Consider the following 57,671-nt stretch of genomic DNA (forward strand, 5'->3'; position numbering starts at 1 on the left):
TTAATACATCTTATGGCCTGAGCGTGTCGGGTGCGGGAGATGTGGATGGCGACGGGTACTGTGAAGTGATCGTGGGTGCCTACGCGAACAATGCGGCTTATGTGTACAAAGGCAGCGCCGCCGGAACGCAGACGTCGCCGGTAAAAAGCTTATCCGGTTACGGGGGCGTAAGTGTTGCCGGCGTTGGCGACGTCAATGGTGATGGCTATGCAGATATTATGGTGGGTGCGAGCGGCACCGGCACTTATGCAGGCTCCGCTTATCTTTTCCAGGGCAGCTCATTGGGATTACCTGCTGCACCCAGCCAGACTTTCCAGGGATCTGTGTATTACAGCTATTTTGGTGTCAGCGTCGCTGCTGCGGGAGACATCAATGGAGATGGTTACAGTGATGCCATTATCGGCGCGTCGGGTACTTCGTCCAACACCGGCTCCGCCTATATTTACCTGGGCAGCCCAGTCATGGTCACATCGCCGGCAACGTTTTTGACCGGTACTGGCGACTTTGGGTACAGTCTGGCTCATGCGGGAGATGTGAATGGCGACGGATATGGTGATGTAGTTGTAGGAGCCAGCCACAACAGCTCGAGTTATGGCTTTGTCTACCTCTATCTCGGCAGCGCCAGCGGGCTGGCTTTCAACACGTCGTCTGTGGCAGGTACGTATGTGCAATCCGACTACTACGGGTTTAGTCTTGCCCGCGCCGGAGATGTGAACGGCGACGGTTTCAGCGATATCATTGTGGGCACACTCAATGCCGCGAAAGCCTATATCCTGCATGGAAACGCACAGGGACAGCTGGTACTAGGCGCGACGTTGCAAAGAACCGGCGAAGCACGCTTTGGGTTTATCGTTGCTGGTGCGGGTGACATCAATGCGGACGGTTACGATGATGTGATTGTCGGATCAGGCACAGTTTCCAAAGCATATGTTTACATGGGATCTGCATCTGGTGTCGCCACCACGCCCACAACCACACTCACCCGGCCGGACACAAACTTTGGTCGTGGTGCCGGGGGAATAGGAGACATCAACGGCGACGGTTATGCCGATGTAATGGTGGCAGCCTGCCACGAGGTCGCTGCACAGACCTTTCCTGAAATGGGCTATGTATACCTGGGCAGCGCCGCCGGCTTGTCCAATGTTCCATCGACAGTCATTTTCCCACCCTCCGGGGCAAACGGCTTCGGTATGCGGATTGTAAATGCGGGAGATGTGAACGGCGACGGGTACGGTGATGTCATGGTTGGTGCATCAAGCTCTTATTCACTGGCTGGTGGTGCCTATCTATACAAAGGAAGTCCATCCGGTATTTCAAGCAGCAATTACACCCCGTTCCTGGGTGCTTCCGGCGAATATTTTGGGGTAGGCGTCAGTGCGGGTGATATTAACCGCGACGGATACAATGACGTGGTGATCGGCGCCTCCGACAGTAAGACTGTCCGAATTTACAAAGGCAGCCCGGCTGGTCTGGTTTATTCAAATACCATTAGTGGATCTGTCAACGGGTTTGGTTTCAGTGTCTCGGCATCGGGCGATGTCAATGGCGATGGTTACAGCGACCTTATTGTTGGGTGTACTTATGGTAATTCAGCATTTGCGTATCTGGGAAATGGCGCAGGCAAACGAGATAACACGCTCCGGCTTTACAATTCCGATCTAACCTCCCGGATCAGTGCTTCCAACAATCTGGCTACCAACTTTGGTGTCGGCCTTTTCGTTCGGCCTGCCGGTGGAACAGCTTATGCAAGATTAATATGGGAAACAAAACCGCAGGGCGTACCATTCAGCAGCGGATCTTCCATTACCAATTATGTAGGCAAAACAGGTACTGAGTCCTACACCAACATTGGCCCTGCCGGTGTAGAGCTGAAAGCTGTGGTTGCCAAAATAGCGCGCTACACCAGGGTCCGGGTCAGGGTGGAATATTGGTCGGCCGACCGCCATAACGGACAGACTTACGGTCCATGGATTTATTTACAAAACCATAATTTGGGTGTTCTAAACAAAAATGTACCGTCTGCCAGAGTGGCTGCGTCCGAGTTCTTCGAAGCGCCGCGGGAAGAAGTAAAGAAGACCGCATTTAAACTAACCGTTTATCCAAACCCCGTTGTAGACAAGCTTAACCTGAAACTGGAAGATGGCTTTAAGTGGAACCAGGTAAGGAATATTCAGATCATTAGTACCAATGGAAATATCATGTACAATGCCAGTCAGGTGCAGCACGGCGAACTAAATGTATCGACGCTGGCCAGTGGTATTTACCTGATCAGACTTGTTCACGACGACGGTAAGGTCTATAATTCGAAATTCACGGTCATCAGGTAACACGAGATTTGTAGCTGGTATATCCTATGGTAGTTGCATAAAACTTGCACCGATCACGAAACAAAAGTATAGCGGCTTGTCAAAAATGGTTGTCAGTAAAACTTGAGATTTTATGTGATTTGCTTGAGAATAGGGTGGTTTCGCGGGAAGGCTTGCAATTGTAGCGAAACGATGCGACTCGTTCACTCACAATTGCAAGCCGGGTAATTCCATTAGTTATTATTTTTCAACGAGATCGCAATCCGTAACCAGGCCGTCGGAGGTCAGATGGACGAGTATGTAGGTGTCCGGCAGATTGGATTTCAATTGGTAAGTTACTATTTCGCTAACGTCGCTTTCATGGCGTTTAATTCCCCGGCCCGCGACGTTTTCTGAATGAATAAAAGTTAATGATTTCAAAGTTTCCGGCTCTCGCATTCCTCCTGCGAAATCGCGTTTGGCTCCCAAAGTGAGGCTAGATGCTTCTTCTAACATTTTACCTCCTTTTACCATAGCCTGCAAAGCCGTCATGATTTTGGGTGTGCGTGACGGATCAGGATCGGCATTGGTTTGATAGGCAAGCGGCCCGATGCGCGGTACTGTTCGCTCATAGTGTTGATCATTGTCTTGAAGCGTGAAGCCAGTCACATTTTTATTGGCGTCGGTAATAAAGATCACAGAAACATTGCGGTCAGTCGATGTAAACTTATTAGGAGCGACGGGTACAAATTCTTCATCAACAAAACCATCTTCCAGGGTAAAGAGTCGCTGACTCTCAGCCTCAAAAGTGACCATTCGATTATTAAATAATTCATATCGCCCTTCGAAAGCCGTTAAGCTTTTGGCATCCACATCTACCGCGGCCGGTTTACTCTTCACAGGAAATCCATCCCAGTGGTAATAGTCAGCGATAAAGTCAACAATCCTGCCCATCATATGGGAGTTATCATTCGCATTGATCATGATCACAATGCCTTTTCCTTTGTCCACACTAGCGGTAAGTAACGCATCAAAACCCTCGTCGCGCCCATTATGACCGAAGCGGAGCGTAGTACTGTCACCCTGCAGAAAAACGCCAAGTCCATCCCTGTTTTTCTGATCTGTCAGCATCTGGCGGGTCATGGACTGGGATAATACACTTCCTGATTTTCCAGCATAGGCATTCTGAATACTGATCGCGAATCGAGCCAGATCGGACGGCGTAGTCCACAGTCCCGCTGCTGCCATCTCAGGATAAATGTGCCAGCGACCTTCGACTAAACTTCGATTGTTGTAGTGACCGGTTGCCGTCAATTTTGCCAGTTCCGGAGGTAAAGGCTGTTGGTAGGTACTGTTTTTCATACCCAATGGCGAAAGCACATTCCTTTGCATGAATTCCGGGAAACCAGCACCGGTCACATCCACCATCAGTTGTTGCATGGCGGTATAACCGCCACCTGAATACCTCCAACGGGAGCCCGGAACAAAGTCTACCCGAACCGGTGGTGTATTGGCTGGGGCTGTCCCATCCAGAATCTGAACTACCGAGGGGATCTTCGAGCCCACAGCGTATCCCGGGAATCCGTGCACGGTAAGACCGGTGGTATGGCTGAGTATGCCGCGCAGTGTAACCTTTTTCTCATTTGTAAATTCATTATCAGGCACTTTCCAACTTTTAAGTTTGACGTTAACATTCTCATCCAGAAAAAGTTTATTCTGTTCAACCAAATATAGAGCGCCCATAGCCGCAACCGATTTACTAACAGAACCCGCCTGAAACAAGGTATTCGTCGTGACAGGCACTTTTCCATCCTTATCAATAAATCCATATGCCTGAGCCTTCAGGATTTTTCCGTCCTGGATGATAGCCAGCGATAAACCGGGAATACGCCGTTTCTGCATTTGGCCCCGGATAAAATCGTCCAGATCATCCGCATGGACGTGAAATACAACTACTAGAAAGGAAAGGATTAGAAAGAGGCGTTTGTTTTTCATGGATGGTTTGGTTGGAATGTTTTTCAATGATTTCAGCCACAGCGGTGGATCGCAAAGCTAAAAAGTTTCTATCCTATCGTCTGTTAATGAGCTGTAAAAGAAGGTTAATGAAATGTAAATGCCGCGCTTGGCCGATCAAGGGTGGGATAGCGCAATTACTCGCAGAGTAAACAGGATGTCCGTGAGATATTTGACCCGGAATTGCAAATGGCGACCGATCCAAAATTTGCTTTGCTAATCATTCAAAAGACCGGTGAAGATGAAATCAATTGAGAGTTCAAAACAGGCTGTATGGTGTCAGCTTATTCTAAACTTAATTTTTGAAGTTTATCTCTTATCTCCGAAGTGTTCTTCAATTTTAATGCCCGCTTAAAATAATCTATTGCCTGGGGCTTTTTACCAATGGCTAAGAAATAATCACCCATGCCATCATAAACATTAAAGCTATTTGGGTAATACTGTACGTTGGTCTCAAAGAAAAAAAAGGCCCTTTCAAAATCTTTCTGCTGCAAGAAGGAATATCCTAATTGGTTCATCAACGGCTCAGGGGGTTTCACCTGGTAGCCCCGCTCTTTTGAAACGAGACCGTAATGCGCATCCATATTTTTTTTCAATTGTACAACAGAATAAGCTCTATCCAAATATTGGTTCTGTGGTTGATTTAGTGGAAAACGGTTGCTGTTAAAAATGAAGCGTAGAGCATCATATTCTGCTATCAGGGGTATCGAGGCATGGTCGTCGTCAGCATAATATTTGTAACGCCAACGCAATCCGTTAGCCGCGGCTTGTGCCAAGTTATCTTTTAGCATCAATATCGATCTTATGTGAAAAGTAATTGCAGTAGTATCTGATCTAACCTGTACGGTATCCATATCAGCGTTCATCGTGTTAGCAATACCTAAAAATAGGCTCTGTTGCTTCCAGCTCTGTTGACGCAAAAGCTGCCTGGTTTGTTTGAGCAGGTTACCGTGGTCGTAAGACATACTGGGGTCTAAGGCGACATAGGCGTTGAATAGTGAAGGATGCTTTAATAAGGTGTTTAATACCATAAGGCCACCCAATGAATGCCCGATCAACGTGCGATACGGTGCGGTGGCGTAGTGCTCATCCACGTAAGGTATTAGTTCTTTTTCCAAAAACGTAGTAAATGCCTCTCCGCCACCAGAGGCAGGATCCATAGTACTGGGAGAAGGGGTAAGGTCGCGATTCCTTTTGCCTGGTAGATTAGGAACACCCACAATCACCATTTGAGGAAATATAGTATTGCCATTATGAACACTAAGTTGCTGTATCATGGTTACCAGCGAGGCGAAATATGCGTCGCCATCCAATACATAAACTACTGGATATGCTGGCTTGCTGAAATAAACAGAATCATAACTCGGGGAATAAATTAAAATCGGCCTTTTTTCTTTCAGGACCTCAGAGTATACCGTATCCACTTGCCCCATTACGATGGGCTGCGGAACGGACTGCCCTTTTGCCAAAATGGAAAGGCACAGCAACCCTGTTAAAAAACATAATTTTTTCATGGCTGGTATTTAAAAGATAATCTCTAAATTAAGATTTATCCATATGTTGGTAAAAGAAATGTACCAACAAGCACCTTGCTCTCAGTCAGCCACTTAATACATCTCGATTCGTCCCTTTTGTGCGAAAACAACCTTTCTTGTGCGAAAATGAACCTTTTGTGAAGCCTTACCCAAAAGGAGACACGACGCCGCTGTTTACATGGAGTAAATGGACGGCGTTCAGGCTTACTCCTTCACAACCTTAAACCGCTTTTCTCCCTCCTTTGAAGTCACTTTAATTACATAAAGCCCATTGGCCAGGTCAGGTGAACCGAGATCCACTTCCAGAGCAGGCATAGCTGGCCGTAGCAGTAAAGTTGGCACCGGCCGGATCTTCGGTAATGCCAGCCTGCTTATAGGTTCGGCTGATGATGTAATTAGCCGTGGGGGTCTGTGCCAGGCCAAAATAGGAGGTAGTAGCTAGCCAACCCAGGGCCAGCCATCGATAAAGATGATTCATACGCAAGGCTTCGCGGAAAAATTGGAAAATGTCTTCAGTGCAAGCGTTGGCAGGCACTATATGGAGGACAAAGTTGAGGCTCTCTGCATCGGGTTTCAATCACCCGAAAGGGGCAAGTTGGGGGTGTTTTAGGGGTAGCGACAAGAACCAAAGCAACGCCTTACGTTGCCGTCTTGATAAGCGAGAGCTTGGAGAAAGGAAATGTACCAGTCTATTAAGAATAGGATAAACCTTAATCATACTACAATTCCTGCTTTTTGTCAGGCCACCAAGAATGGCAGTTAGCTTTTATACCCGCAAAAGACTCATTCGTATCCATGAAATAATCAAAAAAAGCTGTTTTTAAATAGTAATGAGGCTTTATTTAACTATTCTCAAGAAAAAGCAAACGATGTCATTTTTTCCAGATTTTTGTTCTGACCCCAAACTGCACCTAAACTGCCCCTTAGGGGTAATTGCCATTTGCGCATTTGTAAATTTGCTTTGTAGAACTATTTTTAATGATATGCGTTAAAACACATTAAGTTTAAAATAATTCTTTTGATAGCATGAAACCAATGAATCTAAAGCGTGCTATTTCACTTTATTAACAGACATCCAATATTTAATAGCATGAGTATCAGTTCTTTAATGCCCCGGTTTAATTTACCTTCACCTAATGACGTTCCTGCGCTTGCACAATTAACTTCCCAAGAACGCAAGATACTGCTAATGACCCTCAATGATTACTCTTGTAAGGAAATCGCTGATTCGTTAAACATCGCTTTTGAAACGGCTAAACGACACCGAAAGAATATCATTCGCAAACTAGAAGTGAGTGGAAAAACCGAATTTCGTCGATTGCTTTACCTTTGGACAGTAAAATCTTTGGCTAGCGTGCAGAGAGATTTGCAATAATTGCATATACGTTTTGGCGGCATCAGAGAATTTCGAACCGGAACTTCAATAACAGTTGCTGTCACGACGAACCTATCCATATATCTTTAAGCTTAATCCCAACAAACCACAGATAGTGAGAAGCCTGATGCTTATCAGATTGCTCGTTTCTTGTTGTATCACAACCTTTGTCATTTACAATAAACACCTGATTCATGCATTCATAAAAAAAATACATTTATTTCTCTTCACATTAATACTCTTTGCTGCATCGTGTAACCAATCGGAAAACTCGGTTTATCCAAACGATTCGGGGCAAGCAGGCGAAATAACACCAAAAACAGCTTTAACGGTAGCAAAAAATTTCGACGCATTTATTTCCGTCGTATCGGCCAAAGGTGACGTTAAAAATGCCCGCACCGGCAACAAAGAAAAAACGGTAAAAAAAATCAACCCTTTTAAAGATTCAGATAACAAAATACTCTATTATGTAATCAACTATCAGGGGGGTGGATTTACCGTTATATCAGCAGAGAAAAAAATGATGCCCATAATCGCCTTCTCGGAAACAAATGATTTCCCCGTAGACAGTGAATTGCCTGCTGGTATAAAAGAAACTATGGGAATCTATCAGGCGTCAATACAAAAACTTCGGAATGAAAATGCCCCAGAAGATCCAAAGGTTGCGCGGGAATGGGCAAGATTCGGCGATGCATCCGCACTCGACGAGCTTATCAAATCCGGGGCAAGAACAATGGATGATCCAATCGACCCTCCGTGCGAAGAGGCTCAGATCTACGCCGCGCCATTGCTGACAACAAACTGGGGACAAGGATGTGGCTATACCGCGCAAATGCCGCCCATGTCGGGTTGCACGATCATATGTGACAATGCCTACACAGGCTGCATTCCAACAGCGATGGCCCAAGTCATGAACTATCATCGTTTTCCGAATAGCTTTGACTGGAGCGCAATGGGAACATGGCAGCCTGAGACAAATCGTTTGATGAGAGCCCTCGCGAACAGCGTCTCTACAACCTACACCTGCGCAGGATCAAGTGTTGTGCCAACATCGGTACGAAATGCGTTCGTGAATACTTTTGGCTATAATTCTGGCGCCACTTTCGCCAATTTCAACAGCTCTACTATCATGAATGAGATTGGAAATTATTCGCGACCGGTTATATTGCATGGATACAATAGTGCAATTGCAAACGGGCATTCCTGGGTAGCAGATGCGTATATTCAATATTATAATTGCACCTCCGGATGGGGCGAACCCTATTTTCACATGAATTGGGGTTGGGATGGGGTCCACAACGGTTTCTATGCAAGCTATACACCGAACGGGAAAAATTTTAATTACAACAAGAAAATGGACGTTTACATTCGTCCCTAAAATCAATGCTTATGAAAAGGTTAATGATTTACTCAGCGATGGCTTGCCTTGGTTTAACACTCGGCGGCTGCAAGGAAGACATTGAAGACAATGTGCCACCGACTGGGGTTGTGGTCATACAAAATGTGAATGTCAGAGTAAAAAACACGCAGGGCATAGACTTGCTGAATCCCGAAAATACGAATGGTATTAAAACGTTCAAGATATACTATTTGGTTGGAGGAGAAAAAAAGCTTTATAGCAATGCCAATTTAGATGCCTCGGGTGGCTATCGTTTGCTGAAACATCCCGTCAATGGTTATTACTATCTCCAAGTTCTAATGGATGGCGGCCATAATGCCACAGAAACAAAGACATTGTTACAACTTGGTGACGATGTTGAGTTAGACACGATCAGAACTAAATATAACTCAGACCCAACTAATGTCATCCCCGAAAAAATTTGGCATAATAAAAAGCTTGTCTGGCAAACCGCTGATGGAGAACCCACATTTGAGATCGTTTACCCTTAGCCTATCAATATGGACTTGATACCTTTGCTATTAACTACGGTTCACAAGCTTCTTGCCATTGCTTGATAAATTGCAGTGCCTGTTTCTCTTCCCCGGATGCCGGCCCAGCCGTTTGCAAATACAAAAAGTAGGTGCCCGTGATCAGATTATTAGATGAACATATAAAGGAAGAATTCATTGTAAAATTGTTTTAACGCTCGATGAAAAATGGTGATGGAATTATTTTTTTGGAAAATCTTCCATCTGTTTCCTGAACTGGGCAGATTGCAGCTGACCATGGTCGACCGCCCATTCAGCCATGGCAAACAAAACGGGATATAATGCTTTCCCTTCCTCGGAAAGTTCATAAGTCACATACGGCGGGATAACAGGCTTCGACTTCCTAACGACCAAACTACTTGCTTCCAGTTGCTTCAACTGTTGTATCAAAACCTTCTCTGTAATACCTGGAATCGATTTTCTTAGTTCGTGGTATCGCTTCGTACCTCCAAGTAAGTTGAATAAGATGATCGGTTTCCAATATCCTCCGATCCGCTCCATGACGAATGTTACAGGGCAAGCCGCAAAAGCATTGCTCTTATTTTCCTGGATAACCGATGTGTCTTTGATCTCTGCCATATTTGAACATACCATTGGGTAAGTACTTGTACAAAAGTAAGCTCAAATCTAGTTTTGCCCAAACATTTTAAAAACAGGAAAAATGAAAGTAACATTAACAGGTTCGCTGGGAAACATAAGCCGTCCCCTTACAGAAAAATTGGTGGCAAACGGGCATGAAGTAAACGTCGTCAGTTCTAACCCGGATCGGGCGGAAGAAATAAAGAAACTTGGCGCGGCGGCTTCGATAGGTTCGGTCGAAGATTATGAATTTATCAGGCAATCCTTTACGGGAAGCGATGCAGTGTACCTGATGATCCCACCTAGTTTCACCACAACCGACCCGAAAGAGTATATCAAAGCTGTTGGGGAACAATATGCCAAAGCTATTGAGGAAACCGGGGTTAAATTGGCAGTTAATTTAAGCAGCGTCGGGTCGCACATACAGAATGGTCTTGGGCCAACGGGATCAAACTTTCAAGTCGAACAAAAATTAAATGAGTTGGTTGGCGTAAATGTCCTCCATCTGCGGCCAGGGATGTTCATGACCAACTTTTATGGCGCCATACCAATGATTAAATACCAGGGTATGCTCGGGAATAATTTTGGCGGGTCTGTCAGCCTATCCCTCACACATCCCCGCGATATCGCTGAGGCGGCGTTCCAGGCAATCGACCAAATGACTTTTTCAGGAAAGAAGGTGCAGTACATCGTCAGCGACGAAAGAACCGGATTTGAAATTGCTGGTTTACTGGGTGAAGCCGTCGGGAAAACCGGCGTAAAATGGATCGAGTTTTCCGATGAACAGCTTCTGAATGCCTTAATGCAAAATGGTTTTTCGGAGCCAATGGCGAAGGTCTATATGGTCGAGATCGGCATAGCACTTAGGGATGGCAGTTTTTCAGAAGATTTTCGCAAGCACAAACATTTGTCGGTTGGCAGGACCAGCTTTCAGAAATTTTCCGACGAGTTTGCATTGGCTTATGGCCATGTAAATTAGCCCGTGCGACGAGCCAAGACAAACCCACAAACGAGCGTCTTAACTAGGATGATTGCTGATTTTTTGGCAAAATCAGCAATCGACGTTTTGGCGGCTCTTCGTTGAACATTCCCTAAGTGATCCTAGAATATGGAAACAAAAGGATTTGAACTTCGGGATTGCCATTTACAAAAGATCTCCCCTACCCTAATTTTGTCATTTCTGGCAAGTTTAGCACCGACTTTGTATCAAAGCCAAGTTCCGAATATTCCGCTGTATTTATTCCTTTTCACTGCTCATCGCAATAGATTTGAAGCATTTGTAAATCGCCTGCCGAAGCGAATATCGGTAGATTTTCTCCATTTTCTCCTGGTTCGCATCTCTCGATTCCACACCGAAGTCAGCCGTAGATTCGCAAGAAATAAGCTGTTTATCCGTCGCCAGATCATACAAAGTGACCTCCATCTTAACATGGCCCCTTTCTCTTTCGGTCATCGCAGTAGCGGAAAACTCCTTGTAAGCATCAACCAAAATAACGATCGCCTGTACGGATGGCCCAGAGCCATTGATGTTATTCCTGCAAAAACCCTCTATTTCTTGTCGATGCTCGACTGTAACGGCCGGGGAATGCTTGGTATAGCTTTTCGGAGTCGACAAGGTCGGGATTTTCATTTCAGCCCCCGAGACATTTCTTCTGTTGTCGACGATCTCGATACGCTGGATCTGATAGGCCAGGTTTACCTTCGGGACATCCTCGTCCAGTATTTTTGGAGTTTGCCGAGTTGGAGCGCAACTCATAATCAGAGAACTGACCGTTGCAATAAAGATAAAGAAAAGGAAACGTTCAATTATTCTCTTAAAAGGAATGCACATTGTGTTGGTAATTATATTGTCACCGAAGGGCTTTCAGGGCCCTTTGGTTTTATCCGTGATAACAAGCCTCCGGATAATTGATTGAATTATGATGGCTGAACTATTACTCTCGCAAATGTAGCCAGGAAACGTTTAGGATGGTCTTTCTTTTTCAACAGTCCATGTAACGCGCAGATGATGTTACGCTGGCCGGTGGGATTAGAGGCTTCATTGCTCATTCAGTGAATTTTTGAGGAACATCAGCAACCGGTTTGTAGGGTGACTTAGGCACTTTGCTTTGCAGGTAGGATTTACCCGGTTTTGACTTTTTAATGTTCGGCCATCTAAAATGGCGCTACTGTTACATCGTATTCCAAATTCCTAGCCCCATGAATCGCAAAATTTTGATTGTCACCGGAGATGGTGGCGAAAGTTACGAAACCCTCTATGCCGTTCACCGATTTCAGGAAGAAGGTGACATTGCCGTGATTGCTGCCCCCAGCAAGCGCCGGCTTAACCTGGTGATGCACGATTTTGAACTTGGCTGGGATACCTATGTAGAGCGGCCTGGCTATTGTCTGGCCTCAGACCTTACGATTGAGGAAGTGGTGGCAGACGACTATGAAGCCATTTTGCTACTAGGTGGCAGAGCCCCCGAATACCTGCGCAACCATGCTGCGCTTCTGGAAGTAGTCCGCGAGTTTGACCGCCAGGGTAAATGGGTCTTTGCCATTTGTCACGGTATCCAGATCCTGGTTACAGCCGGACTTGCCAAAAACCGCGTCTTAACCGCCTATGAACATGTGCGTACTGAAATAGAGATGGGTGGCGGCACCTATTCAACGGAACAGGCTGTCCGCGACGGCAATATTGTGACTGGCCAGACTTGGCAATCACACCCTGACTTCTATCGCGAAATCTTTGCCTGTTTCAAAGAAGTGGAAGTGATTCAAGATTAATTGCGGAGACGACAGTGGTTTGGAAAATGTACGTCCAATACGTTCCGCGCCTGGATATGATGGGAAATCTAATGGCCCGATCGACCCGGCTCCTTGGCTAATGAACCACCAGTTATAGCTTGCGCTCGTTCAACTAATTTGTTTTCCGCGCTGGTTACTTGACGATACGTATCAGTACTTAACTCCAACAATTCCCTTAAATCGACCAACATCTGCTTAGCCATTTTTCAAGCAACAATCAGGCGGAAGAGTATGTCGGCGGGCCTAGCGAAAATATGTAGAGCCGGATGGTAGGTTTTATCAGCGTGTGCTACCCTTTTTGGCCGCCCAGCCAGATTTCGGCATATTCGCTAAAAGTGATATCCTACCGTAAGGTTAAATCTGCGCCCGTTTCCTCTCCGGTAATCAATTGCTGTTCCATAAAATTGTGCAATAGACGGGTAATAAACTGTGTTAAGCAAGTTTTCAATACCCAAATCAGCTTTCAGGCTTTTCGTGATTTTGTATCCCAGGGATAAATTAAATGTATTATAAGAGTCGATCGGCCCCTCCCCGATTGGATAAACGCCTTTTTCATTGGGTGTAAAGCGATCCCTTTTACCTACATACAACCAGTTCAGGTCTGCATTAAACCGGGCCTTGTTGTACCTGGCGTAAGTCGCAATTTTCGCTGGCGTAATGCGATTCGAGTTCAGGTATTTATCGGTCGGGCCATTAAAATTTCCGTCACCGTCTTTATCGCCTTTGCCTTCTACAAAAGCATAGTTACCTCCTAAAACAAAGCTGGTAGTTACCTGATAGTCAACTTGGAATTCGTAGCCCCAAACCCGCTCCGGCAGTCTTTCGGCAACATATTTACCATCCACCAGAAGTAAATTGGAACCCAGTTTCGATGTACTGTAATAATAGGCAGCCGACACACTCAATGGTCCTAAGGCGCTGCTGAAACCAACTTCATAATTGTTTACAATGATTGGTTCGGTTTGCAGACCGGCCACCGTATTTTCGTTCGCAGCCCTTAATATTCTCCCCAGATCGAAAATAGAAAATGATTGTGAATAGCTGACGAATGGATTGAACCGCTTAAATTTTGAATACCGAAGTCCTGCATTAAATACAAAAGCATTATAATCCAGCTTTCCGCCCGTTACGTCAATGCTTCCTGCACCGTCGGCACCAGTAGCCAAAGTCGCGTAATCCGCAATGTCCATTTTGATATTTTCAGCACGCAAGCCCGTTTTCAGGTTGAGGTAATTAAACCACTGCGTTGTAAGCTGCGCATAGGGAGCAAAGTTATTCATATTGATGCGTGGCACCCAGGAGCGGCCGTCAACGAGATTTTGCTCCGTCTTGTCATTCAATATATCCACGCCATAAGTCACGTCACCCGACAGTTTGGGCGATATAGTAAAAGGTGTATTCAGGTTGAGCCTGAAACCTTTCTTTGTCGAAATAATAGCCGATTGTCCGCTGCCAAAAAATGATTCTGAATTGGAATAAACCGTCCAGAAATCCTGCAAATACACATTGGCAGTCAGAGAAGTCCTGCCAACAATATTTTTATTCGTATACTGGATATTAGCATTGTGGTTGTAGCGGGTTCCCTCGTCAATTCCTTTCCGGGTTCCCCACACACCGATTGCGGGAGATTGTCTATAAACACCGGCTTTGGCAACGTAAGCCGAATGCTGATTGGAGCTGTAATAGTTATACATAGCCTCAATGCGCTGAGAACCACTGAAATTATAACCAACCTTCGCAAACGCATTGTATATTTTCGTTTCGCCCAGTCCGTAGTCAGGAGATATCACCAATCCTTCCGGATCCCGGTAAACGCCGGTTTTTTCGTACATCCCGCTAACTACATAATCGAAGTTGGCTACCCGGCCGTACAGTTGCTGTGAGGCACGGAAGCCCAGCGTGCTATCTCCACGGGTATTGCCAGTAAAGCTCAATTGGCTGTATCCACCGATTTTCTGTTCTGTTTTTGGCGTTTTCGTGATGTAGTTAATCAATCCGCCATCGGCACCGTTTCCGTAAATTGCCGTGGCTCCTTTAATCACCTCCACCCGCTCGACCACCGACGGATCAATCGTGCGGATATCCCGCCCTCCGGCTCTTAGTGGAGTTGATTGCGGTATTCCATCGATAAGAACCAGCAGGTTACGACCACGCAATGTTTGTCCCGAATTCCCGGTTTGATTGGTAGATGCACCCAAACCGGGAACCGAAAACGCCAGAATGTTAGCGATGTTAGGGCTTATGGTAGAGAGTGTGCCGATTTCCTTCGCGTTTACAACCGTCACAGATGACGGCGTTTCAGCCAGCGACTCTACTCTGCGGCCTGCGGAAACAATGACTTCGTCGAGCTGGGAAGAACTTTCTTTTAGTTCAAAATCTAGGCTTTGTTCCGTGTCAACCTCAAGAGTAATATCTTTATCCTGAATCGTATATCCGATAAAGGAAGCCCTGATCGAAATGTTTCCTTTGGGCAAATTACTAAGCCGGTAACTTCCATCACCGTTTGCGGTAGTACCTATATTAGTCCCTTTCACAATGATAGAAGCAAATGGGACCGGTTGTTTATTGCTATCCATCACGATGCCCCTAATAACTCCAGAAGCAGATTGAGCGCAAGCAAGGTGGAAGGATAAAATGGAAGCGACAAAGAATAGTATTGATTGTAATCTTATTTTCATTAAGCGAGCGTTTAATTTCACGCAAAAATAAAATTATTTATACTAATTAAAAATAAACTTGGTATTTACCCGGGGAGACCTGGGCCGGTTTTGTTATCAACCGACCGAACGACCAATGGTTCGGCATTGTTTGAAGGCACTGTTATCTGTGATTTGTCTCCAACTATTCGAGTGATAAGGCATCAAATAAGTTTGAAGACCAGGATACTTATATCTTTTTCCATCCATTTTCGCGCTTGATCCGCCCGTCGAGCCGCTGTCAAGGCAACCGCGCCGGCGAACTAGCCCCATATCAGAAAGCTGGGAGTTTCCGGCTGTCTAATTTGATTTGCCTGTAATTAGATTCCTAGCTGCTTCCATCTCCATGTCCCTTTCTACGAGTACGTCCGCTATCGAATAATTGATCTGGTGGGTCGGCAGGACTCCCCGGCCGATAGGATGCTTCTTGTATTTATAGCCGATGTGTATATTAGGAGAGATACGAACCATTATTTTGCTATTCAGAAGCTGGACAACTATGTTGTCACCCCCGGTTGGTCCCTCATAGGCCCCGCCGCTTTCTTCACCGATAAATATGGCATTGGTAGCTCTCTTGATGTCTGCAATTAAGTCTGCCGCGCTCGAAAAGCTCACGCCATTCATCAGATGAGCGCCATCTGTTGCTGCTCGCTGCCTCCTTCGTTGTTTCTGAGGTCCAATATCAGGTTCCTGATCTGCAAGTCCTTCGTTCTGGTGAATGCAGCACTCAACAGCGAATCAAAATTTGGGTCGGTCTTCGAGTAAAAGGAGCGGGGAACGGAAAGCGTAGCGTACCTCCGAACTTACTTTTTCCTCAATCGAACGTGCTAGAATGCGTATACCATCTTTGAGGGTACGCACCTGGAGAACTAGGAGACACCGATCACCCTAATTCAGACCCATACAACATACTAATAATCAAATACTTAATTCCCGCACCATTCATTCTCCCCGAATTCGGCCCTTGAGTCGGAACTCGGTAATATGGGAAAAAGCAACAGCCCGTAAATCAGTTTTACAGACTTTTGAAAGATTTGATTATTACTCTGGTGGAGATGCGGGGAGTAGTCGGCTGTATATGCCTCGTTACCCAAAGAGTCGTTCAAGACACCATAAGAACAGCAAGGTTTTTCCAGGACGACACACTTTGCGGGGATTTTCTCTTTGGAATGTAAAGAGCACATGTCTCTGCCTATAAATATCCCTTCTCTTTCCAGGTTTTGAACACAGAATAAAGATAGTCGTACGCTTCACCAATAGAAAGAAAAGTCCTCAAATCAACCTTCACGCCTCTCTCACTATAATAGACATCAAACACAGTGCCATTTTGTTCAACAACCATTCTTTCGGGAGGTGTGCCTCCTTCCAAACTGTACATCTCTTCTGAAGCGTCTAATTCGTTCAATTTTGCCAGTAGTTCAACCTTATCCATTATTATTTTAGGGTACACTAAGAAACTCACTCAATGCCACGCAGTCATTGCGTCGGTATCGATAAAGGATATGGGAGAACGGCTTCCGATAGTCTTCCGGATCATTCATCAACAGAATATAACGTGGTTACGCCAATCTAACTGATTTTCTTCCATTACCGAGAAAAGAACCCCGTTGTAACTTCGCCCGTTGCAATAGGCATTCGTAGTGCTAGGTAGCTGCTTGAATGTTCGATAATACTCAATGATGAAGTTGTTAAGTGAAAAAAATAGTCGCCTTAGCCATGATTCATCCACGCTCAGAATTCGTCTTTCCTCTTCCCACATACCCGCAACGTATCTATTTGATTCGATTCGTACCGTGTACATCATTTTAGTCGCTTCAGTTTCAAACATTTCAAACGTAAAAAGGAATGGAGTATCGAGTCCGAAAGCTGTACCCCAGGGTGGAAGCGGTGAAAAGCAACTTAGCTTGTATTGGTAGCTTATTTCTGACATTTAAGACTCATTGTTTGAAGAAAAATAGCCTAATCCATCATCTTGTACAAATCTTCCCACCTTTTCGAGTGAAAAAAGGAACACAGTTTAACACTATGCTCAAAACACGCTAATTTCCAAGTGGCCGATTTCCCCATTGGCAACTACATTTTTTCCGAAATCTTACGCTGGTGGATATTCGGCAGAAGTTGACCATTAGATTTCGTAGTGGGTCAGCGCCCCTGTAATTCACTGTAAGAAGCATTATGTCCACCTGATAGCTTTCCTCTTTGAAAGAATAAGGGTCGTCGGAGAAAGTTGTCTCCGAGATAAAGCTGAACCTATTGTCTACCCAATACTTGAATGAGCCATTTCACCGTTGAGCCGCCTGGGCGGTGATAAAGGCTAAAAACCAGGATGCTTTTTTATTTCGGGCACTAAGGGATGATGATCCCGAAAGTTATCCGCGTTACAGATCGCAGTGTTACCAACAAGCTGTCCTGTCGCCACCCAGATTGAAACGCTGCTCAACGACTCACAACGTTATTACCGTCGTATTACACCTGTGAAATTTCGTCAATCATTCAATTGAAATTACTAGAATCCGTATTTTCCTCCCCATTTTGCCATTTCATTAAATATGGGTTTCAAGCTTTCGCCCAAATCGGTAAGGAAATATTCTACCAGTGGCGGGAATTGATTAAACAATTGATCAAAAAATGAACCCGTCGCATTACCACTGCTGAATAACAATACCAAGTTGCTTGTCAGTGATTGCGAATTCCCTCGCTCCCCATGGGCGGAGCGTTACCTTGTTGAGATTAGGATGCAGGAGATTTGGATACTTCGATGAAATTTGATTGTAAACATTTTCAATGTCTTCCGTTACCAGCCGGAATTCGGGATGATGTTCGTCTGCCAGGCCCGCATCTTCAAACAAGTTGATGCGCAGCTCTCCTTTCTCGATCACGCAAAATGGTCGGTGTGTTTTAATTTCATCGTGGGTGATTGTAAACCCGAGACAGTCTACAAAAGTGGTCAGGGCGTCCCGTATATCTATATAAAATACATTCGGAACTAGTTTAGTAAATTTAATTTCGGACATAGCTGATCAGAGTGATGACGGTTTGAAGATATGCCCAGGTCGCCAGATTTGAAAAGGGACATTTGAGGGGTAATAAACACTTTCTCAAAGCCAGGATCGCGATAGAAATTCCTGGAACGCTCAAAATCCTTGCATCCAACAAACGGCCTGATTGATATCGATTTATGAACCATGATTTTCGATTAAGTGAACGGCAAAATTATCGCTCGCACACGACTAACGCTATTGATTCAAATCAAGAAATGCGAGGTTTCATAATCGACTTCCTCACACGGCTCAATGTTTCGGGGGTTATTTGAAGGTAAGAAGCGAGCATTTTCAGCGGAAACGCCCGAATAAGCTCAGGGCGCTGATTGATCACCAAGTTGTATTTCTCATTCGGGGACATCGCCCTTTCCAAAAATTTCATTCTTGATGTGGCCCCTTCCAGTGCTTTGTTCAATTGAAGGAATGCCAGCGACCGACCTATGAGATAGTGCATCACATTCAGATCCATTTCAAGAATTATGCACTCGCTGTAAGCGCTAACAGTCAACTCCGAAGGAATTTGTGAAATCAGACTCTGATAATTGGTAAACCACTCACCTACAACGTGCAGATCGACAACCTGATTGCCATCAGGAAGCTGACGGTATTGAAAAGCGGAGCCTTGTATAAGGAAAAAAATGGATTTGCAAACCTGTCCTTGCGGCAGCACTACTTCATTTTTTGCTAGTTTTCTTTGCATAACCGAAGCTTCAAACAAGCGGATATCATCGTCAGTGTAGTGACCCGTCGTACACAGAATGTCTGAAACTTTCATATTTATCAATATAGAACGCGGCAATGATAAAAATAATCGTGTACGCTAGAATTAGAAAGAGGCTATTGACCAGGATCCTCTGCCAGAGTAATTTATGTTTCGATTCCACGGTGATGAGTCAAATTACAGTCCTTTTTCAACTTCAAAACCGAGCAGACAAGCTATTGAGCAAGCCCAGGAGAAAGATTATATCAAAGTTACGTAAAAGGTGAATTTGTTTCGAACTATCAAAGCTTTCTCCGCTGGGAAGTGACTATGCTCCTCTGAGCAAAGCCATCAACAGCTGGCAACAAACAAAATCTCCGCCAGCATTGTATCTTTAGAGCCTGGGCAACTGACCAAAAACAGGAGAAGAAATGAGCCTCAACAACAAGCTGATACTTGAAAGTGCCAATAAAGCCATTTCTCGTACAAGCAATGGGAGGTTCTGACGAAATCGAGCGATTATGAACGATAATTGAGAAATAAAAATGAGCCAAATTGCCAAACAGTTGGGCTGATTCGCGAGGAGTTTTGAACACGAGTGTTGCAACTTTGCATTGTCAATATCGACAGCAATGTCTAACAAATATAAAAATGAAACGTACAGCAAAAGCCCATTGGGCAGGAAGCGTGAAAGAAGGTAGAGGAGAGCTCACTACTCAAAGCGAGATTTTAAACAAAACAAATTTTAGCTTTAAAACCCGGTTCGTTGGAGGCGAACAAGGAACCAATCCCGAAGAACTCCTGGCAGCAGCACATGCTGGGTGCTTTACAATGGCGGTCAGCTATGCACTGACGGAAAAGGGGTTTGCAGCAATTGAGCTGGATACTGAGGCAACTGTATCCATGGATAATGCGGGCATAACCGGCGTGCACCTTTCAATTTCGGGAAATGTGCCGGGGCTTGGCTCCGAGAAGTTTGAAGCAATCACGAAAGAAGCAGAAAGAAACTGTCTAATTTCAAAAGTTTTGTCTATTCCTGTGTCATCGCAGGCACACCTTGTGTCTCTATAATTGTTTCTTTCAAGGCAATTCTAATGGTCACTGATTATAAAAAATTCGACTTGTATGGCGAAACCGTCCTTCAAAGGGTGAATGTAAAGTCGTCTTTTGAATTTACGTTCCCCGTTGCCGAGCAAGCCTGTTTCTTATACATGTTGAAAGGAGAAGTGGAATATCAGTCAGGGGCTGATCACTTGAATATTCCGGCCCACCAGTCCCTGCTTCTAAACTGCCTTAAAGCAGGCAATCAAATCAGGGACATCCATTCCAACGACAGTAGTGAAATTGTGATTGTTACATTCCACGCAGAAATCCTCAAAAGAGTTTATGAAAAGGAGCTTCCACTTGTATTTACAAAAAATGATCAAATAACTAATCAGCAGCGCGGGGTAATCAATAATGACTTTCTGATTCAGAAGTACATCGAAGGCTTGCTCTTCTATTTTGAAAATCCATCGTTAGTAAGTGAGGATATTTTGATATTGAAGCTGAAAGAAATAGTGCTTTTGTTGTCGCAGACACAACAGGCAGACATCGTACAGACCATATTATCCCAACTATTTTCACCAACGACCTTCACCTTCAAGCAGATTGTAGAGGCTAATTTATTTTCACAGATTAGCGTAGAGCAGCTGGCTCAAATGAACAATTTGAGTACTTCCTCATTCAAAAGGGAGTTTAGAAGGCTCTATGATGATTCTCCCGCCAGTTATATCAAAGCAAAGCGCCTGGAACGGGCAGCACAGCTACTTTCGGCTTCTAATGAACGTATATCGAACGTTGCTTTCGATTGTGGGTTCAATGATCTGGCTAATTTTACCAAAAGCTTCCGCCATAAATATGGTGTGTCACCGACCAATTATCGTTCGAAGTTCAATCAAAGCTAAGGGGAGTTATGCCCCAATTTTGCCGGCGTCTCAGGAATAGGTCACCGCTGACCCAAATTGCCAAATCATTGGACTAGCCTGCAAAGTTATTTTGCTGCCTGTCAGGCAACTTTGCAGTGTTAATCAAACAAAACAAAATTATGGGATTGTCATATTTAGGTATTTTTCATACCGTTATTGGTGTCGTTGCCATTGTTGCAGCGGTTGTGTCTTTAGTAAAGAGCGCTAAAATTGATCTGGGCAGGTTGTCCGGGAAAATCTATTTTTACTGTACTTTGGTTACCTCACTCACTGCATTGGGGCTATCGAGTGTCAAGGGTGTCAACCCCGGTCATATCCTTGCCTTGCTAATCATGTTATTGGTACTCGTGGCTTACTTTCTCTATTTGAAAAAGCCAGGAAACCGCCGGTCTCGTTTTTTTGAAAACTTCCTTTTTTCCCTCAGTTTCTTTTTGTCCCTACTTCCGACTGTCAATGAGACATTTACCCGAGTTCCGTTAGGGCATCCTCTGGCAAACGGGCCGCAGGATCCACTGATTGCAAAAACGCTTCTCTTACTCTTTGTCCTGTTTATCGCAGGCTCGATTTTCCAATTCAGAAAGCAAAGCCGGATCAATAGGTTGATCACCAATCACCCTCGTTCTGGCTACAAATCAGCTTGATTTGGCTACAATCGCACCCCGACAAACCTGAAATTTGGTTTCTCAAATTTCAAAGTAAAAACAGATGGAAGCAAAGAAAAGTAAAGTAGCGCTGGTGACAGGTGCCAATCAGGGAGTGGGATACCAAGTGAGCAATATCTTCGCTCCTTCCGCAGCAAATAACCTTGCTTCTGATTCACCCATTCCACCGGCAACTCCGGTGATGATCTTTGTTTCCTAATCCTGCCATGACTTTATTGTTTTGATTCAAGGGCAAAATTAGGTTGACCTATTCGGGCAAAAATTGACACAGATCAATGAATTCGCTTGTTTCAAATCAAACTGACAGTTGCTCGGTATTTCCTATTTGTAAGAAAATACTAATTTCGGGTAGCCTTAACAGACCAGATTCCGGCAGAACTCACCGGTTTAACCAACATGTTCGACAAGCTGCGCAAGTATATCGACCGGGTCACATCGGCCGTGATCCCCGACGAAGAATTCGTATTTATAGAAAAAGCATTTGAGGTTAAACGCCTCAGGAAGCGGCAATTTCTCTTGCACCAGGAGACGGTTTGCCGGTATATGGCATTCGTGGCCTCAGGCGCGCTGCGACAATATAGTATCGACAGCAATGGCTTTGAACATATTACAAACTTTGCCATCGAAGATTGGTGGATCAGCGACCGTGGCAGCCTTATCAGTCAGACTCCGTCCAGGTATAACATCGATGCGGTTGAAGATTCTGTGCTGCTGGTGACGACACTCGACAAGCTCAATGTCCTCAAAGAACAGTCGCTCTCCTTTCTTAAAATGGCGCACATCCTGGATCAAAACCACTCTGTCGCCTCCCAAAGACGCATTGAGGTCGGCATTACGATGACCGCAGAAGAGAAATACCGGTATCTGATGGCGGCCAACCCCGAGTTTTTACAGCGGTTTCCCCAAAACATGCTCGCTTCCTACCTTGGTCTCACCCCTGAAACAATGAGCAGGGTACGAAAACAGGTACTGGCCAGATAGTTACCAAACAAACAAAGACCGCCTCATAGTCATGTGGGGCGGTCTTTTGCTTATTGCCTTGCACCTTTCGATAGTCAAAAAAGTGACATTCGAATTGATCTATATCAACTGCATTTCTTAATCCAGGTCAAAATTCCCAGCGCGACCATGCCCCAACTTTGCATCATCGAAAGCGGCCAACAAAAAACACCAGCCGGTATTCGTCAATGACCAAATTCTTAACTACTAAACAAAAACATCATGGAAGCGACCGCCACATTGAACCCAAAAGCAGGACTTGGAGCACTTTTGACCCCGGATAACTGTGCATTGATACTGATCGATCACCAACCGTTCCAGTTTGCCGGGCTCAGAAGCCACGACACCCAAACCATCATCAACAATGTGGTGGGACTCACCAAATCGGCCAAAGCATTCGGCGTGCCTACCCTGTTTACGACGGTGGTCGAGCATCGGGGCGGGTTTTTGATCAAACAGCTTCAAGACATCTTTCCCGACCAAACGCCGATCGACCGCACGTTTATCAACACTTGGGAAGACACCCGGGTGACCGACTGGGTAAAAGCGACTGGTAAAAAGAAAATTGTCATGGCCGCCTTATGGACCGAAATATGCCTTGCAATGCCGGTTATCCAGGCATTGGGGGAAGGATATGAGGTTTACATTGTTACGGACGCATCGGGTGGCGTAAGCCTTGAAGCGCACGAAATGGCCGTGATGCGCATGGTCCAGGCTGGCGCTGTGCCGCTGACTTGGACGGTTTTTGCCTCCGAGCTGCAACGTGACTGGGCCCGCACTGAAACCGTGCCGGCGCTGGCGGAAATGCTCATAGAACACATGGGCAACGTAGGCACAAGCCTGAGCTGGGAACTGCAACTACTCGCAACGCCCCCTACCGTTTCGTCAGCGGCGCCGGAAGGTATTTAAGTCCCCAGACATCAGTACAATCATTTCGAACACAGCCCGGCGCCTTCGTGGTGCCGGCCAAACCAAGTTAAAATCATGCAGCAAACAATCGGAATTATCGGCGCCGGCCACATCGGCCAGACCGTTGCCCGTCATCTTATAAAGGCAGGGCATAAAGTTATACTTAGTAACCAGCGCGGGGTGGATGCGCTTCAAGGTCTGGTAGCCGAGCTCGGCCGGAACGCAAGGGCCGGATCGGTCCAAGATGCCGCCCAGGCGGAGATCGTTTTACTTTCATTGCCGTGGTCGCAAATACCATCCATTACCGGCATTGCCGACTGGAATGGGAAGATCGTGATCGACGCGACAAACCATTTCATCTCCTATGCGCCCGACTTCAAAGTAGAAGACCTTGGAACAAAAGCATCCAGCGAAGTAGTGGCCGGGCTTCTTCCCGGAGCAAAAGTGGTCAAGGCATTTAACACCATCTTTTACAAAACGCTTGCCGAAGATCCCCGGGTAGCCGGTGGTAACCGTGTACTTTTTGTTTCTGCCAACGATTCCGCAGCAAAAGCACAAGTAAGCCAGCTCATCGAATCGATCGGCTTTTCGCCCGTAGATCTTGGTGATCTGGCCACCGGCAGCAAACTGCAACAGGCAAAAGGGCCGCTGGCCACCCTTAACCTGATCAAATTGTAGCAAAAAAAAGCCGTAGCCCACACTGGACTACGGCTTTTTACCGGTTGACCGAGGCTACCATCCCTGCTCGGTAGGTAATACAAATACTTCCGAAACGTTCACATGGGCAGGTTGCGACACCGCGTACAGGATGCTGTTACCGATGTCTTCGCCAGTCAGGAAGGTCATCTGTTTGGCGAGCTGCTCCATATCATCACGGTATTTAGCATCGGAGATGTGGTCGTACAGTTCTGTTGCGACCGCACCGGGCTGGATGTTGGTGACACGGATCTTGAATTTGGGGGCAAGCTCCATTCTCAGACCATCAGAAAAGGCGGCGATGGCGAATTTGGTGGCACAATAGATCGAAAGCCCTTTGAAAACCTTGCGGCCGGCGATCGACGACATGTTGATGATGTGTCCCGAGTTCTGCTCTTTCAGGTAGGGCAGCACGGCGGCCGTCGAATTGAGCACGCCTTTAATGTTTACATCGATCATCTGGTTCCACTCGTCTACTTTTAAGCTCTCGATGTCCGACAGCGGCATCAGTCCCGCATTATTGACCAGAATATCAATAGTGCCATAAGCAGCAACAAGCTCTTCAACGCCGTGCTTAACGGATTCAGGATCAGTAACGTCCATTTGAATAGCAAAGGCTTCTCCGCCGGATAAAGTGATCTCATTTTTCAGCTCGTTTAATTTGTCTATTCTACGGGCGGCGATGCCGACTTTGAATCCGTTTGCGGCCAGAACTTTGGCAGTACCAGCGCCAATCCCACTTGAAGCGCCGGTTATCAGGGCTATTTTTGATTGCGTTTCCATTGCTTAAATTGTTTGAATCTGCGGTTGATAATTGTTTTTTGTTCAGATCTGATGTTACAAAGGTATACTGTGAACCTGGCCTTGCAGATGCAAGCTTCAAACCGATAATTGCGAAAAACAAACAATCTAGCATTCTCTTCGGATACAAAGAAACGGCCGGTTTTCACAGCCTACTTCGCATGTGAAACCCGGCCTTTGGCCTGATATGGAAAGTGTATGTCTACAAGTTTTCGGGCCTAAACCTCTCAGGGAATGAGATGTGCTCACCTGAAACCATAAAAGTGCGCCCACCCCGTGTGCCACCCCATTGTCATCATATTGTCCTATCCGTCACAGCTTGAACTTACCAGCACGATCGGGCCTGGTTCCAGATACCGACGGATGCCGTCGACTGGAAAATCGCTTTTTTCATAGCTCGTTTTCATGATGTGTAATTTTTGGTTGTATTAGCAAAGTTCGTGCTACCCCGCAATGCAGCCATTGCAACAAACGATCAGATCCTTTCAAATATCAAACAACAAAAGGGACACCTTGCAGCGCCCCTTTCCTGATGGCAAGATATCATTATAAAGACCTGAATGCAGACGGCGAGACCTCTGTATGCTTCCGGAAAAAGTTGTTGAAGTGGGCCGGCTCCTCAAAACCCAGCGAGTAACCGATTTCGGCGATGCTCCAATTCGTATGTTTGAGCAGCGCCTTTGCTTCGCTGACCAGCCTGGTGGCAATCAGGGCAGATGTGGTCTTACCGGTTGTTTCCTTTACGGCGCGGTTCAAATGGTTGATATGCACGTAGAGCTGGTCTGCGAAATCCTTCGGAGAGCGCATCGTAAATCGCTGATCGGTCGAATCGATCGGGAACTGCCTTTCCAGCAGCTCCGAGAAAATCGAAGTGATCCTCGCATTCGCATTGACCTGGTGGTGAAGTGTTTCGGTAGCGTCCATTTTTAGTGCAGAGTGGATCAGCTCTGTAACGTAGCTAACCAACAGGTCCTGCTTGAAACGGTAATCCGAGCCTATTTCGTCGATCATCTTCTGAAAGATCCCGCTGACAAAATCCTTCTGCTGCTCGTCCAGGATATAAGAAGGTTTGCCGCCAATGGCAAACATGGGCAGCTCACCGAGGTTACTCCTGAGCTTTTCCATAAAAAACGCTTCTTTGAAAATACAGAAGTAGCCCGCGTTCCCCTCGGCAAGCGTCTCCCACCGGTAAGGGACATTCGGGTTAAAAAATATCAGCGACGTACCCTTTACATGCAAGGTTTTGTCGGCATAATGGAAAAGATTATCGCCGGTGATCAGGCTGATTTTATAAAAATCCCTTCGCGCGTAGGGTACAGTGACCTGCCCTTGCGGGTTGACACTGTCTTCCACCACGAAAACATTGAAATCACCGATCTCGCGTTGAATGTTTGCCGGCGTTCCTGAAAATTTGTGCTGGTAAAACTCTTCAAGTGTTTCTGTACTAGCCATAGTTTTTGGATACCTTTGAGAATATGTAAAGATACACAATGCAGCCAGCCACTCAGGCGCCGCCACCTGCGTTTCTTAGCCCAAAATGGATAATTTGGACTACATAATTGCGCATCAGGTCCAGCTTATGGGCATATTCGGAAGTTAGTTCGGCAAGAAGCAGTTCAAAGATCCGGCTTACCGCAGCTGCCTGTACCCCACTCAGCTGGACTCTCCCTTTGTATTTAGCCGTAAATATGGAAAGCCGTTCGATACGTCGGGCCAGCTTTTCGGGCATAAACAACGGCGTGAATGCGCAGTAAAAGCCCTGCCGTCCCGCGAGTGAGCAGCTGCCAGCCTGCAGGGATTGCCCACTGGTAAAAAGCAGATGACCGGAGTCTTCCAGGTGCAGGATCACCCAATAACCGGGCAGTTGCCCCGCTGCAAATGGGTCTTCGGCAGCGAGGCGTTCGATCCGCCCGGCGTGGATATTGGTGGCGGTAGCTTCCATATCAATGAGCTGGTCTTATTTCTGTTTGTAAAGCACCATCCCGGCATGGTACAAAATACCTTCCCGAAAGTCGCCGTCAGCGGTAAAGCCGGTGTCATCTTTATAGTCAATATGATTGCCCGTGACTTTGTAGGAGCCCTGATAAGCGCTTTCATGTTTGCCCCTGGCTTCATCGTACCGGTTCTCGGGGAGCAGGTTATGGCGTATGTACCCGTCGGCTGTTACCCACATGCCGATATATTCTTTACTTTCCTGCACTGTTTGCTTGGTTTTCATAGCGGTTAGTTGGTTCGATTTACATTGAATGAGTAGGATCGTCAGGGTGGCCAATATGCCCGACCTGACAAGTAATCCATGCAGTTCTCATCTTTGCTATTCGTTTAAGTGGTTAAATTTTTGATATAGCAAAGGTATATTGGCCTGACAGCAGCAGGTTAGCAGCAAAGAAACAGCTTCTTGCGTAAATCAAACATTGATTCAATTTGCCAGGAATATCAGCGAATTTCTTTCCGCAAACTTCGTCCAGGCCGGCTGCGTACGAAACCTAATTACATTTAAACACGCATTAGACGATGTTTTTTGAACCATACAGATAGTCTGGATTCATCGCAGCAAGAATTCAGAAAAATCACCGAAGTACACTTTAACGGCTGTCTCTTTAAACTCACAAGCGGACCAATATGAGCCACCCTCAAAATTGAAACTGAGTAGTGAAACGTAATGGGCTTCTTTATTTTGCACACATCCTTTTCAGATTGGCCAGGTATTTCATGGTTGCAGAGGGAGTCGAATCGTCTTCACAACAGACTATAAACCAAATACTTAATTACTCATAACATTCATTCTCCCCGAATTCACCCCTTGGGTCGGAACCCGGAATGGTGGAAAAAAGCAAAAGCCCGTAAATTAGTTTTACGGGCTTTTGAAAGATTTGATTATTACTCTGGTGGAGATGCGGGGAGTCGAACGCCCACCCTATCCTATTTGATTATCAAGCAATTAGACAAAGCTATAAAAGTCTGCTCACCGAAGTGCTCACTAGATTGAGCCGACATACAATAATACTCAATCCTATGCGAATGGTAAAGGAATAAATCGAATTTCGAATACAAAAAGAGTTCAGGTCTGCTTATCGCTGAATAACCCACCAAGGTTGAACATATGGTTGCATACCCAAACTCTCACACCAAAGTTATCATCAATCTACTAGAAATAATAGTCGGCTGTATGTGCCTCGTTGCCCAAAGAGTTGTTCAAGACACCCCGGTCGTTGTGATAACTTGTGGTTATGTAAATAGGAATATTTCTCCCCTCAAACCGCTTCCAGCCCTACATTTGCCAACAGGCTAACCTAAGCATATGTCTTAGAGCGAAGCCTTTTGACGTTGGGAAGGGATAATTTCAATTCACCTGTCCAAACTTTGAACTAACCTGGCCAGGTGGTCTTTTACCTACTGCGGGACGTTGCCATTTTCACGAATCAGGTCCTTCATGCATACATATTCGTCTTCTTCGAGATTCATCATCTGTGCGTTCGTTGTTAATAGCAGGTAAAAATTGTTATCAATTTCTATCTCATACTCAAACATTTGAGTAACTATCTGATCAAACGCTAGGCCAAATTCATAATAAGTGGCAATTTCCGTCGCAATCTTGACATCCTCTTCGTTTAAACCCAGTTTCTCTGCTGCAGCAATTAATACCAGGATCGATTGTGATAATCTTTTCATATAACTATTTAACAGGAAATGCAGTAATAACGTCTCGACGCGTCGTAATTACACGAATTTTTGTGCCTTCATAGTAACCTTCGACGAGATATCTGACCGGTTAACCCTTATTTGTCATTGCAGCCCCAGCACGCCCCGTTTGCTGGCTCGAGTGAACATTTCAAAGCAGCAAGAGCGGGCCATATCAGGCATAGTGGCAGAGCAGCGCCCGGCCGGAGGTTCATAAATTAAAATCAGAAATCTGACAGTAGCTGCTTACACCGCAGTACGTACTTGTGCCAACTGTGGTTGGTACAGGCTAACAATTGTTGCTGTTCTGGTTGAAAGATTTTTTCAAATGACTTTTTAGAAATACTGTGTAGTAGCCATGAATTAAACAGTGCAGCGATGCGAGCTCCAGGTAACTGTTGTTAAATATGCCCTGTATAGCCCCGATTCGGAGCCTTGAACCTGCTTAATAAGTGCGAAGCACATAGACGCCTGGCGTTTCTGTTGAAGATATCCAATTCTTCTCTATCAGGATATCGATTAACTTCTCAAACTTCTGTTCTTTTGCTTCGGCGTTTGCTCCTTGAAAAAGGTGATAGAATTCTTCCGTGACTGGAGGTTGAACGACAATTCCTCCCTGACGCAGATCGGACAATTTGCCGTACCGTGCCTTAATTTCCGAAGCGCAGGAGGTCATTTCCGGGGAATAGCGATAGTGGGCCATACTAGAAGCGGCCCACCAGTAAATTTGTCTAAGTCCGTCAATGGCCGTCAACTCGGTTGCGTAATCGTTCCGGAAAATTATATCCTCAAAAATCCGCCTTTGAGCATGCAGCACAACCCGGAAACGGCCACGCATACAGTTCATCACGCGAAGGCGCTCTATCGGGATCCACCATTGGGTGAAAGGTTTGTCCAAGAATGCCTCAAATTCATCCAGATAGGTTGACGTGTCATCCCTGATGTCGAACATATACCTATTATTGTAGAGAATCAGCATCCTGTTCAGACAGGAAAAGCTCGTCGGCAAAGAACTGTCCGCTCAGCTCTTCATACAAGAACTTAATCAACGGATACGCTTGAATGGCATGCAGGCTCATCTCTTTCACATTTTAAGTCTCACTTTACCTACTTTTCTCGCTCTGATGAACGGATACGCCAAAGTATAACATCCGAGGCGTCAACCCTAATGTAATTCGAGTAAAAAATCTTAAATTATGTCTGGCAAGCATCTGATCGGCAACTATTCGTCAATTAGAACAAAATAAACTGGACTCCCTTCCTTCCCTAGCTAACAGACGAATTTACACACGTAGCGACACCGGAAGAAAATTCCTATATCGAAGCATTTCACAGTATTTTGGAGCGTGAAGTAATTTAACGTAATGAATTCGCTAGCTACTACGAAGCAAAAGAAACAATCCAGCGATTCATCAAACATTATAATGAGCGTCGGTTACACCGTTCCATTGGCTTCACCACACCCCAACAAAAATGGGAAGAAGCTATGCCAAACGCCTTAACCATGCTTGAAGAAATATCCAACTAATAAGGGGCCAAGACAGTCTGGCAATCATTACGTGCAAACTTAACCTCCTTACGGTTTCTATATCCGAAATTCCTGGACAAGGTAGATTTATCTCCGATCATCTGATTGAAACAAGAATTTAAGACTCGCTCGCAAAAGCCCGTTTTCTACGTCACTAATGCACAAAAAGCCGGGCATAAAACAAACTAATTAAAAAAAGATTAGAAATAGTTGGATTGATCTAAACTTAAGCAGTTCTTTGTAACCGATTTAGCAATTATTACGTCTTCTCCCCTAAATGAAGTGTTTCTACTTTCCGTCCTTGCGATGCTTTCCGCATTGTTTGTTTGTAATTACTCGGCCCCAAGTGCAATTGAGAGCTATGCATTGGCAAAATTCTACCGGATGAAAGCTATGCGATAGTGTCAGGTAAGAATTATTGAGTTCAAATCACTCCAATTGTGAGCTTATGGGAAAGAAGGCATAACGCGCGCTTCCTTTAAAGCCTTGAATTATATTCCCGATCAGCTCAATCTTGTCGAAGAGTACCACATTACTTTATAACACGGCGTGCCTTGTGTCATTCCGTCATGGGATTTTTATTGTCCGACCAATTAATATTTTGTTTCATGAAACAAAACAGGAAAGTAGTATCAGGAATAACGCTATTGTTTATTTCATTTTTAATTGCACCTCATTTATCCAAAAGTCAAATCAGTGGAAGGGTATCGTACGGTACCAGTTCTGGTAGTGACCAAGGGATTCTGAATTCCGGCCACAATATCCGCATTACCGCACACGGGCTAACGGAAACCGGTAAGTACGAAGTTGTTGCGCAGACATTGAGCGACCCATCCGGTAACTATCTGCTGAATGTGCCTGAGGGTAAGCATGTGAGACTGACCTTCGTAGATGAATCGAAAACGCTGCAAAGCAGTGCTCACACACCGGTCGTTCGTTTCGTCAAAAGTCCGGCAACAGACGTGAATTGGACCGGATACGTGCCGCAGCATTACATTTCCTCAAATTCATTCCTGGTGTCGCCTGTCTATATTAATGGCAGTGGCAATGATAGTTTTTCAGCTTTGACCGCCTTAGCACTGGAAGATACGGCTGCGGTTAGACTGGCTAGCTCTGAGCAAGTAGGTGCCTTGTGGGGTTTGGCGTACAACAAGGTCACGGGGCATTTATATTCGGCTGCACTGGCTAAACGGCACGTCGGCTACGGTCCGCTCGGCACCGGGGGCATTTATCGTACTAACTGGCATACGCGCCACACAGTCAGCTGGCTAGACCTCAAAAGCCTAGGTATACAGACCGGCGAAGATCATCACGAGGGATTAAAGCGGTCAGTCGACAGCATTAATGTGGACAGTAAGTTCATGGGGGATGTTGGAAAGTTAAGCTTGGGAGGGATAGACATTTCAGAAGATGGCAGGTTTCTATATGTCATGAATTTGTCAGACCAGACATTGTATGGCATCCGGATTCCCGCCGATACATCGGCAAGACCCACATCTGCGGACATCGCTGCGTACAAAAGCCCTTTGTCAGGATGTACCGGCGGTATCAGTCGACCCTTTGCAATAAAGGTTCGCGAAAACAACGTATATATGGGTACGGTATGCGACGCATCGCTATCTGAGTCCGTGGAAGACTTGAAGGCAATCGTATACGAGCTTGACCTGTCCACAAAAAAGTTTAAAGAAGTATTTGCTACATCGCTGGATTATCCCCGTGGTGCAGTGGCAGCTGGTCCGGGATTGACGGCCTGGCATCCATGGACCGACGATTTTAGCAAAGCCTTACATAGTAGCTTGCCTTCTACCGCAGCCAGGCCACAGCCGATTCTGTCTTCGATTGCGTTCGATCGACAGGGAGCGATGATATTGGGCTTTATGGATCGGTTTGGGCACCAATCCGGTACGGGGCAGCCAGATCCCACAGGAAATGCCGGCTATACGGCTGTGGCTGCCGGTGATATTTTGCGTGTATTTCCAAATAGGCCTGGGCGTAGCAACGTAAAATTCAAGCTCGAAGAAAATGCCGTAACCGGTGATTTTTCATCAGAGGGTAAGGATAACACGCAGGGGCCGAGCGGTGGAGAATTCTTTTTTCAGGACGATTTTAAGTTCCGAGACGAGCATCGCAACGGGCGCGTCATACATGAGGAAACCGGGGCAGGAGGAGTATTAGCCTTGCCTTCAACGGGAGAAATATTGATGACAGCCCATGAGCCGACACAGGAATTCAATTCCGGGGGGATAAAGTCATTTTTCAGTTCGGACGGCAAAACCAGTCGCGGTTGGTTGTTTTATGGAAACGCACAGCCCGGTACTTTTGGCAAGTCAAATGGAATAGGCGGCCTTGCTCTGATCACCGGTCAACCTCCTATTGCGGTCGGCAACCGGGTATGGTCGGATACCAACGGCGACGGAGTGCAGGATACCAAAGAGCCTGGTATTACCGATGTACAGTTAGATTTATATGAGGCAGGAACCAAGATTGCGACCACCCGGTCCGACACAAACGGAACGTATCTTTTTAGCGAGGCTAATGTAAACCAAGGACTTAAACCCGGAACTAACTATGAGATACGGGTCAGTCTGAATGAGCAAAAACTTAAACCAAGCCTTGCCAGTGGGTCCTCCGATAAGGAGATCGACAATGATGCGATCAGGATTGGAAACTATGCCGTAATCGCCTTTCAGACCGGATTGTCGGGCGTCAATATTCATGATCTGGACTTCGGGTTCGTTCCTGAAGGCCTCAAAATAGATAACAGGGCGACATCTGAGGATGGAAAACTGGTTGCTTTTCCGAACCCGGTTGTCGAAAATTTAGAAGTGGTTATGCCTGCTTACGGCAAATCTGCAACATTGAGGCTTTCAGATAAGCTGGGACGGGAACTCCAGGTGCATCAGGTCAGGTCGAAAAAAGGTACATATAAAGCAACTCTCCATACGGATGACCTGGCGGCGGGAAATTACATTATTAGTATCAACGAAGGTGGAGTGATTCGAAGTGCGGTTGTAATGAAGCAATCTGAATAGTCAAATTAAGCAAGCAGTTTTCGGTCGCTGAAACGACCGGATCTTAATGTTCCATTCTCCTTTGCAAGGGCGCCAGTTTGTATTTACTCCGCAGAAATGCAGTGTGGATATTACCGCTTGTGTTTATAAAATTTTCCAGAAAGGTATAATTAACAAAGAATGAAAAGAATAGGTTTAGTCTTAACAATTCTCTGCTGCTGCGGTTATGCGTTTGGGCAAAAGAAGGCAAAAGAGTACTCGATCACCTCCGACAGGCCGATTATCATACCGGTTATCGATCTTGATAAAAGTGAGGCTTATTACGAGAAGGTTTTTGGTGCGGAGCCCGTGAAGATACCGGAAGACATGCGGCAGGTGCGGCGGTTTTTGAAAATGGAGAATGGAATGGATATCATTCTTAAGATCGGACGTGTACAATACATTAACCCGGATTCATTGGACAGGCCACATATAAGGGTAACAGTTCCAGCGAACTTATTGGAGAAATATCAGGCCTACCTGACTGGTGAAAAAATCAAAACGAAGGAAAAATCGAATAATGGCGCTGGCAAGCCCAAGCGGAAATTCATCAATGATTTGGATGGCTATGTTATTGAATTGTTACCCCGGTAAAAAATATTACTTCATGAATACTTTTAGATTTGCCCTTTTATTTTTCCTGACAGTCTGGGTAGGAGCATTCGGTCAAACTACCGATAGTTATATACCGAAGGTCGTTCCGCCGTCGCCTCAGGCGGCCAGTTTAACCAGGTATGTTGATATCCCTGTCAGTTATTACACAGGTACTGCCAATATATCTATTCCGATTTACGCAGTGCAGGACGGGAAGGCAAGCCTGCCCATATCGATCAGCTACCACCCTTCTGGTATTAAAGTGGCTGACGAGGCCAGCCAGGTCGGTTTGGGTTGGGCTTTGAATGCGGGGGGAGTTATTTCCAGGACGATAATGGGCGAAGACGACTTTACCCTGAGCAGGTATTTCAGTACCAACAATAACCTGCCGACCAACTATTTCCCAAAGTCGTATTTGCAAGCAGGAACAGCGGTAAGTGGCGACCAGAGCAAATTCAGTTTTGATTTTTACTCTCAGCAATCCGGTCCAGGCCCACTGTCTCTGAAGGTGGAAGACGGTACTGACAATGAATATGAACCGGATGTCTACAATTTTAATTTCGCAGGATATTCCGGAAAGTTTATTATAAGCAGGACCAAGGAGATCATCATGAACGAAAAGAGTGACATTCGTATCAAGATGCTCGAAGCAAACAATGGCGCTGATATTTCCTGGGAAATAAAGACGCCTGACGGAACGACGTATTTGTTTAACCAGAAAGAGACATTCAAATATGCCAGCGGCGGAACATCAGTTTCGTCGTGGTATCTTTCACAGGTAACCTCTACAGATGGCGCTACGATTAACCTTAGCTATAATACGATAGCTAATGCATTTAATTACCCTCAGGGCGCCATCACAGAAACTTTGGGAGTAATGGTGCTTGGGGAAACTTGCAGTAGCGGCGAAGGCCAGGCACCTATTCAGCCCCATACGATTGAGCGTATCCCACCCAAATATATTTCAACCGTTTATTTGAATGAAATTACCTTCCAGAATGGTTCGGTGAAGTTTATTTTCGAAAACAGGGAAGACCTGTCTTACGACAAAAGGCTTAAAACGGTTGAAGTATACAATAAGCCCGGTGGCGTAAAGACGATTTTAAAAACTTACGATTTTAACTATGCTTATTTTAATGGAACAGCGGATGTCGACGTTCCAGCCACCAGCGATGGAAGTGGTTCTGTATCCAAAAGGCTGAAGTTGTTGTCATTAACAGAGAAATCTACGGATGGAAGCGCTCTAAAACCTCACGTTTTCGAATATTTTGAAAGTGCCACCGGATCCTATGATTTGCCGGCAAAAACGTCGTTCGCACAGGACCATTGGGGGTACTATAATGGAAAGCAAGGCAATACAAGTCTGATTCCTACCCATGTTCCTATTGGTCAATCCTCTGACGACTTGCGGTATTATTTCGGGCAATTAACGGGAACTCAAAGGGATACTGACCCGAATTACCTCAAGGCATTTAGCTTGAAAAAGATTACATACCCTACCGGTGGATATTCGGAGTTCAATTATGAGGCCCATGAATACGACGTTAATAATTCTAATAAAAGCGACTATTCATTTGCTGGTAATTTAGGAGGGACCCTGGCAGAGAAGAACGTTCTCCGACTCTATAACATGAACCAGAAAGGCGTGGTTCAGGATTTTGAAGTTGATTTTTCCAAAGCGGCAACTGGTCCCGATAAGCTGACGACCAACCTAAGACTAAACGGCTATGTGAGGTTAAGCAATCTAACGTCGTGCAATACATTGTCAGGCCAATCGGGGAAGGTGTACTTTGAATTAATAGAAAAGTCAACAGGGTTGTCTATCGGGACATATGATATGTTTACCATGCAGGAATGTACAGACAACACGAATGGCCTGCCTTCTCCCTGTATTAGTAAAGGGTGCGGCCAGAATGGTATGACGATGGGTGTGGGCCATACCAACACGATCTATAATATAATGCCGGGTAAATATATCTTGCGTACGAAGGCCAGTGATGGGACCGGGTTTGAGGTTGCTGATTTCTCCTTTCATTTTTACTGGTATGAGCCTTTGGAGGCCACAGAAGGGTCCATGAAAAATGCGGGAGGCCTACGCTTGAAAACCATTACTGCTAATGATGGCGTGCAAAGTAATGTGCGAACATTTTCTTACAGAGTTGCCGAGATCGTAAATGGGCAAACCATCGAAAAGTCAACCGGGAGGTTGATGACCAAGCCACAATACACCTATGCGGAACAAAGGTGGTGTAAGCAAAGTCTCGGAGGTGCTGCTTATCAGTACAAAGATTATTTTGCCATCTTCCGCACTTCAAACAGCATCATTCCATTAAACACCTCGGCCGGCGGATCCGTAGTCGGCTACGATCGGGTGGTTGTAAGCTATGGGGGAAGCGGCGAAAGCGGCCAGTCTATTTTTTACTACGAGAATCAATCCGATGTGGTCAATAATTTCCTTTACTTCCGGCCTCCGGCTATTTCCAGTAAACCCTTCAAGTCAAACGGTAACCTGTTGAGACAAGAGGATTTTGTGAAATCGGGTTCCGGCTTTGTCAAGGTTAAGGAAACAGAATATGAATATTCCTTTAGTACGCCTACATACCAATATGCAGCTGAGCTAAGAACTGTTCCTACATTCATAGGTGGGGCTATCGGCTATGAAAAGAGGCACGGGTTCTTCTACCCGGCCATGATAAAGAACTGGAACTACTTAAAGAGTGAAAAAACAAAAATATACGACCTGAAAACCCCGGGTACACTTGTCGAAACTACCAAGGAATACTTTTATAACAATACCAACTACACCCAACTCAGCCAGACCAAGGCCACAGATAGCAGGGGCCGAAAGATAGTTACCAGCTACAAATACCCTTTTGACTATTCAAGCCAGGTTTATCTGGATATGGTGACCAAAAACATGGTTAATCCGGTCATCGAAGAAACAACCGGTATTGAGAATGGAGCGGCAATAAGCTGGATCAACACCGAATATTTCAACTCGAGTGGCAGCATATATGTGCCAAAGAAGGTCGATAAAAAGATAGGTAGCGGTCCGATAGTTAACCGGGCGGAATTTCTGAGCTACGATACCCGGGGTAATCTTTTGACTTACAAGGAAAACGGGGGCGCTACCACCAAACTGGAATATTACGGTACAACAGATGTAGGTAAAACCGACCTTCTAAAATCAAGAACGGAAGCTGATGGAACAACGGTTTCCGCAAAGACCACCTATGACTATAAATCGCTCGTTGGGGTCGAGTCAATTACAGATCCGGCTGGCAAGGTTACCTGGTACAACTATGATAAATTTAGCCGCCTTTCTGACATCCGCGAAAACAATAGTACCGGTAACCTAATCAAGAGCTTTCACTATAACTTGGCGAATCAGGGAGGTTGGGAAAATGGAATTGTAGATGACCCGGCAGTAGTTGCGCCAAGCACTCCTGACCTAGTTTCTGGTGGTGGCACCAACCAATGTACAGCCAACCTCGTAAAATTGCTGTGGCGGGATGCAAATCATGGGAGGTTAGTGGGGGCCACGATACAGGGCTCCGCCAACGGGATGGATTGGGAAGTGCTTTATCAATTCCCTAGCTCTGCGCCTGTCGGCACATGGCTTACGGCCAATTTTAATAACCCTAATAATTATCCTCATATCCGGTATAATGCGAGAGCTACTGACGGGGTGGGTGACCTTAAGGAGATCCGTTTTTATTATGCAGCAAATGGAACTGAAACTGCCTTGTCCGGCACAGGCTTTGGTTCTGAGCCGAATTTAGCTAACCAGGGCTGGGCAAATGCCATCGACGGCAATGAGACTACCCAATGGCATGCTGAGTATGTTCTTCCTGTGGGCCACCCGGGCAACAGCAATTTTGTAGGGATCAGCCTGCCATGTGCGACCACGCTGATCACCCCAACTTTGCATAAAAGTACCAATGGGGATGTCTGCGCAAATGGCGCGCCGATAACCTTGACAGCCTCTGGTTTCAGCGGACAATTGGAATGGTACCTTAACGATGTGCTGATCAGCGGCACGCAGCCAGGCCAGACGCAATATGTAGCGACGATCGCCGGGGTTTACAAGGTGCGCTCTAAGTCAGGTAGCTCTTATAGTAGTTTTTCGAATACGATAGTTCTAAACCAGACGTCTGGTTGTACTCCTCCCAATTATAGCCGGGTAGTCATTGTGGGGAACAGCATTACCAAATTAATAGCACAGTCGGGCACGGATGGCTGGCAATCGCCTGCCCTAAGTGCAGCCGGAGGTTGGGGACGGGCTTCGTCCACACAGGCAAAAGACTTTGCGCATATCCTGGAAACCCGTTTTAAACAACTCGATCCTAACGCGCAGGTGCTGCCGTTGTGGGAAGCGCCCTTTGAACGGGATTATATCAGCAGCCCTGCGGGTTGGGTTACCTACAATTTTACGGCCCTTCAGAACCGTATTGCCAACAGCTTTGGGTCGTCATCCTGGAAACCGGACTTAGTCATCATCCGATTGGGGGAAAATGTGCTTAATTCCGAGGTCGAGCTTAACAATTTCAAAGGAGGGTATAATACTTTAATCAATAAAATCCTGGAAGTAAGTGCCCCTGGTGCAAAAGTGATCGTGACCAATTCCATGTGGCCGGATCAACCGCTCGCCGATCAAAAAATTCAGCAAGTGGCCAACGAGCGTGGATTGCCCTTCATAAGTCTGAGCGATATGATCTCAAACCCTGTTTATCTGGCCGGAAACGACCCGGTATCCATGGCCGCCTTCCCTAATAATACAGGTGACCGGCACCCGGGTGATGCCGGGATGTTAGAGATCGCCGACCGGATCTGGAGTAAAGTTAGAAATGTCGAATTGCCATCAAATATTGGGGGCAATATCACTAAGGTCAGGTTGTACCCCCGTACGGATGCTTGCTGCATTAGCCGTATTACCGGTAGCGTTATCCAAGGATCAAACGATACATCCAATGCCAATGGTTGGACTACACTAGCTACGATTAGTCAGACGCCAGTTGCCGGATGGAACGAGTATGCCATTCGAACAACTACTGCCTGGCGATACCTACGGTTCTTAGCAGGTCCCAATTGCCATGGAGAATTAAAAGAGCTGGAATTTTACAATGGAAATGTAAAATTAAGCGGGTTAAAATTTGGATCCTCAGCCGCTTTTACCAATGATCCTGCCAAGTACGGCTATAGTTTAGTTTTTGATGGTCAACTGACAAACTTTTGGCATGGGACTGCCGCTGGCCCACAGAACTACGCAGGACTTGATTTGGGTGCAGGCTGCCCTAGCCTGACGGCGAGTGTGCTTTCTCCCGCCAACAACGCCAGTGTAGTGGGTACTGCCAGCACTACAACCACCGGACGGGTAACCACGGCCATCAGTGTTACCACTTGTGTCCCCACGGGTACTACCATCACCAGTGTAGAAATCTGGGCTGCAACCGGTACAGGTGGATTCCCTAACCGGATGGGCTATGCAATCGCTGATGCCAGCCAACCAGGTGTTTACAAGCTATCTGCTGAGGAGGGCTCCGCCAATGGGAAGTGGCCGGTTGCTTATCTTGATCCGGACACATATCGCTTTTATGCCAAAATAAACACAGCGAGCGCCACGCTCACAACCGATTACATTACAGTTACCCTGACTGCACCTGCTGTCACGAGCAATATCACCAAGGTTCGGCTGTCCCCCCGTACCGAATGCTGTATGGACCGTATCGTCGGTAGTGTTATTCAAGGATCAAACGATATATCCAATGCTAATGGGTGGACTACGTTGGCTACGATTAGTCAGACGCCAGCCGCCGGATGGAACGAGTATGCTATTCAAACGACTACGAACTGGCGGTACGTACGCTTCTTAGCGGGCGCCAACTGCTACGGAGAATTGAAAGAATTGGAATTTTACAATGGAAATGTGAAATTGACCGGTACAAAATTTGGATCGCCGTCAGCTTACAACAACGATCCGGCCAACTATGGATACAGTATAGCTTTTGATGGCCTGGTGACAAATTCCTGGCACGGAACAGCTCCCGGCCCTCAGAATTATGCAGGACTTGATTTGGGTACAGGCTGCCCTAGCCTTACGGCGAGTATGCTTTCACCCTCCAACAACGCCAGTGTGGTGGGTACTGCCAGCACTACCACTATCGGCAGGGTGATCACCCCCATCAACGTTAGTACTTGTGTCCCCGCAGGGACTGCAATCACCAGCGTTGAAATTTGGGCGTCAACTATTTCTGATACATTCCATAACCTGATGGGCAAGGCAATAGCTGATGCCAGTCAACCAGGTGTGTATAAGCTGTTGGCTGAAGAGGGAAGTGTGGACGGGAAGTGGACCGCAGCTTTGCTAGATCCGGGCACCTACCGCTTTTACGCCAAAGTAAAAACTGCTGCCACTACGTTCACTACCAATTACATTACGGTGACGCTGACTGCACCTGCTGCTACGAGCAATATCACTAAGGTCCGATTCTACCCCCGCACGGATTGTTGTATTGACCGTATAACCGGTAGTGTTATCCAAGGATCAAACGATATGTCCAATGCCAATGGATGGACTACATTAGCGACGATTAATCAGACGCCAATTGCCGGATGGAATGAATATTCTGTTCAAACAAGTACTGCCTGGCGATACCTACGGTTCTTAGCAGGTCCCAATTGCCATGGAGAATTAAAAGAGCTGGAATTTTACAATGGAAATGTAAAATTAAGCGGGTTAAAATTTGGATCCTCAGCCGCTTTTACCAATGATCCTGCCAAGTACGGCTATAGTTTAGTTTTTGATGGTCAACTGACAAACTTTTGGCATGGGACTGCCGCTGGCCCACAGAACTACGCAGGACTTGATTTGGGTGCAGGCTGCCCTAGCCTGACGGCGAGTGTGCTTTCTCCCGCCAACAACGCCAGTGTAGTGGGTACTGCCAGTACAACCACCCCGGGCAGGGTGATCACTGCCATCAGCGTCAGCACTTGTGCCCCCGCAGGCACTGCCATCACCAGCGTGGAGATATGGGCGTCAACTACTTCTGATGCATTCCATAACCTGATGGGTAAGGCAATAGCTGATGCCAGTCAACCAGGTGTTTACAAATTGTCCGCTCAAGAGGGGAGCGCCGACGGGAAGTGGCCATCAGCTTTGCTAGATCCGGGCACCTACCGCTTTTATGCCGTGGTCAAGACGGCGACTGCTACAGTGATCACCAATTACATTACCGTTACACTGACTGCGCCTCCTGTCACAGGTTGTCCTACCCTGACGGGCAGTGTGATCTCGCCAGCCAACAATGCCAGCGTGGTGGGTACTGCCAGCACTGTTACAGCCGGTAGGGTGATCACCGCTATCAGCGTCAACACTTGTGCCCCAGCAGGTTCTACCATCACCAGCGTGGAGATCTGGGCATCAACCACTTCCGATACATTCCATAATTTGATGGGCTATGCAATTGCTGATGCCAGTCAACCAGGTGTTTACAAGCTATCTGCTCAAGAGGGTAGCGCCAACGGGAAGTGGCCGACAGCTTTGCTCGATCCGGGCACCTATCGCTTTTATGCCAAAGTAAAAACTGCGACCACAACGTTCACCACTAATTATAATACGATTACCCTCACTGCCCCTCCTGTAACAGGCTGTCCTGCCCTGACGGGCAGCGTGATCTCGCCAGCCAACAACGCAAGCGTGGTGGGTACGCCCAGCACTGTTACAGCCGGCAGGGTGATCACCGCTATCAGCGTCAACACTTGTGCCCCAGCAGGTTCTACCATCACCAGCGTAGAAATATGGGCGTCGACTACTTCCGACACATTCCATAACTTGATGGGCTATGCAATTGCTGATGCCAGTCAACCAGGTGTTTACACACTATTCGCCCAGGAGGGCAGTGTCAACGGGAAGTGGCCGACAGCTTTACTCGATCCGGGCACCTATCGCTTTTATGCCAAAGTAAAAACTGCGACCACAACGTTCACCACTAGTTACAATACGATTACCCTCACTGCCCCTCCTATAACAGGTTGTCCTGCCCTGACGGGCAGCGTGATCTCGCCAGCCAATAACGCAAGCGTGGTGGGTACGGCCAGCACCACTACTGCTGGCAGGGTAATCACTGCCATCAGCGTCACCACTTGTGCACCCACAGGTTCTGCCATCACCAGCGTAGAGATTCGGGCGCAAACTAGTACCGGAGGATTCGATACCCGGATGGGATATGCGGTAGCTGATGCCAGTCTACCAGGTGTTTATAAGCTGTCTGCTCAGGAGGGGACCGCCAACGGGAAGTGGATAACACCTCCTCCTCTTGCTCCGGGCACCTACCGCTTTTATGCCGTGGTCAAGACGGCGGCTGCTACGTACACAACCGATTATATTACCGTCACCCTGACCGCTCCTTAGGAAATTGGAGGGAGTCTCCAACAGACTAACAGATTATGACTCATCTCTACCATTTGCGAATTAGGATTATTGGTAGTAGTGAGTGCGACGTTAAAGGTATTTTTTATTAAGAAGATCATTTTTCAATAATAATGATAAAATCGGTTACTTATTTTCGCTTTCTGCTATTGGTGGCAGCTCTTTATTCGCCAGGGCTTTTCGGTCAGAGTACGGATAAGAACTTTGTGCTGGAACGTACTTACAAAGGTGTTAAAACTACTGTCAGTGGCAATATCAAGGAAGCGACCCAGGAGGTGGTCTATTTTGATGGCCTGGGGCGCCCTTTGCAGAACATTTCAGCCCAGGCAAGCCCGCTGGTTTCCAACGGACGTTCTGCCGACCTGGTTAGCCATACCGAGTACGATGCGTTGGGTCGGGTTTCGAAGGTGTATGCACCTTACCCAGAGGAATATGTGTCAGGTTCTGCTGGAAATGGAAGATTTGTTGCCGGTGCCGCCGGTAAATCGGTGGCATTCTATAATGTTTCCACCAATTTCGACCAAAACAATGCCCGGGGGTATGCCCTGACCGATTATGAGGCCTCGCCTTTAAACCGCATAAGTAAGCAGTTTGCGGTAGGCTCGGATCGTTCCGTTGCGCTGGAATACGGGGTCAACGCTGCAAGCGAAGTCCGGTTGTATAAAGTTGCCACCGACAATAGTTTGGTGGACGATAATGCGTACTATGGGGCCAGTCAGTTATCCACAACGAGCACTACGGATGAAAACGGCAACCTGAGCATTGAGTACAAAGACAAAAATGGTAGCGTGGTGCTCAAATCAGTGCTATCCATCAGATCTGTGGGCGCTACTGCGGCTACGTGGCAGAAAACATATTATGTCTATGATGATCTCTCACGGCTTAGGTTTGTCTTGCAGCCGGAGTATCAGCGGGAGGCCAGTGTTACCAAATATGCGTTTAAATACACCTACAATGATCGCGGGCTGTTGGATAGCAAATATGTTCCGGGAGGGGGTACGACACTAATGACTTACGATAGCCGGGACCGGTTGATCGAAAGCAAGGACGGCAATAATAAGATCGCCTATTTTAAGTATGACGAGCTCGACCGTGTGATCGAAACAGGGGAGAAAGTGGGTACAGCCTACCGGGCGCTGGTGAAAACGCACTATGATAATTATACCCCGTCCTTTGGCGGGGCCAAGACTTTTGTCGGCAGCTACGGCAACGGTTATCCTCCCGAGCGCACATTGAATGTTAAAGGAAGGGTCACCGTAACCGCTACACGGGTATTAAAGCCGACTGGCGATTATGACGATGTGAATGACGTTTGGCTTTATGCTACAACCTTTTACGACGAGCGGTTGAACGTGATCCAGACGATCCGGGATCTTTTTGACCTGGGTGGTACTAATAACAATTATGAGCATGTAACAAGGCAGTTACGTTTCGACGGCCGTGTGGAAAAGGAGCTTATCCTGCAAAAAGTGAGTACGGGAGAGCACACGGTTGAAAAGCAGTACGAGTACGATCACGGTGACCGTTTGCTCAGCACCCGCTATATCGTAAAAAGAGATGGCACCGAGAAGAAGAACATTGTGATCGCTGCGAGTCGATACGATGGCCTCGGACAGCTCAAGAAAAAGTTTCTGAATTCGACAAATGCCAGCACTTTCCGGGAGCAATTGGACTACAGTTACATTCCAAGAGGCTGGATGAGCAAAGTAACGGGCAAGACCAGCGCCGGGGAGAACTTTGGAGTGGAACTAAAATATGTGAATGGTACGATCCCGCAATACAATGGCAATATTGGCGACATGCTCTGGAAGCGTGGCAGTGCCTGGGTGGGTTACAAATTTACTTATGACGACGCAAACCGTTTGACAAAAGGAGAGGGATTAAGCAACGATTACAGCGAAACGGTTTCGTCCTATGACCTTAACGGAAATATCAAAGGGTTGCAGCGCAAAAATGGTGCTGCAACCTGGGATAATCTCACCTATGATTATCCTAATGGCAACCGCTTGAACAAAGTGACCGATACGGGAACGGCGGAAGGCTTTAATAATGGCTCTTCGGCTACCGGCACCGATTATGATTACGACGGGAACGGGAACCTTATTCAAGACCAAAACCGTGGTATAGCAAACGGAGGCATACGATACAATATTCTGAACCTCCCCAGGGAGGTGGTGATCAATGGCATCACCATGCAGTACCACTACGATGCCACCGGCTCGAAGCTACGGATGCAGCGCAGTACCGACAACACCAAATACGCCGGAATCTTTGAATACAACAGTAGCAATTATATCACCAGGATTGCGACGGAGGAAGGTCAGATTGCTATCACTAACAACGGCAACAGTATCAATGATTATTCGTTTCAATATTACCTGAAAGATCACCTGGGCAACACGCGGCAAGTAATTAATGAGGCAGGTACGCTTTTGCAGGAGACGGAGTATTTTCCATTTGGGCTGGCGATACCCAGGATGGCAGGGACGAATAAGTATCTTTACAACGGTAAGGAAAAACAGCCGGAGACCAACTGGCTGGATTACGGGGCAAGGATGTATGACCCGACGATCAGCAGGTGGATGGTACCTGATCCGATGAGTGAGAAAATGAGACGATGGAGTCCTTACAGTTATGGTTTTAATAACCCAATGCGTTTTATTGATCCAGATGGGATGTGGCCGTGGTCGTTTAATGTCCGATCGTTTGCTCCATTTAGAGAATTTGGTGGTTGGTTTAAGGGAGATAATAGAGGTTATAGTACGGCATCAAATGCAACTGCAAGGCTCTCCCATTCATTTACTGTTGATCCCTCCAAACATTTTTATTCAAATCAAGGAGCATCGTCTAGCCCGTCTTCACACCCAATATTAGGAACTGCAGTTGCAAGCGATGACAGAGGTACCATATCTAATTTTACATCAACTACAAACAAAGATGGAAGTAATACCGCTTCTTTTACTTCTTCAATGGCTGGGCACAATCCGCTAGTAGCGGGTTCTCCCGATATAAATGTAAAAACTGATTTTACAGTGACTGAAAATGTGAAGGCAGGAACATTGGATGTAAATGCAGTGCAAACAGGCGATGCTTTCCCAGCAGCCGAAACACTTATCGGCGATACCGAAGGAAGTCAATTGTTCATTGGTGTTAGCCCGGCTAATGCGGGTACAATCGGGCCGTTTACCCACCTTATGGGCGATAACAATGATCGAGCAATGATGTCGGCCAACTTTACTGTGACAATGGACAATAAAGGCCATTTCACTGGTGTGAAGCAAGGAGATAAAACCTATACCGTTGCTGAGTGGAACAATATGAATCGTCAAAAATCAACCTCACAGCCTTGATACCATGAAGATAATAGCCTCAAATTGGATTAATATATTAGGTGTTTTCATCGTCACTCTTTTCTACGCTGTTACTTCAAACCAACTTAACAACGATCTCGACTATAGTATCTTTCAGTCAGTAATCGCTGGCTTGATCCTAGTGTGTCTCTATGGCATAATCTTCTGGGGTTTATTCGTAGCATCGTTGATTATTCTGGATTTGTTGCTAATTGTTAGAAAACAAAACAACCTAAGGCAAAAGCTCTTGATTGAATGGATTGTTACTAGTGGCCCTTTTATTTACTGGGTGATTAGGTATGGAGAGTGGGTTTTTTTCGTAGCTATAATTGCATTTGCCATTACTCAATTTTGCCGGGAAAAGCTGATAGTCAAGGCACTAGGAGCTTAGTTTGGAGTTTTTTTGTCGAGTACCATATTCGCAGACTTCTCAGCTTCCTTTGGGTTTATCTAAGCGGCAACGTAAAGAAGAGGTTCGCTAACTTTGTTCAGCCGACCAAGCTTTTGGACATGTTCCGGTTTAGGGCTCCAAGCATGATCAGAGACACACATCTTAGTCTTGATTACATTCATGTCCTCGCCCATGTACCTCACCCGGAAGAATGTTGACCCAGCAGGAATCACCCGCGGTTTGCGCAATAGGGTTGTCTCAGAACGGCCACCGCCAAGGTCTAAGCTGATTGCTTTCAAAATCTCACGCTGCACATCTTCATAGGACATTTGGCGTTGATCTAGATTCCCAAAGCTTTGGATTTGCCTGACAAGCTGCTCTTTCGAAATGGAACCAAGTATTTTTTTGTTCTCTGGTAGCACCATTCTGCATTTTTGATTTATACCTCCTAATAGTCCTACTATTTCGCGACTCCAACGGCGACGAGGATTTGTATTCAATCGTTTCGTCCAATTATCTAGACTCAAAGTACCAATAAGTACTCAACCTTCCGATTCTACCAGCTGTTCGCGACCTGCCGTTTCAATTGATTTCATCTTGTCCACAATAGCGATTGCATCACTAATAACTGATTCGCCTGAGAACAGTCTGGAAATCTCATTAAGTATTTTTTGCTCCATCAGGTTCACGATAATATTAAATCCATGGATGCCGCTCCCTTTTTGCATAAACTCTATCTCATCCTGCGTGAGTACGTTGCCGAAAATTTGAATCATACCGGAATCTGTATTTCAGGTGACATATTTTTCTGTCTCAGCGGCATTTATGAGCAAATAGACCATACGGCCGATCATAGCATTGTAGGCTGTCACCAAGATGTTGAGCCGAGGCCCTATAAAGGGACAAAGGCTTTGAAGCCGTTCTAAGTTCTTGAAAGCACTATCGAAGTACCCTATCTTATCTATCGCAAGAATCTCCTCTTCGAATGAAAGTCCCCTTCGTCGATGCTTTAAGGCGCCATTAGACACCTCTTCGTGAGTCAGGATGTTATTTACGGTCGAAATGAGAGAGGGTACCGAGCCACTGATTTTCTTCGTGCACTCCCATAAGACCTGAACGGATTCAATCTGCTTTTCAACCATCTTCTGTCTGGACTGCCCGCTTTGTCCTATCAAGGATAGTACAATTGAGTTATTCTGAGAAATCTCACCTTTCAATGACTCGATCTTGAGGTCCGCATTATGTTTCCAAAACGACTTCATTCGCTCAACTACCAATTTGGACACAAGAGCGGAAACCGCCCCCGAACTGAGCACGAGTGCCAAAATAGACCCCATGTCAATTTGATTGATCGGAATAGATAAAAGAAAAGGGTTCATTCGTGGCGAGAGTTGATTTCAAAGGTAGTAACTGTCGGTAATCTTAGTACAATCCAATTAAATGTCAAAATAGTTTTTATTCACTGACATTGTATTGCTCGGAAGCGCTGCTTGACAACAGCAACAATAGATATATTACCTACATTTCCCCTTAAATTAAGTCACACTATATCCAATGAATTACCAAGACCTTCAGTTCGTCATCGACGGCGGCGATATCGCCAAGACCATCGAAACCCTCACCTCCCAGGCAGATCAGCCCGACACCAAGAAACTCCAAAGCCAGTGGTTTGTGACCGGCCACGACGTCATGGACCGAACCAAGCGCCGCGACCGCAATGTGCTATACGAAGAAGCTAACGAGGGCAATACAACCTAGCCATTCCTTAGATAAAAGCAGAGAAGACGTATGAAGATATGTAAACAACTCAATCCCGGACCAAACGAACTGAGAGTCCGCTAGAAATTGGGATATCCCAACGGAATGCTTTTTTCAGATTTTTTTTATTGCTACTAGGAGGACCACCATAGTGAAAGTTCCATCCCCATGCATTATCAGTCGAAGTATTAAGTGAGGACGTCCAAAAGATACCGAGAACACCTTTAGTTAAGTAACTGCCATCAGACTTTCGGTGACCGCCAGCAACCGCATCGAACCCGCTGCTGTTAGTACCGTTACCATCTTCATTCCAGCTTTTGACACTTTTTAGGGCTTCACCTGCCATATCCGTACCACCAAATTGATTCACAAGCATAGCCCATTCGTTATCCGTCGGTAAATGCCAACCGCTAGGACAGGCTTTTTTCGCCGCATCCCAAGTGTAAAGCAATCCAAATTCGTTTCGATTATTCTCATGGTCATCATAAGGATGGCTACCTTCAACTTTGTAGTTTAGGTTTTGTGCCAACCAGGTTACAGTTTTGCCCGTCATTGCCTCTTTAAAGCTGATCGTTTTATACGTTTGACCATCTCGCGAGTCAGTGAAGGTACCGGTAGATTGCGCGATTACTGCCTGTGTAAAAAACAAGGAAGCAAGTGTAGTAAAGATGTATTGTTTCATCACTGGTATTTCAGGTTTAGTTGGGTAATTACAACGCTTATCCACCGGAAGTTATTTTTGTAACCTTGAACACATCATGTTTGTCGGAATCGCTGCTTCGCACTCTTTTTCAAAGTAGGTCGGTTCGCCCGTCCATCACAATCTGATTGCCACATGCAAGGAATTGTTCGATATTGGGATAACTCACTTATCAACCATGAAGACCCTGACAACAAATAGATCCGTATCTCGGGAAGAGCTCGTTTCAATCCTAGAACAAGACCTTTCACACGACTACAAATACAAGCTGGTCGATGACAAACGGGAAAAATATGTGCTCGTGAAGAAGAATGCGTTGATAGGTGCCAAGATTTCTAATGTCGCCAACAAGATATCCATCGAAGGCGTGACGCCGACACTCGGAGGATATTTATTCGCTTTTGGCGCTATGTTTTACACCGGTATGTTTCTCGGAGGAATAGCGCAGCCATGGTTTGATTTCGAGAAATCGGTTGGGAAAGCATTGCAGAGCAGAATACAATAAGAAGACATTCGTCGTTCTCCTGTCGGCGAGGTCTAGATGAAAGGTCCACCTTAAGAACGTACCTGTATGAACGCTTCAAATTCGGCAAACGCTGAAAATACACAAGACGAAAAGATTAGCCGCGACTCGGAGGTTGGTGTAGTTGGTCGATCCTTTTTGGAAATATTCCTGCACTTTGTGCTGTCTCTCTTGAAATAATATTACCTGCAAGACCATTTCTTTCCATTTCAGAAATCCGGCCTGCAAAAGTCATTGCCCCATTGAACTAGGGAGAGTGGCACCTGATCTATAAGACGGGATCATTAGAACGACCCGCGTTTGGTCAATCGCTGCCCGGCCATACCTAGGCCGTCTCTGCGGTTTTAAGTAATTTGGCTTCATTCCGTTGCCAATACTTCTAATATTCAAATCTCATGCCCAGACTCTTTATCGCTCTATTATTAATAAGCCTACTATCTTGCCAAAACGACGAATCAAACGGAGAAGAGAAGTCCGAAGCAGATGCCAACGCCATCGTGACAGATACCACTATTGCAACGATTAAATTCGACGCCACGGATATGCCGTATATCTTTGACAAGAACGCATCACCAGCAACACTGACACCTCAGGACCTTGAACAAATTGATAGTTTGCTTCTCGTATGCGTAGCAAATTACAATAAGACGATCAGGCAAGATTTACAATTCATGAAAATTGACCTTGACGATCGACTCTACAAAAAACAACTGGTCGCAGTGGTAAATAGCCTCGGAGAAAAAGAGGTCTGGGTAAACTGCTTTTGTGACGACTTCTCAACCCCATGGAGAACTCGACTTCTTTTGGTCGACGATGGAGGTAGCTGTTACTTCAATTTGAAAATAAACTTGAAGTCCCTAAAGTATTACGATTTCAGTGTAAACGCCTTGGCATAGCTTTGCCTGTACGGGAAAGAAATTACACGGTCAAAACACACAAACGCTCGGCTATGCATATTGAACATGCGCGAGGTCTTCGACTCATATCTTAAACGCCGACTAAACATCATTAAGGCATTAGTCGGCGTGATAGACAAGACGCTGGCCCCGGCCGTGAAAAAGCTGCGCGTGGACGCGGAGATCGTGCCGTACATAATCCAAGCCGACATGCGACGCATGAAGGGTGCTACTTACGGCAAACGACGGGGAAGCCGTCATTTCCAAGATGACCACGTCGGATGGTCTGGCCGGGTCGATGATCCGGTGAGGGAGTTTGAGCTTTTGCAGGCAAAATCATGATATTGCTAAAAGGTATCCTTCTTGATGCGCCCTTTAACACCGATTGTCATAGTCCAATGGGCGCTCTCCTCTAATCGGTTAGCCTTACGCCAAAATATTTCTCACTTGGGTATTTGAAAATCGGTTGAATGTGTATCGAGTCAACGAATGTCGAGTCGAATCCCTGAATAACAGCAGCGCCATCTGGGGCGCAGTAAAAGGCTGCGCCGCCTCCTGATCGTGTATAGAGTTTCCCTTGTAGTTTGATTAAGCCCTTTTCAAGTTCAATTTGAAAAATAACATCTCCCTTTGAATCAATTACTTCTAGCCCCGTGTCATCATAGTTTCTTTTATAGAAATTCTCTTCGTTCAATTCCCATTCATTTTCAGTCATTTCAGCTACAATTTCTCCAAACTTGTCTCGAACTATGAAAGAAACAAGAAGGTTACCAGATTTCTCTGTAACTCCAAGGCCTATTTCATCACCTATACGAAAAATTACACCGTCTGCCGCCCCTGCAAACCATCGGCCAACACCATTTCCAATCTTAATTTCTACAAACGCGTAGCCGTCCTTAATAATTTTTCGCACTTGATCACGGCTACCCGGCGACAATGTTCCGCTAGTCGCTTTCTTTAGGGTCTCAATTTTTGCTTCTCTATCAACCAGCGTCGAGGCTATGAATGCTGAGATAGGAACCAAGATTCCGAACATGACGGTGGCCATTTGACAATACAATTTACCGCGTTTTGAGATTTTTCGGAACACCTCATACTTCATCAGTGAGTTTGGGTAGGCTTCATTGCTCTTTCTTGCCTGTTTAGCCGTTTCAAAATACGTAATTCCATATCCGGACAAAGCCGCAAAAACTGCAAAAAGCAATGAGGAGAAATTAAAAATTAAAATCCAAGTTTCGTTTTCCACTATCAATTGAGTTTCATTATTTATGAAGACCATATAGAATTCATTAGAGCATCATCTAAGCATGCTATTTTTCCTTCACTAAGAATCTTGGTATACTTTTCCACTGTAGTTGCCATACGATTTATGGATTGATCAACATTCAAGCCTTTTTTTTTTTAGATCAGATCTAACGCTGCGGAGCAGGACACCCGCATATGTGCCCGCGAGCCACGTAAAATATGGAAACAACACCTCATCCCTGAAAGCGCTATGAACTATTAGATTGCGGAATCGATATAACAATTGAACTTCTGTCGATACTTGCTCAACTGTACGATTAACTAACTTTCTGTGATCCCTTGCATCGGTAAAATTATTCAATGAAGTCTGGAATTCCGAGCGAAGAACTGGATCCTTCTCCGATTGAATAAGCCGGGGAAGCATTGCCATGAAATCCCACACAAAGAACGAATTACCTTCTGCCACTGCTCGAAATTCGGAAAGCAAATCTTCGGGTATTCCCGACGATTCCTGAAACCAGTAGGCCCTTTCAAAAAAGTAATAGTAAATGTCCCAAATTTGATCATGGAGCTCCGACAATAACATTGCGGCACTGATTACAGCAAGAATTAACTCAATTTTTTCACTCGATGTTCCTCCTGTAATTGTGTCCTTATCGATTCCATCACCATTAAATAGGCATTCGATCGAAATCCAGTAAAACAATAACTGTTCAGCGGAATCCTCTGCAGCTATCGCACGGCCATACCAATAAAGTGCACTGTTAAAAGTTCTGTATCTGATTTGGCCCCAACAACTGGTAACATTCCATCCTCTATATATACCAGCTTCTCAGACGTTAAACTCAACGCATTGAATTGTTGATCTTGAATTTTCGACGAATATTTATTTGTTCTATATGTCCCCTCTGAATTGTAAAATGCCCACGAGGTCGATTCTGCTTTAATGCGCATCTTAGTTCTAAAGTACAAAAGAATGGTCCGATGAACGATTTCAAACTTTGAAATTGCTTCTCTTGCTGCCTGCTTCCCTGTCGCGCCTTTCGTACGCACCACACAAACTGGATATATTTCTGGTTTATCGTAATCTACAAATCTCAAATGCTTAAGGTCGAGCTTCACACCGTTAAAATCTGCAAATTTTTGGTCCGGGGGGAGGAACAGAACATCTCCAATCTCTACTCTCGACGAAATAGCCAGCCCAGTTACATGAAATGCGCAGAAACCTGTAACAGAATCTGCGAAAAAATGGCGATCCAAGTACAGTAACCGATCGGGGAATGAAAGTCGATTGATAAAGTCTGCAACTTCTTGAACCGACATGTCCCATCGGTTAGGGATAAGATAGACAGGGAACCTCGTATTTAGCTTGCCGCCGTCTGTGACTTCGCAGGGCGATACAATATTTGAAAATAACTCTTTAATCTCGTCGACCTCATATCCCCTCAGCACAAGTTCTACGTACAGCTGTTTAATTACCGCTTTGGGCCTTGCAATATTATTAAACGAAGGTGCCTCAGACTCGAGAAAATCCCGTATATAACTTGAAAGCAGTGTGAAATATTCCCCATTATCAAATGCCGCCTTCAAGTTTCGAGAATGTGAATTTATGGCATTACGATCTTTTCTGTTTAAAGCCTGTATCAACTGTCGATACTCGCCCGATCGAGGGATGTAATCAATAAGAGGAGCTTTCAAATATCTGCAGAGGAGCCTTTTAAAGAAATCATGTCTCTTTGCCGAATACTCATTCCAGTTTTCCTCGTCAAATACGATTTCTGAAATCACTACGTGCGGCCCTTCAATGGAAAGGCCTGTTCTTTTTTTAAGGTACCCCTCCGACAGTTTCTCCCATTGAGATTTAACAAATTCCAATCTGGTCATACAAAAAGAATTAAAGACCCGTAAAATAACACATTACGATCTCGGAAAGTATGATAGTAACCGGAATACTTATTGCCGCTGCGCGGCTGGGTATGGTGAAACAAAACACTTTAATCATTGCTTCGATCGCTATGCTTCCCTTATTTTTATTTGCCACTCCCCTTTTTTTCGTCCCGCATCGTCAATGGATTTAATATACTTGTAATGACGGGGAATCATCTCGCGCGGCTCCGGGTCTCTTTTATACTTCTTTTTAAACTCATCGTATGCTTCAAGGGCGTCCTCATGCGCATCAATGGATCGACCAAAAGCAGATTCGCTACCAACAGAGCACAAGGCCTTTTTAATCGCCTCAAGAAAATCCTTCCTACTGAACCCCCGCTGCCTTGTTTCATAAAATCTATATACTATGAACTCTCTCAATGAAAATAGCAGGGGTACAAGCTTCTCGATGGTAGTTCCTGAATATTCCTTCACAATGAAAGGAATGAGCTTAGTACCCTCAGTAGTGAAATAATCCATAAAGGCCCGTTTATCCTCCTCGTCCAACGTCTCGGCCACACATTGCCCTTCGGGCGCAAGCGCCTGGTCCTTCAAGTAATTTATCTTGCTGGTAATATCCTCCGTCGCACGTTGAAACGCCGGATGTAACTCACCGTACGCAATTTCGCTCTCAAGCCTTCTGCGAGCCTCTACAAGCTGAGTTATATCTTGTGATGCTTCTATGTGAGCCCGGCGCCGGCGTTCCATTTCCGAAAAATCAGCTGCTGCTTGCCTCTTGACCACCGAAAGAAATTTTTCCACATAATCCGCAAGCCCGTAAAGTGGATGATCGGCTCCGGCCAACTCCCTGAGCTCCTCGTCTTCGAAGTCAGGCTGATAGCCGTGATCTATCTCAAAATCTGGGATATCAAAATCAGATTGCGTAGAGTCTGACGCCCCATCTGGAACAGACATCCCGCGTAGACCTAGCATCTGGCACTCCTTGATCAAGCCTGTTATGCGATCAATTTTTTCACGCCACTCGTCTGTGTAGCGAGGTTCATGCATCGAGCTCTGCAAATGCTCTATAAATCCAACAATGTCGGTGATGGTCACACTTACATGGTCGGGATGACTCTCATCAATATTTAGGAAGGGTAGACCTGTCATATATTATCAAATTTTGACATCTCGCGGGCTTTAATCTCATTCACCATCCGGTGGTACGCGTCGAAGCTTTTACTATCGCGGTGCCCGGTCCATTGCCGGATTACGTGGTCAGAAACACCCATATAAATCAAGTTTGTCACGAAGGTTTTGCGGGCGCAGTGAGTTGAAAGAAGTTCGTGTTTGGGGTGTACTTCTTCGATTCTCTCGGAGCCGCGGAAATAGACAATAGTCTCCGGATCGTTGAACTTAGCCAATTTACCGAGCTCTTTGAGATACTCGTTCATTTTTTGATTGGTGATTACTGGCAAGGCTTTCCCGTCAGGAAACGGCACTTCCTTGTACTTGTCTAAAATGGCCCTGGAATACTTGTTCAGTTCAACACGTAACAGGTCCGAAGTTTTCTGAGTTACAAACTCTATACAGTCGCCCTTATCGTCGACTTTTTTCAGGTTATAAGCGTCGGAATAACGAAGCCCTGAGAAGCAGCAAAACACAAACACGTCCCGAACACGCTGCAAATATCCTTTTGACTCCTCGATTTCAAGCGTGTACAGATATTTTAGCTCGTCCAGGGAAAGGAATATCACCTTTTTAAGCGACCCGTCCGCCCCCTTGAGTTTCAGCTTGAAATCCAGTGCAGATTTGGTAACAGGATAATCGTTTTTGGCTGCCCATTTTAGAAACCACTTCACAAAATCTATATTCTTTGCTATCGTGGTATTCCGGTTCTTCCTAGTTACCCGAAGATAAGCAACGTATTCAGCTATACGCTCGGCGTCGAATTTCTCAAAACTAAGCGCCGGATCAAAACTGGTCAGATGTTTCTTTAGTATCGCGAACTTCTCGAATGTTTCAGGCCCCCAGTGATTCTCCCTCCCAACAGTCTTAACGAAATCATCGAAGGCGGTAAAGAACGTATCCGCTCTTTTGGCTCGATCATTCATAAGCCGACTAAATTCTTCCTTAAGCTCTATTAAAGTCGGATAAACCTCGTTCACTTCGGAGCTCTTAAAAAATGCGTGGATTCCATTTTCGAGCCTTGCCAACTTATCGTTGATGTCGCCATGGGTTTGGCCGTTCGCATGAATGGTGTTGCTTTTCACCCGTTGCTTCGCCGCGTCCCATTTCTTCTCATCCACACGGGCACCCGCAAAAAACATGACTCGTTTCCCGCCGAACGAAACCGACATTCTGATCGGCACGTTGGTAACAATTAGGGAGCCGTCCGCACTCTTCCTCTTTTCGAGGAAAAACGATATGCTCCTTTTAATCTCAAAAACCTGATTGCTCATTGTGTGTAATCCTTTTATCATACACACACAATTTGTAAATATTAAACAATATTACCTAATCCTAAATAGCCTAAAATTGTCATAATAACCTAAAAATAAAGCATATAGCAATATTAAAAAATCCTGCAAAATATATAGGTTTCAGTCTCTTCCTCTCTGCTGATAAGAGTAGCAAAAAGCAACAAAAGCCTGTAAATGAATCATTTACAGGCTTTTTCTTTTTCGTAGCTATGTCAAAATATTCAAATATTCGCAATATTTTGGTGAGCATTTGGTGAGCAAGACCTTGGCAAGAAATTTGCTCACCAGAATAGCTACAACAAGTTGAATCACAGCCTGTTCACGAGATGAACATCTTGATTTTCTGGCGGCATTGATAGTAGCTTTATTCACTTAAAACCTATCATTATGTTATCTAGAAACCTCACGACGCTATTTTACCTAAAAAAAAGAAGTGGATATGTTAAGGGTGTTCTGCCCATCTATCTGCGGATTACGGTTAATGGTGAGCGATTCGAAATTTCCACAAAGCGCGAGTGCGAGCCAGAAAAGTGGAATTCGGTATCAGGCCGCAAGAACGGGACACGTGAAGACGCCCGTATGTTGAATAGCTATCTAGACTCCATGCAGCTTAAAGTGTATGACATTCAAAAGCAGATGCTTGAGAACAATAACGAATTAACTGCTGAAAAGCTTCGCAACAGAATCAACGGCGTTTCAGACAAATCGAAAGATATACTCGAAATTTTCCAAGACCATAACGACAAATTAGCACTTATGGTCGGCAGTGACTATGCTCTCGGAACTCTCGGTCGGTACAAAACCTCATACGACCACACGAAGGCATTCATTGAATGGAAATATAAAACGTCTGAATTCGATATCAACCAACTTAACTACGAATTCATATCAGAGTACGCGTTCTGGTTAAAAAGTGAAAAGTGTCTCGGCCACAACACGGCGATGAAATACTTGACTAACTTCAAGAAAATCGTGATCATCTGTGTCAAAAAAGGTTGGCTAATGCGAGACCCATTCTCAAATTTTCAAATTTCGCTGAGGGAAGTCAATAGAGAAGCACTGACACCTGTTGAACTGCAAAACATCTCGAATAAAGATTTTGAAAACCAGCGACTAGAACACGTCAGGGACATTTTCATCTTCTGCTGCTATACCGGACTAGCCTATGCCGATGTTTTCAAGCTCAAACGTTCCGAAATCATTGATGGCGTCGATGGTGAGAAGTGGCTTTCAATAAAGAGACAAAAAACGGATACGCCATCTCGTATCCCCATCTTACCCATGGCTCAGATTGTCCTTGACAAATATGCCAGTTCCCCTGAGTGTGTCACAAAGGACAAGCTGCTTCCCGTACTATCGAACCAAAAAATGAATTCGTATCTGAAAGAAATTGGAGATGTCTGCCGAATCAACAAGGTCATCACGTTTCACCTGGCGCGACATACTTTTGCAACAACGATCACATTAACCAACGGGGTCCCCATCGAAAGTGTATCTAAGATGCTTGGACATAGGAATATCAAAACAACTCAACATTATGCCAAGATTGTAGACAAGAAGATTTCTGATGACATGGCCAGACTTAGAAAGGTACTTATCACGCAATAAGATTTTTCTCGTCCGCCACGCAGTGATGCAGAGATGGCTTAAACTCCGGAGAAAGGTGTCTCCGGAGTTCGCATTTCTTGCTAAGTGGAACATCAATATGACTGAGCATATATCCAACTATCAGACCCTTTTGAAGTCGATAAAGGCGAACCAGCAAATTGCTTTAGACTACATTAAATTGTCCATGTAAGCTTCCCCGCATTTGTAGGCTTCCCATTTTTAGAGGAGCTGTGATTTAGACTTGGTTGTTGATTGCAATGGTTAATTTTTCTTTTTTCATGGCACTTTCTTTCAGTTGTACGCGCTTTTGATTTGGTGTTAGTCCCTTCATTGATCTGTGCGGATGCTTATAATTGTAATTGTCAACCCATTTGTCTGATAAAATACGTAGCTGTTCCAGCGTTTTTATACTTTAATTATGTTAAATACAATTTTCAAGCTAGCAATTTTTGTACCCTTAAGCCTAATTCTACGACTCCTCTTTATCCGAGCAATCTCAAATACTCAAGGAAGTTCCTGGCTGTATAAACTCCGTAGTTGATTTTTATAAAAACCGGTTTTATCTTGCATAATCGCAGAAACGACGATAAGAT

The 57,671-nt window shown here is 45.6% G+C and carries 47 protein-coding genes and 2 pseudogenes (1 of these 49 cut by a window edge); 23 read left to right on the forward strand and 26 right to left on the reverse strand.

The features are described from left to right. Nucleotides 1-2,327: the 3' portion of an FG-GAP-like repeat-containing protein gene (locus tag ACTJJJ_RS20925; RefSeq protein WP_440702921.1), read on the forward strand. It extends 1,606 nt beyond the left edge of the window; 2,327 of the gene's 3,933 nt are visible here — the last part of the coding sequence; the start codon falls outside the window, past its left edge; the stop codon is at nucleotides 2,325-2,327. A gap of 219 nt (nucleotides 2,328-2,546) precedes the next feature. Here the strand turns inward: ACTJJJ_RS20925 and ACTJJJ_RS20930 are convergent, their stop codons facing one another. From ACTJJJ_RS20930 to ACTJJJ_RS20940, 3 genes are all read right to left on the reverse strand, one after another. Further along, entirely contained in the window at nucleotides 2,547-4,280 is a 1,734-nt protein-coding gene (locus ACTJJJ_RS20930; RefSeq protein WP_440702922.1) for a serine hydrolase domain-containing protein, read from the reverse strand. Nucleotides 4,281-4,582: 302 nt separating this feature from the next. After that, nucleotides 4,583-5,812, reverse strand: coding sequence for an alpha/beta fold hydrolase (locus ACTJJJ_RS20935; RefSeq protein WP_440702923.1), 1,230 nt, complete (start codon nucleotides 5,810-5,812; stop codon nucleotides 4,583-4,585). Between the two features lie 301 nt (nucleotides 5,813-6,113). Next, nucleotides 6,114-6,311: a hypothetical protein gene (locus ACTJJJ_RS20940; protein WP_426295652.1), complete on the reverse strand. Its 198-nt coding sequence runs from the start codon at nucleotides 6,309-6,311 to the stop codon at nucleotides 6,114-6,116. A gap of 612 nt (nucleotides 6,312-6,923) precedes the next feature. Between ACTJJJ_RS20940 and ACTJJJ_RS20945 the strand changes: the two genes are divergently transcribed. The 3 genes from ACTJJJ_RS20945 (at nucleotide 6,924) to ACTJJJ_RS20955 (ending at nucleotide 9,098) form a co-directional block, all read left to right on the forward strand. Continuing rightward, the gene (locus tag ACTJJJ_RS20945; protein WP_440702924.1) at nucleotides 6,924-7,208 is read left to right on the forward strand and encodes a helix-turn-helix transcriptional regulator; all 285 of its coding nucleotides are present in this window, start codon (nucleotides 6,924-6,926) and stop codon (nucleotides 7,206-7,208) included. A 115-nt stretch (nucleotides 7,209-7,323) separates the two neighbouring features. Next, nucleotides 7,324-8,586: a C10 family peptidase gene (locus ACTJJJ_RS20950; protein WP_440702925.1), complete on the forward strand. Its 1,263-nt coding sequence runs from the start codon at nucleotides 7,324-7,326 to the stop codon at nucleotides 8,584-8,586. An 11-nt stretch (nucleotides 8,587-8,597) separates the two neighbouring features. Further along, nucleotides 8,598-9,098 carry a hypothetical protein gene (locus ACTJJJ_RS20955; RefSeq protein ID WP_440702926.1) on the forward strand — a complete coding sequence of 167 codons (501 nt, stop codon included), beginning with the start codon at nucleotides 8,598-8,600 and terminating at the stop codon, nucleotides 9,096-9,098. A gap of 219 nt (nucleotides 9,099-9,317) precedes the next feature. On the opposite strand, the gene ACTJJJ_RS20960 is transcribed toward ACTJJJ_RS20955, so the two are convergent. Continuing rightward, nucleotides 9,318-9,716 carry a winged helix-turn-helix transcriptional regulator gene (locus ACTJJJ_RS20960; RefSeq protein ID WP_440702927.1) on the reverse strand — a complete coding sequence of 133 codons (399 nt, stop codon included), beginning with the start codon at nucleotides 9,714-9,716 and terminating at the stop codon, nucleotides 9,318-9,320. A gap of 82 nt (nucleotides 9,717-9,798) precedes the next feature. Between ACTJJJ_RS20960 and ACTJJJ_RS20965 the strand changes: the two genes are divergently transcribed. Beyond that, entirely contained in the window at nucleotides 9,799-10,695 is an 897-nt protein-coding gene (locus ACTJJJ_RS20965; RefSeq protein WP_440702928.1) for an NmrA family NAD(P)-binding protein, read from the forward strand. Between the two features lie 258 nt (nucleotides 10,696-10,953). Here the strand turns inward: ACTJJJ_RS20965 and ACTJJJ_RS20970 are convergent, their stop codons facing one another. Next, nucleotides 10,954-11,472 carry a hypothetical protein gene (locus ACTJJJ_RS20970; RefSeq protein ID WP_440702929.1) on the reverse strand — a complete coding sequence of 173 codons (519 nt, stop codon included), beginning with the start codon at nucleotides 11,470-11,472 and terminating at the stop codon, nucleotides 10,954-10,956. Nucleotides 11,473-11,915: 443 nt separating this feature from the next. Here ACTJJJ_RS20970 and ACTJJJ_RS20975 point away from each other — a divergent pair, with 443 nt between their 5' ends. Further along, complete coding sequence (locus ACTJJJ_RS20975; RefSeq protein ID WP_426295657.1) at nucleotides 11,916-12,485, forward strand: DJ-1/PfpI family protein; 570 nt, start codon at nucleotides 11,916-11,918, stop codon at nucleotides 12,483-12,485. A gap of 350 nt (nucleotides 12,486-12,835) precedes the next feature. On the opposite strand, the gene ACTJJJ_RS20980 is transcribed toward ACTJJJ_RS20975, so the two are convergent. From ACTJJJ_RS20980 to ACTJJJ_RS21005, 6 genes are all read right to left on the reverse strand, one after another. Continuing rightward, entirely contained in the window at nucleotides 12,836-15,184 is a 2,349-nt protein-coding gene (locus ACTJJJ_RS20980) for a TonB-dependent receptor (protein WP_440702930.1), read from the reverse strand. Nucleotides 15,185-15,825: 641 nt separating this feature from the next. Further along, nucleotides 15,826-15,936, reverse strand: coding sequence for a S41 family peptidase (locus tag ACTJJJ_RS20985; RefSeq protein WP_440703473.1), 111 nt, complete (start codon nucleotides 15,934-15,936; stop codon nucleotides 15,826-15,828). A 458-nt stretch (nucleotides 15,937-16,394) separates the two neighbouring features. Beyond that, entirely contained in the window at nucleotides 16,395-16,634 is a 240-nt protein-coding gene (locus ACTJJJ_RS20990; protein WP_440702931.1) for a hypothetical protein, read from the reverse strand. 1,074 nt (nucleotides 16,635-17,708) lie between these two features. Further along, complete coding sequence (locus ACTJJJ_RS20995; RefSeq protein WP_440702932.1) at nucleotides 17,709-17,870, reverse strand: winged helix-turn-helix transcriptional regulator; 162 nt, start codon at nucleotides 17,868-17,870, stop codon at nucleotides 17,709-17,711. Continuing rightward, on the reverse strand, nucleotides 17,845-18,216 hold the full coding sequence (locus ACTJJJ_RS21000; protein WP_440702933.1) for a hypothetical protein: 372 nt from the start codon (nucleotides 18,214-18,216) through the stop codon (nucleotides 17,845-17,847). Before ACTJJJ_RS21000 ends, ACTJJJ_RS20995 begins: the two co-directional genes overlap by 26 nt. A 235-nt stretch (nucleotides 18,217-18,451) precedes the next feature. Then, nucleotides 18,452-19,018 carry a Crp/Fnr family transcriptional regulator gene (locus tag ACTJJJ_RS21005; RefSeq protein WP_440702934.1) on the reverse strand — a complete coding sequence of 189 codons (567 nt, stop codon included), beginning with the start codon at nucleotides 19,016-19,018 and terminating at the stop codon, nucleotides 18,452-18,454. A gap of 576 nt (nucleotides 19,019-19,594) precedes the next feature. Between ACTJJJ_RS21005 and ACTJJJ_RS21010 the strand changes: the two genes are divergently transcribed. The 7 genes and pseudogenes from ACTJJJ_RS21010 to ACTJJJ_RS21040 form a co-directional block, all read left to right on the forward strand. Next, nucleotides 19,595-20,014 carry an OsmC family peroxiredoxin gene (locus tag ACTJJJ_RS21010; protein WP_188937477.1) on the forward strand — a complete coding sequence of 140 codons (420 nt, stop codon included), beginning with the start codon at nucleotides 19,595-19,597 and terminating at the stop codon, nucleotides 20,012-20,014. 140 nt (nucleotides 20,015-20,154) lie between these two features. Continuing rightward, the gene (locus ACTJJJ_RS21015; RefSeq protein WP_440702935.1) at nucleotides 20,155-20,889 is read left to right on the forward strand and encodes a helix-turn-helix domain-containing protein; all 735 of its coding nucleotides are present in this window, start codon (nucleotides 20,155-20,157) and stop codon (nucleotides 20,887-20,889) included. Between the two features lie 140 nt (nucleotides 20,890-21,029). Then, nucleotides 21,030-21,551, forward strand: a complete 522-nt coding sequence (locus ACTJJJ_RS21020) for a hypothetical protein (RefSeq protein ID WP_426295666.1) — start codon at nucleotides 21,030-21,032, stop codon at nucleotides 21,549-21,551. Nucleotides 21,552-21,615: 64 nt separating this feature from the next. Then, entirely contained in the window at nucleotides 21,616-21,771 is a 156-nt protein-coding gene (locus ACTJJJ_RS21025) for a hypothetical protein (RefSeq protein ID WP_440702936.1), read from the forward strand. A gap of 197 nt (nucleotides 21,772-21,968) precedes the next feature. Beyond that, a complete protein-coding gene (locus ACTJJJ_RS21030) occupies nucleotides 21,969-22,553 on the forward strand; it encodes a Crp/Fnr family transcriptional regulator (protein ID WP_440702937.1) in 585 nt (194 codons plus the stop codon). A gap of 240 nt (nucleotides 22,554-22,793) precedes the next feature. After that, on the forward strand, nucleotides 22,794-23,480 hold the full coding sequence (locus ACTJJJ_RS21035) for a hydrolase (RefSeq protein WP_440702938.1): 687 nt from the start codon (nucleotides 22,794-22,796) through the stop codon (nucleotides 23,478-23,480). A gap of 66 nt (nucleotides 23,481-23,546) precedes the next feature. Continuing rightward, a pseudogene (locus ACTJJJ_RS21040) lies at nucleotides 23,547-24,158 on the forward strand (NADPH-dependent F420 reductase); the annotation flags it as partial. 54 nt (nucleotides 24,159-24,212) lie between these two features. Here ACTJJJ_RS21040 and ACTJJJ_RS21045 read toward each other — a convergent pair. The 6 genes from ACTJJJ_RS21045 to ACTJJJ_RS21070 form a co-directional block, all read right to left on the reverse strand. Beyond that, on the reverse strand, nucleotides 24,213-24,959 hold the full coding sequence (locus tag ACTJJJ_RS21045) for an SDR family oxidoreductase (protein ID WP_440702939.1): 747 nt from the start codon (nucleotides 24,957-24,959) through the stop codon (nucleotides 24,213-24,215). A gap of 564 nt (nucleotides 24,960-25,523) precedes the next feature. Next, nucleotides 25,524-26,429, reverse strand: coding sequence for a helix-turn-helix domain-containing protein (locus tag ACTJJJ_RS21050; protein WP_440702940.1), 906 nt, complete (start codon nucleotides 26,427-26,429; stop codon nucleotides 25,524-25,526). Nucleotides 26,430-26,481: 52 nt separating this feature from the next. Beyond that, a complete protein-coding gene (locus tag ACTJJJ_RS21055) occupies nucleotides 26,482-26,919 on the reverse strand; it encodes a hypothetical protein (protein WP_426295672.1) in 438 nt (145 codons plus the stop codon). 15 nt (nucleotides 26,920-26,934) lie between these two features. Beyond that, on the reverse strand, nucleotides 26,935-27,195 hold the full coding sequence (locus ACTJJJ_RS21060; RefSeq protein WP_440702941.1) for an Atu4866 domain-containing protein: 261 nt from the start codon (nucleotides 27,193-27,195) through the stop codon (nucleotides 26,935-26,937). 1,175 nt (nucleotides 27,196-28,370) lie between these two features. Continuing rightward, on the reverse strand, nucleotides 28,371-28,649 hold the full coding sequence (locus ACTJJJ_RS21065) for a hypothetical protein (protein WP_440702942.1): 279 nt from the start codon (nucleotides 28,647-28,649) through the stop codon (nucleotides 28,371-28,373). Nucleotides 28,650-29,103: 454 nt separating this feature from the next. Next, nucleotides 29,104-29,610, reverse strand: a complete 507-nt coding sequence (locus ACTJJJ_RS21070) for a hypothetical protein (RefSeq protein ID WP_440702943.1) — start codon at nucleotides 29,608-29,610, stop codon at nucleotides 29,104-29,106. A 426-nt stretch (nucleotides 29,611-30,036) separates the two neighbouring features. Between ACTJJJ_RS21070 and ACTJJJ_RS21075 the strand changes: the two are divergent. The 5 genes and pseudogenes from ACTJJJ_RS21075 to ACTJJJ_RS21095 all read left to right on the forward strand — a co-directional run. Then, nucleotides 30,037-30,186 (forward strand): annotated as a pseudogene (locus tag ACTJJJ_RS21075) (integrase core domain-containing protein); the annotation flags it as partial. Between the two features lie 608 nt (nucleotides 30,187-30,794). Then, complete coding sequence (locus ACTJJJ_RS21080) at nucleotides 30,795-33,218, forward strand: SdrD B-like domain-containing protein (RefSeq protein WP_440702944.1); 2,424 nt, start codon at nucleotides 30,795-30,797, stop codon at nucleotides 33,216-33,218. Between the two features lie 159 nt (nucleotides 33,219-33,377). Further along, nucleotides 33,378-33,830, forward strand: a complete 453-nt coding sequence (locus ACTJJJ_RS21085) for a VOC family protein (protein ID WP_440702945.1) — start codon at nucleotides 33,378-33,380, stop codon at nucleotides 33,828-33,830. 13 nt (nucleotides 33,831-33,843) lie between these two features. Next, nucleotides 33,844-42,240: an SGNH/GDSL hydrolase family protein gene (locus tag ACTJJJ_RS21090; RefSeq protein ID WP_440702946.1), complete on the forward strand. Its 8,397-nt coding sequence runs from the start codon at nucleotides 33,844-33,846 to the stop codon at nucleotides 42,238-42,240. 131 nt (nucleotides 42,241-42,371) lie between these two features. Further along, nucleotides 42,372-45,608 (forward strand): RHS repeat domain-containing protein, encoded by a 3,237-nt coding sequence (locus ACTJJJ_RS21095; protein ID WP_440702947.1) that lies wholly within the window; start codon nucleotides 42,372-42,374, stop codon nucleotides 45,606-45,608. A 450-nt stretch (nucleotides 45,609-46,058) separates the two neighbouring features. Here ACTJJJ_RS21095 and ACTJJJ_RS21100 read toward each other — a convergent pair whose 3' ends face one another. The 3 genes from ACTJJJ_RS21100 to ACTJJJ_RS21110 all read right to left on the reverse strand — a co-directional run bounded on the left by ACTJJJ_RS21100 (nucleotide 46,059) and on the right by ACTJJJ_RS21110 (nucleotide 47,378). After that, nucleotides 46,059-46,424, reverse strand: coding sequence for a hypothetical protein (locus ACTJJJ_RS21100; protein WP_440702948.1), 366 nt, complete (start codon nucleotides 46,422-46,424; stop codon nucleotides 46,059-46,061). A gap of 117 nt (nucleotides 46,425-46,541) precedes the next feature. Next, nucleotides 46,542-46,775: a hypothetical protein gene (locus tag ACTJJJ_RS21105; RefSeq protein ID WP_440702949.1), complete on the reverse strand. Its 234-nt coding sequence runs from the start codon at nucleotides 46,773-46,775 to the stop codon at nucleotides 46,542-46,544. A 15-nt stretch (nucleotides 46,776-46,790) separates the two neighbouring features. Beyond that, the gene (locus ACTJJJ_RS21110; protein ID WP_440702950.1) at nucleotides 46,791-47,378 is read right to left on the reverse strand and encodes a hypothetical protein; all 588 of its coding nucleotides are present in this window, start codon (nucleotides 47,376-47,378) and stop codon (nucleotides 46,791-46,793) included. A gap of 175 nt (nucleotides 47,379-47,553) precedes the next feature. On the opposite strand from ACTJJJ_RS21110, the gene ACTJJJ_RS21115 reads away from it, so the two are divergent. Continuing rightward, nucleotides 47,554-47,757, forward strand: coding sequence for a hypothetical protein (locus ACTJJJ_RS21115; RefSeq protein ID WP_440702951.1), 204 nt, complete (start codon nucleotides 47,554-47,556; stop codon nucleotides 47,755-47,757). Nucleotides 47,758-47,806: 49 nt separating this feature from the next. On the opposite strand, the gene ACTJJJ_RS21120 is transcribed toward ACTJJJ_RS21115, so the two are convergent. Beyond that, nucleotides 47,807-48,439, reverse strand: a complete 633-nt coding sequence (locus ACTJJJ_RS21120) for an FISUMP domain-containing protein (RefSeq protein ID WP_440702952.1) — start codon at nucleotides 48,437-48,439, stop codon at nucleotides 47,807-47,809. A 196-nt stretch (nucleotides 48,440-48,635) separates the two neighbouring features. Between ACTJJJ_RS21120 and ACTJJJ_RS21125 the strand changes: the two genes are divergently transcribed. The 3 genes from ACTJJJ_RS21125 (at nucleotide 48,636) to ACTJJJ_RS21135 (ending at nucleotide 50,218) form a co-directional block, all read left to right on the forward strand. After that, nucleotides 48,636-48,962: a hypothetical protein gene (locus ACTJJJ_RS21125; protein WP_440702953.1), complete on the forward strand. Its 327-nt coding sequence runs from the start codon at nucleotides 48,636-48,638 to the stop codon at nucleotides 48,960-48,962. A 413-nt stretch (nucleotides 48,963-49,375) separates the two neighbouring features. Then, complete coding sequence (locus ACTJJJ_RS21130) at nucleotides 49,376-49,876, forward strand: hypothetical protein (RefSeq protein ID WP_440702954.1); 501 nt, start codon at nucleotides 49,376-49,378, stop codon at nucleotides 49,874-49,876. Between the two features lie 66 nt (nucleotides 49,877-49,942). Next, on the forward strand, nucleotides 49,943-50,218 hold the full coding sequence (locus ACTJJJ_RS21135; RefSeq protein ID WP_440702955.1) for a hypothetical protein: 276 nt from the start codon (nucleotides 49,943-49,945) through the stop codon (nucleotides 50,216-50,218). A gap of 70 nt (nucleotides 50,219-50,288) precedes the next feature. Here the strand turns inward: ACTJJJ_RS21135 and ACTJJJ_RS21140 are convergent, their stop codons facing one another. From ACTJJJ_RS21140 to ACTJJJ_RS21155, 4 genes are all read right to left on the reverse strand, one after another. Continuing rightward, nucleotides 50,289-51,122, reverse strand: a complete 834-nt coding sequence (locus ACTJJJ_RS21140; RefSeq protein ID WP_440702956.1) for a hypothetical protein — start codon at nucleotides 51,120-51,122, stop codon at nucleotides 50,289-50,291. A 731-nt stretch (nucleotides 51,123-51,853) separates the two neighbouring features. After that, the gene (locus tag ACTJJJ_RS21145) at nucleotides 51,854-53,005 is read right to left on the reverse strand and encodes a hypothetical protein (RefSeq protein ID WP_440702957.1); all 1,152 of its coding nucleotides are present in this window, start codon (nucleotides 53,003-53,005) and stop codon (nucleotides 51,854-51,856) included. Nucleotides 53,006-53,134: 129 nt separating this feature from the next. Further along, the gene (locus ACTJJJ_RS21150; protein ID WP_440702958.1) at nucleotides 53,135-54,157 is read right to left on the reverse strand and encodes a hypothetical protein; all 1,023 of its coding nucleotides are present in this window, start codon (nucleotides 54,155-54,157) and stop codon (nucleotides 53,135-53,137) included. After that, nucleotides 54,154-55,449, reverse strand: a complete 1,296-nt coding sequence (locus ACTJJJ_RS21155; RefSeq protein ID WP_440702959.1) for a phage integrase SAM-like domain-containing protein — start codon at nucleotides 55,447-55,449, stop codon at nucleotides 54,154-54,156. The genes ACTJJJ_RS21150 and ACTJJJ_RS21155 overlap by 4 nt, the downstream gene beginning before the upstream one ends. 408 nt (nucleotides 55,450-55,857) lie before the next feature. Here ACTJJJ_RS21155 and ACTJJJ_RS21160 point away from each other — a divergent pair, with 408 nt between their 5' ends. Further along, nucleotides 55,858-57,078, forward strand: coding sequence for a site-specific integrase (locus tag ACTJJJ_RS21160; RefSeq protein WP_440702960.1), 1,221 nt, complete (start codon nucleotides 55,858-55,860; stop codon nucleotides 57,076-57,078). A 235-nt stretch (nucleotides 57,079-57,313) separates the two neighbouring features. Here the strand turns inward: ACTJJJ_RS21160 and ACTJJJ_RS21165 are convergent, their stop codons facing one another. Next, entirely contained in the window at nucleotides 57,314-57,487 is a 174-nt protein-coding gene (locus tag ACTJJJ_RS21165) for an integrase core domain-containing protein (RefSeq protein ID WP_440703474.1), read from the reverse strand. Nucleotides 57,488-57,671 lie beyond the last annotated feature (184 nt).

Origin of the sequence: Dyadobacter sp. 22481, from assembly GCF_052044875.1 — a bacterium.
GTDB lineage: Bacteria > Bacteroidota > Bacteroidia > Cytophagales > Spirosomataceae > Dyadobacter > Dyadobacter endophyticus.

Coding starts and splice junctions, on each gene's coding strand:
- ACTJJJ_RS20980 (WP_440702930.1), bottom strand. CDS start 15,184: ATGAAAATAAGATTACAATCAATACTATTCTTTGTCGCTTCCATTTTA.
- ACTJJJ_RS21025 (WP_440702936.1), top strand. CDS start 21,616: ATGGAAGCAAAGAAAAGTAAAGTAGCGCTGGTGACAGGTGCCAATCAG.
- ACTJJJ_RS21030 (WP_440702937.1), top strand. CDS start 21,969: ATGTTCGACAAGCTGCGCAAGTATATCGACCGGGTCACATCGGCCGTG.
- ACTJJJ_RS21060 (WP_440702941.1), bottom strand. CDS start 27,195: ATGAAAACCAAGCAAACAGTGCAGGAAAGTAAAGAATATATCGGCATG.
- ACTJJJ_RS21035 (WP_440702938.1), top strand. CDS start 22,794: ATGGAAGCGACCGCCACATTGAACCCAAAAGCAGGACTTGGAGCACTT.
- ACTJJJ_RS21065 (WP_440702942.1), bottom strand. CDS start 28,649: ATGAAAAGATTATCACAATCGATCCTGGTATTAATTGCTGCAGCAGAG.
- ACTJJJ_RS21000 (WP_440702933.1), bottom strand. CDS start 18,216: ATGTCCGAAATTAAATTTACTAAACTAGTTCCGAATGTATTTTATATA.
- ACTJJJ_RS20935 (WP_440702923.1), bottom strand. CDS start 5,812: ATGAAAAAATTATGTTTTTTAACAGGGTTGCTGTGCCTTTCCATTTTG.
- ACTJJJ_RS20940 (WP_426295652.1), bottom strand. CDS start 6,311: ATGAATCATCTTTATCGATGGCTGGCCCTGGGTTGGCTAGCTACTACC.
- ACTJJJ_RS21015 (WP_440702935.1), top strand. CDS start 20,155: ATGTTGAAAGGAGAAGTGGAATATCAGTCAGGGGCTGATCACTTGAAT.
- ACTJJJ_RS21085 (WP_440702945.1), top strand. CDS start 33,378: ATGAAAAGAATAGGTTTAGTCTTAACAATTCTCTGCTGCTGCGGTTAT.
- ACTJJJ_RS21130 (WP_440702954.1), top strand. CDS start 49,376: ATGCCCAGACTCTTTATCGCTCTATTATTAATAAGCCTACTATCTTGC.
- ACTJJJ_RS20960 (WP_440702927.1), bottom strand. CDS start 9,716: ATGGCAGAGATCAAAGACACATCGGTTATCCAGGAAAATAAGAGCAAT.
- ACTJJJ_RS20975 (WP_426295657.1), top strand. CDS start 11,916: ATGAATCGCAAAATTTTGATTGTCACCGGAGATGGTGGCGAAAGTTAC.
- ACTJJJ_RS20970 (WP_440702929.1), bottom strand. CDS start 11,472: ATGAGTTGCGCTCCAACTCGGCAAACTCCAAAAATACTGGACGAGGAT.
- ACTJJJ_RS21105 (WP_440702949.1), bottom strand. CDS start 46,775: ATGATTCAAATTTTCGGCAACGTACTCACGCAGGATGAGATAGAGTTT.
- ACTJJJ_RS21150 (WP_440702958.1), bottom strand. CDS start 54,157: ATGACAGGTCTACCCTTCCTAAATATTGATGAGAGTCATCCCGACCAT.
- ACTJJJ_RS21115 (WP_440702951.1), top strand. CDS start 47,554: ATGAATTACCAAGACCTTCAGTTCGTCATCGACGGCGGCGATATCGCC.
- ACTJJJ_RS20955 (WP_440702926.1), top strand. CDS start 8,598: ATGAAAAGGTTAATGATTTACTCAGCGATGGCTTGCCTTGGTTTAACA.
- ACTJJJ_RS21095 (WP_440702947.1), top strand. CDS start 42,372: ATGATAAAATCGGTTACTTATTTTCGCTTTCTGCTATTGGTGGCAGCT.
- ACTJJJ_RS21155 (WP_440702959.1), bottom strand. CDS start 55,449: ATGAGCAATCAGGTTTTTGAGATTAAAAGGAGCATATCGTTTTTCCTC.
- ACTJJJ_RS21100 (WP_440702948.1), bottom strand. CDS start 46,424: ATGGTGCTACCAGAGAACAAAAAAATACTTGGTTCCATTTCGAAAGAG.
- ACTJJJ_RS21160 (WP_440702960.1), top strand. CDS start 55,858: ATGTTATCTAGAAACCTCACGACGCTATTTTACCTAAAAAAAAGAAGT.
- ACTJJJ_RS21110 (WP_440702950.1), bottom strand. CDS start 47,378: ATGAACCCTTTTCTTTTATCTATTCCGATCAATCAAATTGACATGGGG.
- ACTJJJ_RS20990 (WP_440702931.1), bottom strand. CDS start 16,634: ATGGATAAGGTTGAACTACTGGCAAAATTGAACGAATTAGACGCTTCA.
- ACTJJJ_RS21145 (WP_440702957.1), bottom strand. CDS start 53,005: ATGACCAGATTGGAATTTGTTAAATCTCAATGGGAGAAACTGTCGGAG.
- ACTJJJ_RS21120 (WP_440702952.1), bottom strand. CDS start 48,439: ATGAAACAATACATCTTTACTACACTTGCTTCCTTGTTTTTTACACAG.
- ACTJJJ_RS21055 (WP_426295672.1), bottom strand. CDS start 26,919: ATGGAAGCTACCGCCACCAATATCCACGCCGGGCGGATCGAACGCCTC.
- ACTJJJ_RS21020 (WP_426295666.1), top strand. CDS start 21,030: ATGGGATTGTCATATTTAGGTATTTTTCATACCGTTATTGGTGTCGTT.
- ACTJJJ_RS21080 (WP_440702944.1), top strand. CDS start 30,795: ATGAAACAAAACAGGAAAGTAGTATCAGGAATAACGCTATTGTTTATT.
- ACTJJJ_RS20965 (WP_440702928.1), top strand. CDS start 9,799: ATGAAAGTAACATTAACAGGTTCGCTGGGAAACATAAGCCGTCCCCTT.
- ACTJJJ_RS21070 (WP_440702943.1), bottom strand. CDS start 29,610: ATGTTCGACATCAGGGATGACACGTCAACCTATCTGGATGAATTTGAG.
- ACTJJJ_RS21125 (WP_440702953.1), top strand. CDS start 48,636: ATGAAGACCCTGACAACAAATAGATCCGTATCTCGGGAAGAGCTCGTT.
- ACTJJJ_RS21135 (WP_440702955.1), top strand. CDS start 49,943: ATGCGCGAGGTCTTCGACTCATATCTTAAACGCCGACTAAACATCATT.
- ACTJJJ_RS21010 (WP_188937477.1), top strand. CDS start 19,595: ATGAAACGTACAGCAAAAGCCCATTGGGCAGGAAGCGTGAAAGAAGGT.
- ACTJJJ_RS21045 (WP_440702939.1), bottom strand. CDS start 24,959: ATGGAAACGCAATCAAAAATAGCCCTGATAACCGGCGCTTCAAGTGGG.
- ACTJJJ_RS21005 (WP_440702934.1), bottom strand. CDS start 19,018: ATGAAAGTTTCAGACATTCTGTGTACGACGGGTCACTACACTGACGAT.
- ACTJJJ_RS21090 (WP_440702946.1), top strand. CDS start 33,844: ATGAATACTTTTAGATTTGCCCTTTTATTTTTCCTGACAGTCTGGGTA.
- ACTJJJ_RS20930 (WP_440702922.1), bottom strand. CDS start 4,280: ATGAAAAACAAACGCCTCTTTCTAATCCTTTCCTTTCTAGTAGTTGTA.
- ACTJJJ_RS21050 (WP_440702940.1), bottom strand. CDS start 26,429: ATGGCTAGTACAGAAACACTTGAAGAGTTTTACCAGCACAAATTTTCA.
- ACTJJJ_RS20945 (WP_440702924.1), top strand. CDS start 6,924: ATGAGTATCAGTTCTTTAATGCCCCGGTTTAATTTACCTTCACCTAAT.